The organism is Enterococcus sp. AZ126, assembly GCF_051714545.1.
GTDB lineage: Bacteria > Bacillota > Bacilli > Lactobacillales > Enterococcaceae > Enterococcus_L.
The window spans coordinates 1,614,797-1,672,467 of sequence record NZ_JBIOSB010000001.1; the positions used below are offsets into that span (position 1 = coordinate 1,614,797).

General features: G+C 35.2%; 46 protein-coding genes and 1 pseudogene (2 of these 47 running past the window's edge). 10 read left to right on the top strand and 37 right to left on the bottom strand.

Annotated elements, in window-relative coordinates; genetic code table 11:
• The 10 genes from IGI43_RS07800 to IGI43_RS07845 all read right to left on the bottom strand — a co-directional run.
• Positions 1–124, bottom strand: the 5' portion of a protein-coding gene (locus IGI43_RS07800; RefSeq protein ID WP_438757245.1) for a hypothetical protein. It extends 533 nt beyond the left edge of the window; 124 of the gene's 657 nt are visible here — the first part of the coding sequence; the start codon lies at positions 122–124; the stop codon falls past the left edge of the window.
• Positions 125–186: 62 nt separating this feature from the next.
• Complete coding sequence (locus IGI43_RS07805; protein ID WP_438757246.1) at positions 187–726, bottom strand: hypothetical protein; 540 nt, start codon at positions 724–726, stop codon at positions 187–189.
• A gap of 10 nt (positions 727–736) precedes the next feature.
• Positions 737–3,388 (bottom strand): fibronectin type III domain-containing protein, encoded by a 2,652-nt coding sequence (locus IGI43_RS07810; protein ID WP_438757247.1) that lies wholly within the window; start codon positions 3,386–3,388, stop codon positions 737–739.
• 504 nt (positions 3,389–3,892) lie between these two features.
• Positions 3,893–5,494: a ribosomal protection-like ABC-F family protein gene (gene abc-f / locus IGI43_RS07815; protein WP_438757248.1), complete on the bottom strand. Its 1,602-nt coding sequence runs from the start codon at positions 5,492–5,494 to the stop codon at positions 3,893–3,895.
• 451 nt (positions 5,495–5,945) lie between these two features.
• The gene (fosX, locus tag IGI43_RS07820) at positions 5,946–6,335 is read right to left on the bottom strand and encodes a FosX/FosE/FosI family fosfomycin resistance hydrolase (RefSeq protein WP_438757249.1); all 390 of its coding nucleotides are present in this window, start codon (positions 6,333–6,335) and stop codon (positions 5,946–5,948) included.
• 252 nt (positions 6,336–6,587) lie between these two features.
• A complete protein-coding gene (locus IGI43_RS07825) occupies positions 6,588–7,106 on the bottom strand; it encodes a GrdB-related putative oxidoreductase (RefSeq protein WP_438757250.1) in 519 nt (172 codons plus the stop codon).
• Positions 7,107–7,121: 15 nt separating this feature from the next.
• Complete coding sequence (celB, locus tag IGI43_RS07830) at positions 7,122–8,480, bottom strand: PTS cellobiose transporter subunit IIC (protein ID WP_438757251.1); 1,359 nt, start codon at positions 8,478–8,480, stop codon at positions 7,122–7,124.
• Between the two features lie 21 nt (positions 8,481–8,501).
• Positions 8,502–8,831 carry a PTS sugar transporter subunit IIB gene (locus IGI43_RS07835; protein ID WP_438757252.1) on the bottom strand — a complete coding sequence of 110 codons (330 nt, stop codon included), beginning with the start codon at positions 8,829–8,831 and terminating at the stop codon, positions 8,502–8,504.
• Positions 8,832–8,854: 23 nt separating this feature from the next.
• Complete coding sequence (locus tag IGI43_RS07840) at positions 8,855–9,808, bottom strand: N(4)-(beta-N-acetylglucosaminyl)-L-asparaginase (RefSeq protein WP_438757253.1); 954 nt, start codon at positions 9,806–9,808, stop codon at positions 8,855–8,857.
• Positions 9,809–9,977: 169 nt separating this feature from the next.
• Positions 9,978–10,301: a heavy metal-binding domain-containing protein gene (locus IGI43_RS07845; RefSeq protein ID WP_438757254.1), complete on the bottom strand. Its 324-nt coding sequence runs from the start codon at positions 10,299–10,301 to the stop codon at positions 9,978–9,980.
• Between the two features lie 337 nt (positions 10,302–10,638).
• On the opposite strand from IGI43_RS07845, the gene IGI43_RS07850 reads away from it, so the two are divergent.
• Positions 10,639–11,256: a CPBP family intramembrane glutamic endopeptidase gene (locus IGI43_RS07850; RefSeq protein ID WP_438757255.1), complete on the top strand. Its 618-nt coding sequence runs from the start codon at positions 10,639–10,641 to the stop codon at positions 11,254–11,256.
• 71 nt (positions 11,257–11,327) lie between these two features.
• On the opposite strand, the gene IGI43_RS07855 is transcribed toward IGI43_RS07850, so the two are convergent.
• The 7 genes from IGI43_RS07855 to IGI43_RS07885 all read right to left on the bottom strand — a co-directional run bounded on the left by IGI43_RS07855 (position 11,328) and on the right by IGI43_RS07885 (position 22,508).
• Positions 11,328–12,641, bottom strand: a complete 1,314-nt coding sequence (locus IGI43_RS07855; protein ID WP_438758830.1) for a Sapep family Mn(2+)-dependent dipeptidase — start codon at positions 12,639–12,641, stop codon at positions 11,328–11,330.
• Between the two features lie 36 nt (positions 12,642–12,677).
• On the bottom strand, positions 12,678–13,400 hold the full coding sequence (locus IGI43_RS07860; RefSeq protein ID WP_438757256.1) for a GntR family transcriptional regulator, LSA1692 subfamily: 723 nt from the start codon (positions 13,398–13,400) through the stop codon (positions 12,678–12,680).
• A gap of 78 nt (positions 13,401–13,478) precedes the next feature.
• On the bottom strand, positions 13,479–14,297 hold the full coding sequence (locus IGI43_RS07865; RefSeq protein ID WP_438757257.1) for a YitT family protein: 819 nt from the start codon (positions 14,295–14,297) through the stop codon (positions 13,479–13,481).
• Between the two features lie 619 nt (positions 14,298–14,916).
• A complete protein-coding gene (locus tag IGI43_RS07870; RefSeq protein ID WP_438757258.1) occupies positions 14,917–17,577 on the bottom strand; it encodes an HAD-IC family P-type ATPase in 2,661 nt (886 codons plus the stop codon).
• 441 nt (positions 17,578–18,018) lie between these two features.
• Positions 18,019–18,552 (bottom strand): dihydrofolate reductase family protein, encoded by a 534-nt coding sequence (locus IGI43_RS07875; RefSeq protein ID WP_438757259.1) that lies wholly within the window; start codon positions 18,550–18,552, stop codon positions 18,019–18,021.
• Positions 18,553–18,906: 354 nt separating this feature from the next.
• Positions 18,907–20,679, bottom strand: coding sequence for an oleate hydratase (locus IGI43_RS07880; RefSeq protein WP_438757260.1), 1,773 nt, complete (start codon positions 20,677–20,679; stop codon positions 18,907–18,909).
• A gap of 56 nt (positions 20,680–20,735) precedes the next feature.
• Positions 20,736–22,508, bottom strand: coding sequence for an oleate hydratase (locus tag IGI43_RS07885; RefSeq protein WP_438757261.1), 1,773 nt, complete (start codon positions 22,506–22,508; stop codon positions 20,736–20,738).
• Between the two features lie 189 nt (positions 22,509–22,697).
• On the opposite strand from IGI43_RS07885, the gene IGI43_RS07890 reads away from it, so the two are divergent.
• The 4 genes from IGI43_RS07890 to IGI43_RS07905 all read left to right on the top strand — a co-directional run bounded on the left by IGI43_RS07890 (position 22,698) and on the right by IGI43_RS07905 (position 27,204).
• Complete coding sequence (locus IGI43_RS07890) at positions 22,698–23,474, top strand: MurR/RpiR family transcriptional regulator (RefSeq protein ID WP_438757262.1); 777 nt, start codon at positions 22,698–22,700, stop codon at positions 23,472–23,474.
• Positions 23,475–23,626: 152 nt separating this feature from the next.
• Entirely contained in the window at positions 23,627–24,046 is a 420-nt protein-coding gene (locus tag IGI43_RS07895) for a hypothetical protein (RefSeq protein WP_438757263.1), read from the top strand.
• A 241-nt stretch (positions 24,047–24,287) separates the two neighbouring features.
• Positions 24,288–25,619: a PTS sugar transporter subunit IIC gene (locus IGI43_RS07900; RefSeq protein WP_438757264.1), complete on the top strand. Its 1,332-nt coding sequence runs from the start codon at positions 24,288–24,290 to the stop codon at positions 25,617–25,619.
• Between the two features lie 154 nt (positions 25,620–25,773).
• Positions 25,774–27,204, top strand: coding sequence for a 6-phospho-beta-glucosidase (locus tag IGI43_RS07905; protein WP_438757265.1), 1,431 nt, complete (start codon positions 25,774–25,776; stop codon positions 27,202–27,204).
• 359 nt (positions 27,205–27,563) lie between these two features.
• Here IGI43_RS07905 and IGI43_RS07910 read toward each other — a convergent pair whose 3' ends face one another.
• From IGI43_RS07910 to IGI43_RS07925, 4 genes are all read right to left on the bottom strand, one after another.
• A complete protein-coding gene (locus tag IGI43_RS07910) occupies positions 27,564–28,040 on the bottom strand; it encodes a threonine/serine exporter family protein (protein WP_438757266.1) in 477 nt (158 codons plus the stop codon).
• A gap of 17 nt (positions 28,041–28,057) precedes the next feature.
• A complete protein-coding gene (locus tag IGI43_RS07915) occupies positions 28,058–28,810 on the bottom strand; it encodes a threonine/serine ThrE exporter family protein (protein WP_438757267.1) in 753 nt (250 codons plus the stop codon).
• 215 nt (positions 28,811–29,025) lie between these two features.
• Positions 29,026–33,558, bottom strand: a complete 4,533-nt coding sequence (locus IGI43_RS07920; protein ID WP_438757268.1) for a Cna B-type domain-containing protein — start codon at positions 33,556–33,558, stop codon at positions 29,026–29,028.
• Between the two features lie 876 nt (positions 33,559–34,434).
• On the bottom strand, positions 34,435–35,322 hold the full coding sequence (locus tag IGI43_RS07925; RefSeq protein WP_438757269.1) for an SDR family oxidoreductase: 888 nt from the start codon (positions 35,320–35,322) through the stop codon (positions 34,435–34,437).
• A 386-nt stretch (positions 35,323–35,708) separates the two neighbouring features.
• Between IGI43_RS07925 and IGI43_RS07930 the strand changes: the two genes are divergently transcribed.
• The 4 genes from IGI43_RS07930 (at position 35,709) to IGI43_RS07945 (ending at position 39,487) form a co-directional block, all read left to right on the top strand.
• Positions 35,709–36,308, top strand: coding sequence for a LemA family protein (locus IGI43_RS07930; protein ID WP_438757270.1), 600 nt, complete (start codon positions 35,709–35,711; stop codon positions 36,306–36,308).
• Positions 36,309–36,314: 6 nt separating this feature from the next.
• A complete protein-coding gene (locus IGI43_RS07935; protein WP_438757271.1) occupies positions 36,315–37,130 on the top strand; it encodes a TPM domain-containing protein in 816 nt (271 codons plus the stop codon).
• Between the two features lie 235 nt (positions 37,131–37,365).
• Positions 37,366–38,634, top strand: coding sequence for a PTS cellobiose transporter subunit IIC (celB, locus tag IGI43_RS07940; RefSeq protein WP_438757272.1), 1,269 nt, complete (start codon positions 37,366–37,368; stop codon positions 38,632–38,634).
• Positions 38,635–38,764: 130 nt separating this feature from the next.
• Positions 38,765–39,487 (top strand): GntR family transcriptional regulator, encoded by a 723-nt coding sequence (locus tag IGI43_RS07945; protein WP_438757273.1) that lies wholly within the window; start codon positions 38,765–38,767, stop codon positions 39,485–39,487.
• A gap of 81 nt (positions 39,488–39,568) precedes the next feature.
• On the opposite strand, the gene IGI43_RS07950 is transcribed toward IGI43_RS07945, so the two are convergent.
• The 15 genes and pseudogenes from IGI43_RS07950 to IGI43_RS08020 form a co-directional block, all read right to left on the bottom strand.
• Positions 39,569–40,969, bottom strand: coding sequence for a glycoside hydrolase family 1 protein (locus tag IGI43_RS07950; RefSeq protein ID WP_438757274.1), 1,401 nt, complete (start codon positions 40,967–40,969; stop codon positions 39,569–39,571).
• Between the two features lie 202 nt (positions 40,970–41,171).
• Positions 41,172–41,624, bottom strand: coding sequence for a hypothetical protein (locus tag IGI43_RS07955; protein ID WP_438757275.1), 453 nt, complete (start codon positions 41,622–41,624; stop codon positions 41,172–41,174).
• A 32-nt stretch (positions 41,625–41,656) separates the two neighbouring features.
• A complete protein-coding gene (locus IGI43_RS07960) occupies positions 41,657–42,091 on the bottom strand; it encodes a hypothetical protein (RefSeq protein ID WP_438757276.1) in 435 nt (144 codons plus the stop codon).
• 31 nt (positions 42,092–42,122) lie between these two features.
• A complete protein-coding gene (locus tag IGI43_RS07965) occupies positions 42,123–42,683 on the bottom strand; it encodes a TlpA family protein disulfide reductase (RefSeq protein WP_438757277.1) in 561 nt (186 codons plus the stop codon).
• Between the two features lie 34 nt (positions 42,684–42,717).
• Entirely contained in the window at positions 42,718–43,395 is a 678-nt protein-coding gene (locus IGI43_RS07970; protein ID WP_438757278.1) for a cytochrome c biogenesis CcdA family protein, read from the bottom strand.
• A gap of 821 nt (positions 43,396–44,216) precedes the next feature.
• Positions 44,217–45,137: pseudogene (locus tag IGI43_RS07975) on the bottom strand (DUF4822 domain-containing protein); the annotation flags it as partial.
• Between the two features lie 261 nt (positions 45,138–45,398).
• Positions 45,399–46,538 (bottom strand): mannitol-1-phosphate 5-dehydrogenase, encoded by a 1,140-nt coding sequence (locus IGI43_RS07980; RefSeq protein ID WP_438757279.1) that lies wholly within the window; start codon positions 46,536–46,538, stop codon positions 45,399–45,401.
• Positions 46,539–46,540: 2 nt separating this feature from the next.
• Complete coding sequence (locus tag IGI43_RS07985) at positions 46,541–46,978, bottom strand: PTS sugar transporter subunit IIA (RefSeq protein ID WP_438757280.1); 438 nt, start codon at positions 46,976–46,978, stop codon at positions 46,541–46,543.
• A 23-nt stretch (positions 46,979–47,001) separates the two neighbouring features.
• The gene (locus IGI43_RS07990) at positions 47,002–49,044 is read right to left on the bottom strand and encodes a BglG family transcription antiterminator (protein WP_438757281.1); all 2,043 of its coding nucleotides are present in this window, start codon (positions 49,042–49,044) and stop codon (positions 47,002–47,004) included.
• 155 nt (positions 49,045–49,199) lie between these two features.
• Positions 49,200–50,969, bottom strand: coding sequence for a PTS mannitol transporter subunit IICBA (locus tag IGI43_RS07995; RefSeq protein ID WP_438757282.1), 1,770 nt, complete (start codon positions 50,967–50,969; stop codon positions 49,200–49,202).
• Between the two features lie 476 nt (positions 50,970–51,445).
• Positions 51,446–53,215, bottom strand: a complete 1,770-nt coding sequence (locus IGI43_RS08000; RefSeq protein ID WP_438757283.1) for an SdrD B-like domain-containing protein — start codon at positions 53,213–53,215, stop codon at positions 51,446–51,448.
• A 739-nt stretch (positions 53,216–53,954) separates the two neighbouring features.
• Entirely contained in the window at positions 53,955–54,800 is an 846-nt protein-coding gene (locus tag IGI43_RS08005) for a VOC family protein (protein ID WP_438757284.1), read from the bottom strand.
• Between the two features lie 24 nt (positions 54,801–54,824).
• Positions 54,825–55,421, bottom strand: a complete 597-nt coding sequence (locus IGI43_RS08010) for a nitroreductase family protein (protein ID WP_438757285.1) — start codon at positions 55,419–55,421, stop codon at positions 54,825–54,827.
• A gap of 163 nt (positions 55,422–55,584) precedes the next feature.
• Positions 55,585–55,950, bottom strand: coding sequence for a DUF1304 domain-containing protein (locus tag IGI43_RS08015; protein ID WP_438757286.1), 366 nt, complete (start codon positions 55,948–55,950; stop codon positions 55,585–55,587).
• A gap of 12 nt (positions 55,951–55,962) precedes the next feature.
• Positions 55,963–56,601, bottom strand: a complete 639-nt coding sequence (locus IGI43_RS08020) for a nitroreductase family protein (protein ID WP_438757287.1) — start codon at positions 56,599–56,601, stop codon at positions 55,963–55,965.
• 115 nt (positions 56,602–56,716) lie between these two features.
• Here IGI43_RS08020 and IGI43_RS08025 point away from each other — a divergent pair, with 115 nt between their 5' ends.
• The gene (locus tag IGI43_RS08025) at positions 56,717–57,016 is read left to right on the top strand and encodes an ArsR/SmtB family transcription factor (RefSeq protein ID WP_438757288.1); all 300 of its coding nucleotides are present in this window, start codon (positions 56,717–56,719) and stop codon (positions 57,014–57,016) included.
• Between the two features lie 42 nt (positions 57,017–57,058).
• On the opposite strand, the gene IGI43_RS08030 is transcribed toward IGI43_RS08025, so the two are convergent.
• A protein-coding gene (locus IGI43_RS08030) for an NADP-dependent oxidoreductase (protein ID WP_438757289.1) crosses the window boundary here: on the bottom strand, positions 57,059–57,671 show its 3' portion. Its footprint extends 329 nt past the window's final position; only the last 613 of its 942 coding nucleotides appear in the window; its start codon lies off the right edge, out of view; its stop codon occupies positions 57,059–57,061.

Genomic DNA, 57,671 nt, shown 5'->3' on the forward strand with positions numbered 1-57,671 from the left:
TTCCGTTGATAATAACATCTGCCGAGTTTTCCCCGTCGATTGTTTCAGCAGAAGCGAATTGCGTTAAACCAGATAGACTTATACCTAGCATCATTGCAGTAAGTAAAAAATTTGTTTTTTTCATGTTGTTTCTCCTTCTATGTGTAAAATGATTTATTTTTAACAGAAATTCTGTTAATAACGATATTAGTTGTTGACGCGAATGGTTATTCCAGCTTGAACTTGACCACGTTTTTGGTTTGTTTTTGAATCATAGATATCAAACGTAGCCGTTGCTGGGTACTCTCCTTGAGTCAATTTCTTATCTAATTTTGCGCCATTTATTTCATAACCCGGTTGAATTGCTCCGGAAGAATAAACTTGTTCATTATTACTATCCAAACGAATTATCACATTGATAGGATAACCATTCTCTATTGGATTTTGAATGTATAAGTTGCCTTCACTGTCGCCGTTTTCAAATACAGCCTCTGACTTGATGACCATATTAAATTTACTCTCGTCAACAGCTTTTTGTTCAGCTTCTTTCACTTCTTTATCACTCATTTTTTTAGCACCTTTTGCTTCTGGTAAGTAGTCTCCAGAAATCACTTGAACAGGTTCTGTTTTAGTTGAAAAATAATAATACAACCCCCCTGCCGATGCAGCGATCAAGAACAATAGTAGTAAAATCAGCAGTCGTTTCTTTTTCTTTTTTTCTTCGTTAGTTTGGGTTGTTTTATCCATAAAATCCCTCTTATTCTTCATTTTTTTCAACTTTTAATGTCATTTTATATGATGGAAATACTGCTTGTTTCCTTGGATTAAAGTACTTTCCTGTGAGACTCAAATGTTTTTGTTCATTTACCTTTAAATCACCGATCGATAAAGGATTATTTGATACATCACTTGTTAAAAAAAGCGGATCTGATTGGTTGTTATCTACAAGCAGTTGCAAAGCTAACTCATCCTGTCCTTGATTTCCAGACAGGCTATTTAACAATAACAATTGATCGGCTGCTGCATTATCCTTCGTTAGATTTGTGATGGAGAGCTTTGTCGGCGTATTTCCTTTGTTTATAACTTGGTAGTCATCTGAATAAATTTGGCCTTCTTTTACAGTTCCCAGATTTTTATTTTGGGTCTGAAAAGCCATTTCGATAGGAACTTCTACTTTAATGATTTCCGTTACAGTTTGAAATTCAGTTAGAGGAGTCATCGCTAAAATGACTGCTTCTCCTGAAACCCCAGTAACGCTCACGCGAACATAATACGTAACATCTCCATCAAGTCCTTTTAATTTCGTTGTAAAGTTTTGATTCTTATCACCTGAAAGAGTTGCAATTTGTGCCATTGTTTCATTTGCTGGAAAATCTTTGTTTTTGCTATATTCCACTTTAACTTGTTGATACTGACCACCATAATTAGCAGTTTGATTTGGGACTGCAGCTGCTTCTCCGTTGCTAAAGTCTGTCCACATACCTGTATCACTCGCTAATTCACCATTGATGATTGCAGATGTTGTTGTGACATCTGCTGTGATTTTCTTTAGCTGAGGATTTGTAGCAAACTTAGCTGCAGTGGAAAAATCACTTTCTCCTGCTTGATTGATGACAACCATTTGTGCCCAATAATTTGTATTTGGATTCAAATCTTTTATCGTTACGTTATACATCGAATCAAGTGCTGTGTTTTGTTGATCGTCAAAATTGTTTAGCGTCACAATATGTTTGGCTTTCGTTAAATCATTGGTGTCCGCTTCATTAGTAAACAAGAAAAATTTGACTTGTGATGCTGGACTTCCATTATTGACCGATGAACCATGTAAGGAAACAGACGTATCTGTTTGATCGGCAGCAAGCAATCCTAATTGATCTGGAACTTCCATAAACTCACTAAAAACAATTTTCTGTGAATTTTTTAAATCTAACATTTCTTGCGTCGAAAAAGGATCTGGAGAGCCTGGAATATTTGTAAAATTGTTACCTTGAACATTTAGATCAGATGCTTTTTTAAACATTTCTTGTGTTGGTGTGCTATCTGTTTTAGTTGAAAAAGTCTGTATTTTTTGTAAATAGTTACTTGTAAAAGACAAGTTATTCACACCGTTTCCACCACTTAGTCCAATTGTCCCAGGGCTAGTACTAGAAAAAGCAACTTGCTTTGGTTTGTTCATATTGATTGTAAATGAACTGGAAGATGCTGTTGTAAAAATAGAACCACTTTCGACATCGATTGAAACATCGGCGTTTTCATCGACCGTCAGTCCGCCTCCTGACCTATTAAGATTGATTGGTAACGGTAATTTAAGCGTTACTTGCGCATTCTCTTGAAAATCAAATACAACTGGCTGCGTTTGTGAAGAAGCAAAAAATTGATTTCTTGTGCCTCCAGTAGCAAGTGTCACCTTATCCAAATTAAAAACAGCATTCTTTTCAACAATATAACTTGGCGCTAACGTACCATAAGTCATATTACTATTTGTTTGAATATCAAGTTGGGCATCTGCTCTAACTACGATTTGGGAGGTTCTTGCATGGGGGTTTGCTGAAGTAGTACTCGTGGACCAAATAAATGCACTCGTTTGATTGGACGAATGTTTGATTGAAGTATGACCACTTTGGATTTCTACATAGTTGATTTCTGCCCATTCCTGAGAATATGCACTCGTTCCTCTTTGATCGATCGTATTTTGTCCTCTCATGATCACTGATCCGTTTGTGTTATAAATCATTTGACCATTTGTAGAGTAGTAATCCACACTATCAAAGATAAAGGTCATATTTGCAGCAGATCCTCCAGATAAAAAACCATAGTAGCCAACAGCTCCCGAGCCATCAGTATTACCAAATTGTGTATTGCGAATCTCGATCACCGCGTTTGCTTGATTTGCATAAAAACCTCTGGAGGCAGAACCTCCTTTATTGTATGTAATAACATGATTTGCGCCATCGATAATCATGCCATCTGTGAGTTGATACCCTGTTGATTCCAAGTCGATATCATTGGTTAAACGAAATTTCAATTTTTGACTATCTTTTAAATATTCTGTTAAAGTAGCAGCTGAATCGACTAGCCAAAAACCATCCGCATCTTGCTCAAACGCAGCTTTTAAAGCACTCTTACTAACTATTTCAGACTTATTTTCATCTGTTGAATTAGTTATACTGTCGCTTTCTGTTGTATTTTCATTCTCTATTGATTTCTCTTCCCCCGTTGATTCCTGGCTAGATGAAGAATCGTTGATAGACATCGCAGACGAGTCTTGCGCTAGGCTTTCTTCGGCCGACTCAGGCGTTAATAACGTTTCTTTAGTAGATTGCTCTATTTCCATAGCGTAGGACCAATCAATCGGAAAAATCATTACAATGATAAAACTAATAAATAGTAAATGAATACTTCTTTTCATGACTGTCCTCCTCTACTTTTTATATAAATTATCATAATAATATCTTTTGCGCCTTTATTATTGTATTGCAATTTATACTGAATATCAATTTAATAACATGTGTTTTCCAAAAATATATTATTTTTGTTTAATACATAGTATATTTTTTTCATAAAAATATATTTAAATCACTGTTCAAGCTGATTTGTTTATTATTCTATAATTATTAATTTTCCTTTAAGAAATAAAAAATTTTCTTTATTTTTTAATTTTTTTATGAGTTTCCTCTACTTTATTTTTTACAAAGTGTCTAAAAAAAAGATGTGAAACAAAAGTAAAATTCACTTTTGTTTCACACCCTAAATACGAATAAATGGTGATGTAAAAGCAGCCACTATGCTCCGCTTCAAGCACATCAAATTCTAAGTACTAGACACTAAAATTTGAAGGTTCCGAAAAGCTGAAATTTCTCGAAGCTAAACGCCTTTGTCCTAATCTAGTTTTTCTTATTTTGATTCTTTTTACTTATTTAGAAGTATGTATTTCTAAATAAGTTCCTGTTTTTTTTTTGATTTTTTGTTGGTTCACAATTAAAAATGTGGTAAACATTTTTTGTAGCAAGAAACGATCATGCGAAACAATTAGCATTGTCCCTTCAAATGATTCTAGTATTTCTTCTATCTCTTCTCTTGTTTCGATGTCTAAATGATTAGTCGGTTCATCTAATACTAAAAAATTCACCTCATTGTGCATCAGTTTGGCTAATTCCAAACGAATTTTTTCACCACCACTTAAAAAACGAACTTGTTTCATGACATCTTCACTATAAAAAGAGTACTTAGCTAACGCACGACGACTTTCTTGTTCACTTAGAGAACAAGCTTCACTGAACGTTTGTACTATAGTTTGTTTAGGATCATCATAAGTAATGACTTGTGGTAAATAGCCTACTTGGAGGTTCGTTCCTCTTTTGATTTCACCACTATCAACCGTTTCTAATGCTAGCGCAAGTTTCAGAAAAGTACTCTTTCCTACACCATTTTCTCCTATGATCGCTGCGTGTTCTTTCCAAAATAATGAAACTTCTGCCTGATCAAATAACAGTTGATTTGCGTAGCTTTTACTGACTTCCTTAAACTGAAGAACTTCTTTACCCGAGCGGTTCGTTTCTTTAAATTTTTTACCTAATTTGGCTGTTTCATTTCTAGGTTTTGGAATTTTTTGAATTTTTTCTAAACGTCTCTCGAGTTGCTTGGCCTTTTTGAAGAATTTTTCATTATCCCCTTCGTTTCCCCATTGTCGAAAACGACGAATTGCTAGTTTCAATTTTTGAACTTCTTTTTGTTGCTCCGCAAAATCTTTTCTAAGCTTTTCAAGTTGTTCTTCTTTTTGGTGTTTATATGCAGAGTAATTCCCTTTGTATTCTTGTATACGACCATCCTCTAATTCTACAATTTTTTCCACTGTATGGTCTAAAAATAACCGATCATGTGAAACAATCAGATACGCTGTTTTCTCGTGAGTCAAGTAGCCTTCCAGCCAAGCTATTCTTTTAGCATCAAGATGATTGGTTGGCTCATCTAGCAATACAAGATCATTTTCCTGTAGTAAAATCCTCGCTAAACAAACGATCGTCTGTTCACCGCCGCTTAATTCTGAAAGCTTTTTAGGTAACAATTCATTAATCATCAAACCATTAGCAATCATTTCTAGCCGATTGTCCATTTTGTAACCGCCAGCTTGTTGAAATTCTTCTTGTTTTTGACCATAACGACTCATTATTTTTTCTAAGTCACATTCTGGCATCATCATCTGTTCCTCCAACCGCGTTAATTGACTTTGAATCGAATTAAGTACTGTGAATGTTTCGAGTAAATAGTCCTTGACCATCTGCTCGCCCAATTCTGGTATCTGAGCTAAGTATCCAATACGGCTATTTTTCTTGCAGCTGACCGTTCCTGAATCAACGGTTTCAATTCCTGTAATGATTTTTAAAATGGTCGATTTTCCTGAACCATTCGTACCGATCAGCCCTATTTTTTCTCCCTTATTTATTTGTAAATTTACTTCTTCAAAAAGTGGATCTGTTCCATAATTTTTAGTTATTCTTTGTAATTGTACTACCATACTCTCCTCTTTCTGCCATTCAGACAGATCACCTTGTAGATATCATTTTGTTTTAAATTAGTTTTAGCTGATTTTTTGGATACACAAAAAAGCTGAACCATATTCTCCGTTCAACCTTCATCATTTACTATTAGCTAGAGATTTCCACTGACTTCTGTGCGCAAAAATCACTATGTTCGTTATTTTATGACTGATTTCGTTTAAGTAAATAAGTCTGAATGGTCTGTTTTATTTAATTTTTTATCTATTTTTGGACATACTTGTCCCTTGAGATAAAAAATCGGAAATAATAACATGACAAAAAGCTAGGTACGCTATTATATAAGAAAAGCTTGCTGTTATTTTTGACATGTTGACCATTGTACTTATTCACCACCTTCATCATTTCTTGGTTTTATTGTAGCATGCTCCTTTGAATTGTGCAAAATTCAAATGGACTTTAGTGGTTCCTTTATTGATAGCGTTTTAATCGTTCTTCTAAACTGCCAGTATGAAGTTCAAATAGATGATGATCGAAATCGTAGAAGTAAATAGAATTTGCTTCCCCTGCTACTCGCTGGCGTCCTTCTTTTATTTCCAATCCCAAAGCATTGATTTTTTCTAAATAATTGTCATACTCACTTTCTTCAATTTTAAAGGCAACGTGGTTGTATGTCTTTATTGGCAATGAATCTCCTTGCATAATGGCTATCCAAAGATCGTCAATCAAGAAAAATTTTTCTTGCGCTAACGAAAACGTATTTACACCACTTGAATAGACTTCTTTTGCAGTAAATATTTCTTCAAAAAATAAAGTAGCTTTATCTAAATTTTGAACGATAAAGGTTATGTGACTGATCATTATTTCCACTTACTTTCCTATTTATAATGAAGAATAGACGAAAATTAGAAACTAAGCTTATCGATGAATAAGGTTGGGACAGAAGTATTTAACTCCGAGAAATCAGACGGAGCTGCTTGTGCTCCCAACGTATATTCGGGTTCCTTAAGGCTAGGGAGTTATACCCTAGCCTCATTCTCTTTTTATTCACTTATCAGGGTTATTTCATATCGAGATCGATCTATTTTGAAATGGTTTGATATCTTGTATGCATTAAAAACAAATCGTTTCTTCTTCGGTTTCTGTCTTTTCTCCATGTGCTTTTTTTGCTGTTAATAACGCCATATTTTTAAAAGAATCATTTAAACCGATCCCACCTTTTTTCGGCATTTTTACAATGGCTACTTGATTTTTATAGCTAGCTGTTGCTGGATTTTCAACAGACATTGCTGCAACTGCTGGAATGCCATATTGATTAAAGGAGATTGCTAATTTAGCTGCCATTTCACCAAAGTTCGGATACTGCATGGCCGGACCACAAAGAACAGCATCTGCTTCAAATTTTTTAGCAAAACCAACAAATTTTTTCGTCACTTCTTCTTGATTGTCTAAATAGTACTGATCTCCGCAATAAAGTGTCGCAACGATTTGAGCATCATTTTCTTCAAAATAGGGGCTTAAGGTTTGTCCTGGCCCCATAGTTGTTTTCTTTCCCCCAGGAGCAAGATGTGCGTTTTCATCACTACCCATTCCGGCTTGCACATGGTTTAATACCAGTATAATTCTTTTCATCAAAGAACCTTCTTTCTAAATATCATCAAAGTCAAAATCGTCGAAGTCAATATCTTCTTCTTCTTTGATCTCAACTGCTTGCGCTTCTTCGCGTAAATATTGATCATCCATCACTTTGATAAAGGGATAATAAATAAACATTCCTAAAACAAATAGTATCGCTTGTAAAGCAGCACCTTGCCAGCCGCTTACCAAAAATCCAGAGAATATGATCGGTGTTGTCCATGGCAATTGGATCCCGTTTGTCAATGGAACTAATCCCCAGTTCATTGCAAAATAGGCAATAATAATATTGATTGTCGGCACTAAAACAAAGGGAATTAATATCAATGGATTCAAAACGATCGGTAATCCAAAAATAATCGGTTCATTGATTCCAAAAATCCCAGGTACTAAAGACAATTGTGATAGTTTTTTGATCCGTTGACTCTTACAAAATATGACCATTACTACGATCAATGATAGTGTAGAACCAGCACCGCCAAATGTGGCGAACATGTCTTGAAATTGTCCTGTGATGATGTTTGGAATTTCTTGTCCATGTTTGTACGCATCCAAATTTTCAACTGATAATGCTCTCAAAACTGGATTAAAGACTGCACCAACGACACTGCTTCCGTTGATTCCAAAGAACCAGAAAAAATGCAAGAATACATAAGCAATGATCATCGCTCCGAGTGTATTTCCTAAAGCTAATAAAGGCGTTTGTAAAAAATCAAAAATAATTGCTTGTAAGCTTCCATATGAGGTTAAACTAACGAACCAATCTGCCACGAAAAAAATCATGACTACAATAAAACTTGGAATCAAGGCTTCAAAAGATTTCACCACAGTTGGCGGCACACCTTCTGGCATTTTTATCGTCCAGCCTTTACTTAAAACCCAGACAAAGATCCTTGTGGAAATCAATGCTACGATCATCCCTAAGAATAATCCGTTAGAACCCATCCATTTTAGTGGAAGACTGGCAACTTCAATTAGTTGTTCTGTGCCTTCTGGCGTGTACTCAGTGTAATAAGGCGTTACAATGAAAAATGACACCAATGCAATAATCCCCGCTTGCATCGCATCTACTTTAAATTGTCGTCCTAAACTATAGGAAATACCGACCACCGCTAAAATTGTCATCACATCAAAACTTGCATTGGCAGGAACAGCCATATGCTGCGCCCAGTCAGCTCCTAAAATTGCTGACATCCACTGATCCCATTGAGGTAGCGGAAAGTTTGCAATCAAAAGAAAAAGCGATCCTACGATCAATAATGGCGTAGATAATAAAAAGCCATCACGAATCGCAACAAGATATTTGTTTTCTCCGATAACCTTGGCCATCGGCGTCAAGACACGTTCTAACCAGTCCAAAAACTTTTTCATATAAGTGCGCTCCAGTCTTCGTTATTTTTTGTTTGATTTAATTAATTTCAACGCTTCTTTTAATGCTTTTTCACCATCCATCATGCCATAGATTTCTGGTGTGATTGCGGCCACCGGAATTCCTTGTGGTGTAAATTGCTCTTTTGTTTTTTCTAGTAAAAAGCGAACTTGAGGACCTAACAAAATTGCGACTGGTTTTTCCTGATCCACTACTTCTTGTGCTCTTGCAACTGGAAATGCTGTGATCTCTAAAGGCATTTGATGCTTTTCCACTACTTCCATCATTTTATTGACCATAATACTTGTAGACATCCCTGCATCACAAAATAGATAAATTTTCTTTTTACTCATATTCTTCTCTCCTTCATTTTTTATTAATCAACAGGTGCTTTGATTCTTTTTTCGTATGCATCCAACCATTCTTGCGTGATTGGTTCAATAATCGTTTGATGATTTTCACCCATGTTTGCTAGATAGATTGCTGGTTTTTCTTGGTCATTGACTACACTGAATGTAAATTCAACATTGGTCGCAACCCCCCATTGTCCACTATTATTCATGGCAACCAATGAGAATGCGCCAGCTTTGCCGTAGCGTTTTGTTAATTTATCATGAAATGTATAGACAGCTTGATCACAAGCTTCTTGTGGGGTTTTACCTTCTCCCATCAAACGAACAATTTCATAAGCTAAACAGCCTTTCATCAAATCTTCACCTAATCCCGTAGCTGTTGCGCCACCGATCTCACTGTCTACATAAAAACCTGAACCAGATAGCGGTGAGTCTCCTACACGACCTGGCTTTTTCATAAATAAACCAGAACTTGATGTTCCAGCAGCCATACTACCTTTTTTATCCAGCGAAATCGCACCGATCGTATCATGGCCATCGTAAGGACTTAAATTATTTTTAGCGATTTCTTCCACTCTTTTTTCCCAAATTTGATGAGCTCGTTCAGTCAGCATGTTTTTTCGCTCAAAACCATTTAACATCGCATACTTCGTTGCGCCATCTCCTACTCTAAAACTATTAAACTTTTCATCACTTAATTTTCGGGCAACTGAGATCGGATTTTTGGTATCTGTGATTCCTGCAACTGCGCCAATTTTGAATGTATCGCCATCCATATAAGCTGCATCCATTTCTAAAATCCCCTCAGCATTAGGTAAACCACCAAAACCAACTGATTTATAATATGGATAATCTTCCACAGTCTGAATGGTCGTTTCAATTGCATCTCCTGCTTGCCCATTGTTTGTCAGTAACTCACTCGCTTTTACCACACCATCATGTGCCATACGCCAAGTAGCGATTATTCCCCATGACATCTACATCCACATCCTTTAAAATAGCGTTTTCAAACTTTTATAATTGCATTATACACGATATATACATTTTAGTATATACTAAAATAAAATTTACTAGTAAAAAAGTAGAATGAGATGAACGTACGAAACGTTTCTATCTTATCCTACTTTTTATCGGGCAATTTATCGTTTAATTTTTTGTTGTTTTAAATTTTACTGCTGTACCATAAGCCGCTACGGATTGCATATCGGTCCCAATCGATCCAGAATCAAAACGCATCATCACGACTGCATCTGCACCTAATTTTTCAGCATTGCTTTTTAACCTTTCAATGGCAGTCTCTCTGGATTCTTCTAGCATTTCAGTATAAGCTTGAATTTCGCCGCCTACGATATTTTTTAAATTCGCCCCAATATTTTTAAAAATATTTTTAGAATGAGTCGTCAACCCAAAAACCTCTCCTAATATCTCGTACTCTTTTCCCGGGATTTTTTCTGTTGTTGTAATTAACATTATTATTCCTCCATTCATTTTATTTCATACATTTACCTTTGCAAAATCCCTTTTTTCGCAGCTAACGAACGAATTTTCCGTCAGCTCTCATTCGTTATCTCTACTTTTCATATTTATTTTATAGTATCAAGAATATCGCTTTACAACTACTAAAACGCTTCGCTTGGTAGCAAATAAGGGCCTTTTTTATTGCTTTCTAAACACCTGTTGTAAACTACAATTATTGAAACGATATATCTGAGTTGATAAGCGTATCTTTTTCTTATTTTTTTTTTGAAAAGTATACTTAATTAAAATATATATGTCATTCATGATAGTTCAGAAGGAGGAATTTTATATGAACACAAACGAAACGTTACACAGTTCAAATACGAAACTTTTTGGCGCTGCCGTATTGATGCTTGTTGGCTTTTGGGGATTAGTGACTTTTTCTTGGGCCTGGTGGGGACTTTTTCTTGGGAGTGCCCTTGCTTGGATGTTAGCTTTTGGAAAAGATAGTAAAGCAGTATTTCACGTACCACGTAAATTATGGGTGATTCCTGTCGCCGTTATTAGTTATTTTATTGTAAGTATATTGATTGGACTATTATCGAAAAAATTAGGATTTAATTGGGTGGCAAATCCTGCATCTGGCCACTTAAGTACTATTATTTTTATGATTCCCTTTATGTTGATGGGAGAAGAATTATTAGGCATTGGTGTACTTGAGGCTGCTCAAAGCAAAGGGCTTTCACTAACAGTTAGTAGTTTAGTAAGTGCTCTAATTTTTGGTCTAATACACATTCCGTCATACTGGGATGGCTCTTGGTTTTCTACGATGACCCACGTTTTACTTCTACAAGGCGTGGCCCGTTTGATTTTAAATAGCGTCTACTTGAAAACTGGCAGGAGTATTTGGGGATCATGGCTTGCTCATTTACTTATTGATTTGATTGCTTTATCGATAGCAATGTAATCAGCATGTATAACTAAAAATAGCCAATCTCATTGAAGCAAATAAGAGACTGGCTATTTTTAGTTTCATCTTTATTTTTCTATGGCTAGTTTATAAAGTGCTAAGGTATAAATTTCTAGGTTTAATAGTAAATCTTTTAAATCCATATATTCATTTTTATTATGAGCGATCCCTTTTTGACCTGGAAATGACGGGCCAAAGGCGACGATATTCGGCATTGTTCGAGCATAAGTTGCACCAGTTGTCGTAACAGGTGTACCATCTAAACCGGTAACCTCTTCATAAACATCTGCTAATGCAAGAACGTTCGGATCATCTTTTGGAAAATTAGTCCCTTTCATGCTTCTTATAACAGCTAATTGTGTATCCTCTAATAAAACGTCTTTCACTCGTGCAAGGATTTCTTCCTCTTGAAATGTCACTGGATAGCGAATTGCAATGGATAATGACATTCCATCTGCTTTTTTATGCAATTCATAAGGTGTAAGGATGAGTTTTCCTGAATCCTTATCAGCTAAAGCTAGATTCAAACCTTCCCCAAAATGTTTCTCATATAAACAATCAACCATCCATTTAAAATACGCTTTGAGTGATTCACTTAAACTTGCTTCACTCATCAGATTTTTGGCTAGCAACGTAATTGCATTTTCACCTAATTCCGGTGCATTCGTGGGTGCTCGTTTGCCAATTACTTCAACTTGGTGACCATTTTTTAATTCTATTGATAATTCGTCGGGTACATGGTCTTTAGCTTGATCGCCTTTGATTGAACCAAGAACGGACAAATCTATTTCTGAAAATGGTGTTGTTAGTTCAATATTGACGATCCCACGCTCACCATATACCACTGGATATTTGCAGTCTGGCGTAAATCCAAAAGTCGGTGGACACTCTTTTGCTAAGTATAATGGCAAATCAGCTGAACCACTTTCTTCGTCGGTTCCAAAAATAATACGAATTGTTTTGTCTAAAGGAATATCTAATTCTTTTAGTAATTTCAATCCATATAAACATGCAAACGCTGGGCCTTTATTATCCAAAATCCCTCTGCCAAATAACCGACCGTCTTTTTCGCTTAAATGAAACGGCGGAAAATCCCAGCCATTACCAGCAGGAACTACATCTAAATGTCCGACAACCCCAATGTATTCTTGTTCATTTCCATATTGTGCAAAGCCAACTGCATCTTTAACCATTGTTGTTTGAAAACCATAACTTTCAGCTAAAGCTAACGTTTTTTCTAAGGCTTTTTTTGGTTCTATCCCAAAAGGAGCGTTCACTTTTGCCTTACCTTTGACACTGGGGATTTCCATGATTTGGTTTAACTCTTGTAAAAAATGTTGTTGATTTTTTTTGATTGCGTCTTGAATGCGCGCTCTGATCATATCCATTTGATTCACCTGACTTTTTTTATTGGCATGCTAATTGATCGTGCGGTGCAGCGTATTTTTAAAGGTGTAACGATCCGCACGATAATATGATGTATCATATAAAATAGGTGTAGCTGTGACAGAATACGTAATGGAATGAACCATTAAAAGTGGTTCTCCTATATTAACTTTAAGCAGAGGACTTAACTCTTCTGTTACTAAAATCGCTTCGACTTCTTGATGTGAATAGGCGATTTCGATTTGTTTTTCAATCAAGGTAAAAAGTGAACCTTCTAATTGTTTTTCTGTCACTTCCGGTAAATAAATCGATCGAATATAAAGATCCTCTACTGTCATTGGTTCGTTATCAAATGAACGTAAACGAACTAAATGGTACACTTCTTCTTGACCATTCAATTGTAAAGCCCTTGTCACTTCATCTGGTACATCTGCCAGAGGTTCAAAGCTGATCACTTCTGTCTTTGATGTTTTTCCATAAGATTTAGCTGCCTCTGTAAACCCTTGTAGTCCAGCACGTCCACTTTGAACTTTTTGCTGGGTCATCACATAGGTTCCTTTTCCTTTTTGTTTCACTAAAATGTTTCTAGATATCAGCTCATCGATTGCTTTTCTGACCGTTAAACGACTGACGCCAAATTCTTTCGCTAAATCATATTCAGAAGGTAAACGCTGTGAACTAATATAAAGTCCTTTATCGATTTTCCCTTGAATTTGCTTCGCAACTTCTTGAAAGACACTTTGTTTTTTTGCCATATTCATTCTCCTGTCTAATCATATATCCTTAACTTCATTATAATCGAAAGTCGTTTCAAGAACTATCTTCGCATTGATTTACCATTCATAAAAAGCAGTATTTGTGGATACACCTGGAGAGACGCTAACAAAGGCACACGCGTCAGCTTCACTAATGGCTGCGTTCAATTGTTTCAACTCTTTTTTAGCTACAACAACCACTAATAATTTCTTTTGCTGGTGATCAAAAGCTCCTTCTACGTCATTGATAACGGTGATGCCTCTTTTTAAGATATGATGCAATTCGTCAATAACATATTCAGCTTGATCCGTCACAATCATGACCTGAACTTTCTGCTGTTTTGTATTGACATAATCAACCATACGACCACTAATAAATACAGATAATGCACTATAAAATGCAAATTGCCAACCATAAAGAAAACCTGCGGCAAATTGTACACATAAATTAAAAACAATAAAAACAGTTCCGATACTTTTTCCTGTCAATTTTCTAACAACGATCCCGATGATATCTAGTCCGCCTGTTGAGAAATCACTTTTCAATGTGATGCCAACAGATATCCCGTGCAATACACCACCGAACACTGCACAAATTACAGGATCGGTCGTTAGCGGAACAACTGGGATCAAACGCATAAATAATGAGGTCATAAAAACAGCAAAAATTGTATAAACAGTAAATTCACGATCGATTTTAAACCAAGAGAGGACAAGTAATGGTATATTGAAGAACAAAACCAACAATGGTATCGACACTGACACACCTTGTGTCGTTTTTAAAACAGTCGAAATCAATTGAGACAACCCTGTGATGCCGTTAGCATAAATATTTCCCGGCAGCCAAAAAATATTTAAAGCCAGTGAAGACAAAAAGGCATATGCTAGCGCTATCAATAATTTATACGCTACCAAATTTTTGATGGTAAGAATCTCCTTTCCTAACTTTTTTCTTCATTATACTAGGTATATACTTTTTTGTATATACTAAAAAAGAATTCATTAGCATGTATGTGAGGCTCTCGTCATTTATTACGCTTCATAAAATTGACTCTATCTATTCAACGTTGGTTTAACGGCGGTACTTTTGCATCTTACTTCAATTACATAAAAAGGAAAAAAACACGATCTGCCTTCTTTTCATATCAACAGAAAATGACTTCGTTCTCTCAATATACACAACTTCTTTACCTAACTCGATGAAATGCCCTACATGTCTTTATTCTTAAATTTTTCTGACAAATTTCACTAATAGTCTTTCATAAAAAAGGATGGGACAGAAGTGTCTAATCCCGAAAAAATAAGAATGAATTCATGAAATTTGACGAGCAATTCTCATGAATTTCAGCTTATTTTCGAAAGGATTGCTTCTGATCCCACCATTTATAGGAGTTCCAGGTGAATGGAATATGACTCAAAGCGTTATGTCTCACTCAAAAAAATTATTTGAATAAGTAACTTAAATTCATTTTTTGTATCCTATTTAATAAACCAATAATCCCTAGATTTTAGTCACTTATTTAGATTTTTTCTTCTGAATCCGAAACATTTTATCAATCTCCGTAACGAGTAAAACACATATTCCAGCCAATATAGTGATTCCCCATTCTAAAACTGTAAGTCCTTCTGTTTGAAAAACGACTTGCATAAAAGGAACGTAAGTTAAAATAACTTGGAAAAATAGCATTACTCCAATAATTTTAAAAACCATTGGATTGCTAAAAAAATCTTTTGAAAAAATTAGTTTAGCTGTTCGAATGTTAAATAAATAGAAGATTTTACACATCACAATGATGTTCACCATCATAGTACTTGCAGTGGCCTGATTGGCTCCTTCATTGATTAGCCAATCATATGACAATAAACTGATCAAAGCGATTAATATCGAGACATAGGCCATTTGAATAATATCATGGCGATTTAGCAAAGTCCCACCAGTTTTTCGTGGTTTTCTACTCATAATCCCCTCTTCAGCAGGTTCAAATATAAACGAAAATTGAATCGTAATTGCTGAAACCATATTAATCCATAGTAATTGAGTGGGTTGTAAAGGCATCTCCTTTTGCATCATAATAGTAAAGGCAATAATTAAACCTTCCGCAAAAGATGTAGGTAACAGAAACAAAATACTTTTTTTGATATTGTCGTAAATTCGGCGTCCTTCCCGAATCGCAACAGATATTGTTGAAAAATTATCGTTTGTTAAAATCATATCAGCAGAATCTTTTGCGACATCCGTTCCTTTAATTCCCATTGCAACACCTATATCTGCTCTTTTTAACGCAGGCGCATCATTAACACCATCACCGGTCATCGCAGTTACTCTTCCATTTGCCTGCAGAGCTTCCACAATTTCTAATTTATTTGTAGGCGTTGTGCGAGCAAAAACTTGGTGATTTAAGACTACTTTTTTTAATTGTTCAAATGATAACTCATCTATCTCTGGTCCTGTAATAACATTGATTACTGGCGCTAAACCTAAACGTTCACCTATAGTTTTGGCAGTCAATGGATGATCTCCTGTAATCATTTTCACATCAATCCCTGCTTTTCTCATGTCTGCTAAAGAATCGATAACTTCTTCACGAGGCGGGTCGATAATTCCGGCTAGGCCGATCAACTGGATCCCATCCTTCAATAAGTCGTGCGTTACTTCATCTGTAGTAGATGAAACTTTTTTATATCCAACAGCGACTACTCGCTTCCCTTGCTCGGACAGTACTTTAACTCGCTGATTCCACTTCTCTAACGGAAAGTCGTTCTCTACAGCTTGTGCCATAGGAAATAATTTGTCTGGAGATCCTTTAATGAAAAGGATGCGTTCTTTTTGCTTATTTTCTACTAATTTTGCCATATAACGATAATCCGAATCAAAAGGGAGCATATCAAGTTCTTTGTAATCTGGACGTTGTTCGATCGGAAATACTTTGTGATATAAAGTTAAAAACGATCCATCGGTGGGTTCTCCATTGATCCCCCAGATCCCATCATCACACGTTAAAACAGTATCATTTGCCTCAAATCCTGCTTCTAAAAACAGTTTTAACAAATGTGTTATTTCCGAGCGATGACCTGATTCCATAATATCCCCTTTTGGTTCATACCCGTTACCTGAAACTTGATAAGTTGTATCACCAATTATGATGTCTGTGACCGTCATTTCATTTTTCGTCAAGGTTCCTGTTTTATCAGTAGCTATAACATCCACTGATCCAAGTGTCTCTACTGCAGGCAAAGTCTTCACGATTGTGTGTTTATTTTTAGCCATATCGCTAACTCCCATCGCTAAAACAACGGAGGTTGTAGCGGGAAGCCCTTCTGGAATTGAACCAACGATCATTGTAACAACTGCCAATGATAATACTGATAGTGAATATGTTTCAACAAGCAAACTGAAGATAAATAGAAAAATAGCTGCCCCCATTATCACATAAGTAATTCCCTTACCCAATCGATCAATCTCTTGCATTAGAGGTGTTTTTCGTTCTTTTACCTCATTCACTTCTTTTGAAATTTTACCAATTTCCGTATTTTCTCCAGTCGCAATAACTATACCTAATCCACTTCCATTGGTTACAGAGGTTGAAGCAAATGCTATATTGAGACGTTCAGCTAAAGGCGTTTTTTCATCCACTAATGGTTCGGCAGTTTTTTCTACGGAATCTGCTTCTCCTGTTAAAGCAGATTCTTGTATTCTTAAATTATCAGTATCAACAATTCTTAAATCAGCTGGTATATTATCTCCTGCTTCTAAAAATACAACATCTCCTACAACTAATTCTTCGGTTGGTATATCTATTCTTAATCCATCTCTATAAACAGTTGTCTCAGAGGAGAGCAGCTCTTTAATTCTTTCTAGTGCATCAGACGCATTAGACTCTTGGTAGTAACCGATCAGAGCATTGATAATCACTACAATACCGATAATCACAGAGTCTGAGTAATGTCCCATAAAAAAAGTCAACAAGGCTGACAGAAGTAAGATATAAATAATCATGTTGTTAAATTGTCTGATTAGTAATTTCCATTTAGGTGTTCTTTCACTCTTTAGTTTATTCGGTCCATTTTCTTTTAAACGTTGGGCTGCCGTTTGTTTACTTAAGCCTTGCCCTAAATCCTCTAATCCATATTTTTTTTGGATTTCGGATGCTGTCAATAGATAATCTGATTTATACATTTCACATTCCTCACAATTTAATTGAATTTTGATACGCTAAATAGGCACCTTATCATTTTGAATGACAACGCACTTAGGTAAAGTTATTCTTTTAAATAATAGGGAACATTATAATTCAGTGTCGAATCGCTCTCGTCTGAATCGTCTGACATTATTACCACCTCCACATTCAAGTTAAAGTAAAGAATATCAAACCGCTTCCATTTTGTCAAATCAGGCTATTTCTATTTGTTGAAGCTTTTGATTGATTTTAATTCTTTTGACTCACGCATCGTTTGATTCCTCTAAGTGAGGGCGAAAATTTTTATTTATTTTCTAAGGAGTTGCTTTTTTCGCTGTTTATTCGGATTCCTAAAGGCTGGGATATAACTCGTAGAGTTATGTCCCAGCCTCTGTAATCCTAATGAAGAAATAGGCGTATAAATCTCCCTAAGTGGTTATTCACCTGTTAGAATACGTTGTATATACCATATCATTTTTTTCATATACTTGCTTAAATTTTAAATTCACGGGTCCCTCGAATTCATTAAATAGACGAATTCCCTTACCTAAAATTGTTGGTATGGTCGTAAGAATATACGTATCAATCAACTTCGCTTCGACTAATGGTGCGATAATACTAGCTCCACCAACGACCCAAATGGCTTCTCCATTTTGCTCTTTTAAGTCTTGTATTAACTCAACAGGCGTTTGACTTGTAAAGATCAGTTTTTCAGTGTTTTCCTCTGGATGGCTCGTAATAATATAAGATGACTGCTCTTCATAAGGATATTGATCTGATGATAACTCATTCACCACTTGATCATATGTCGTTCGTCCCATCACGACTGTATCGATTTTTTTCATCAATTCTTGATAACTAGTATCTTCTTCCACGGCTTCAATACCGCCACCTAAAAAGTCGATGCTACCATCCGCTTCTGCGATATACCCATCAATACTTGCTGCTATATATAAGATAACTTCTCTACTCATAAAATCTCCTCCTAAGTTGTTTACACAGTTCCATATCCTTTTAATACTCTGAACTGTTTATTGTACTAGTTTTATTTTTCTAGTCAACTAAACTGTTCACTAAAAAAAGTATCGCTAAAATGGCAAGAATTTGCTCAGTTAGCGATACTTTTATGTCCTAATGATGTTGCTCAAACCGTTTATTCGGATTCCTTAAAGCTAGGATATAACGCGTAGAGGTATACCTTAGCCTCTTTCAAGTAGCAAGAAAATAATAATGAGTTTATTACAGTTTTGGGGAAGATACGAGCAATCATGTATCAACAGTAATGAGTGCTCATTCTTTTTTCTTACTCATTTGTAAAAATCGTTTTTTTAAATTAAATTCGCATCTTTTAATAATTCTTCAATATAGCTTCCTCTAATTTTCTTCAACGCTTCTTTTTCAACAATTCGATCTACTAAAGGCATGTCCATTTCAGCCAATCCTTTTTGATCATTCAGATAGTAAAGTGTTTCTAAAACAGTCCGTGCATCGAAAGAGGATGCAAACACTTCTGGAACACCACGGTCAATATTTAACAATGTATAAACAGCTTCCATCGCCGTTCTAACCGAATATTCTGTAGTAAAAACAGTATCGCGATCCGTTTCTGCAAAATTACCAATAAAGGCCAAATTTTGTGATCCTTTTGGTACGACCAATGGACGGTCACCCACAGCTCTTGGCATAAAGTAAGATGTGATATATGGCATATGGCTTGGTACTGTATTCGCAGCATTTGCCGCAATATCATGAATTTCATCGGTTGGAACACCAATGTGGTAAAGCCATTCTTCGCACAATTCGATTCCTGAACATTCCGTAATGTTTTTCTTCACAAAATCACCTTTTTTGTCTGAGAAAAGACCATATACCCAAACGATGGTTTCATTTGGTTTTTGTGCTTTGAAAACAGGTTGTCGACTAATCGAATAACCATAAAACCAGCTGGAATCTTTAATTGTGACAGGTCCACTTGTTACAATTGATCCACTATGAGGATTTTTCTTACTTATATTTTCAATATATGGTAAGACACGATCATCTGTAAGCGTAATGGTTCCTGAAATCACCCAGTTTGCTTCTGGAATGTTCTCACAGAATTTTTCTGGTCTACCAAAATCCGTGTCTTGTTCAGCCAAAGCTTTCCATAATGCCCACGAAGCGCCTAATTCATGCTTAGGATTAGCTGGAGCTAGATTACTTCCGTACGTAGTACTTTCTGTAATAGAGCCATTCGTTACAAAAACTAAATCATCTTCAGTCAAATAAAAATTTTGTTCAACGCCATCAACAACTAACTCTAATAAAGTAGCTATTTTTTTATCTTCTTCTTTTTTTACAACCACATTTGTGACGACAGTATTGTATTGAAATTGAACATTATGTTCTTGTAGATAGTGAATCAATGGTTTTACTAACGATTCATATTGATTATATTTAGTAAATCTTAACGATGACATGTCCGCTAATGCTCCTACATGATGCACAAATCTTAATAGATAGCGACGCATTTCCATCGCTGAAGCCCATGGTTCAAAAGCAAACATTGATGCCCAGTATAACCAAAAGTTTGATTCAAAAAATTCTGGACTGAATACCTCGTTAATTTTTTTATCATTTAACTCTTCTTCAGTCATTAAGACTAATGCTAAAACCTCTTTGATGTCTTTTTTCGATAAAGTAAGTTGTCCATCTGTAGCCATTCTCGTTCCTTTGTTTTCAATCACACGAGCATGAGAAAAACTTGGATCTTCTTTCGCTATCCAGAAAAATTCATCTAAAACTGTAGCATTTTCAGTATCTAAAGATGGAATAGAGCGGAATAAATCCCACAATGTTTCAAAATGTTCTTCCATTTCTCGGCCACCGCGCATCACAAATCCATTTTCTGGTTGTACTGCAGCGTCAAGACTTCCTCCAGGTAACGATAACTCTTCTAAGATATGAATATTTTCACCAGGCATTTGTCCGTCACGAATCAAAAAGACAGCAGCTGCTAGCGATGCTAAACCAGATCCAACTAAATACGCTGATTTTCCTTCAACACCTTCTGGTTTTTTAGGATGTGCAAATGCTTGATAATTCCCATTAGAATGATACATATTTAACGCCCTCCTCGAGCTATCTATCCTATTTTTCTATATAAACTCTTGTTAATTTATAGTAATTCTGACTCTTGTAGTAATTCTTCTATGAATGTACCCTCTATTTTTTTCAGTTCGTGCTTTTCGATCAATCCAGCTAGTAATGGTACTTTTAGCTCTTTGATTCCTTTTTTGTCATTTAAGTAGTAAGAAGCTTTTAAGAGCATTCTGATATCATAAGATGACGCAAATACTTCTGGAACACCTCGATCAACCTCTAACAATGTATAAACAGCTTCCATCGCAGTTCTGACTGAATATTCTGTTGTAAAAACAGTATCTCTTTCAGTTTCAGCAAAGTTACCAATAAAGGCTAAATTTTTAGATCCTTCTGGAATCACCAATGGACGGTCACCATTTGCTCTAGGCATAAAGTACGATGTAATATATGGCATATAACAAGGAACTGTATTACAAGAATTAATTGCTAAATCCGCAATTTCGTTTACTGGTACACCCATTTGGTATAACCATTCTTGTGCAATTTCATTTCCTGTACATTCTGTAATTGACTTTTTAATATAATCTCCTGGTTTGTCAGATAGCAATGCATAAACCCAAACGACTAACTGATCTTTTGGCTGACTCTTGAAATGAGGCTGTCTGTTTAATGTATAACTCATTTTCCAATTTGAATCCTCCGCATGAACGATCCCGCCTGTCACTACTTTGCCTGCATAGGGATCTCTTTTACTGATTTTTTCAATATAAGGAGCAATTTTTTCATCTAGGGTTGTAATTGTCGCCGAAACAAACCAGCTTTCTGAAGGTAAGTTTTCACAGAATTTCTCTGGATGACCAAAGGCTGGATCTTGTTGTGCAAGTCTCTTCCATAGCGTCCAACTTCCTCCTAGCTCATGTGTTGGAGACGCTGGTGTATCATTATTACCATACGTCGAACTTTCTGTAATAGAACCATTCGTTACAAAGACTAAATCATTTTCACTTAATTCAATCGTTTGTTCTTTTCCTTCACATGTTACAAGGATGCGTTGCGCTACTTTTTCATTGTTTTTTGTGTCAATGATGACATTTTCTACTTTTGTATCGTATTGGAAATGCACTCCGTTATCTTTCAAATAAGTAAGCAGTGGCAAGACAAGGGATTCATATTGATTGTACTTAGTAAATTTTAAAGAAGAAAAATCTGCCAACGCATCGATATGATGAATGAATCGCATCAAATATCTACGCATCTCCATTGCTGAGTGCCAAGTTTCAAAGGCAAACATCGTGCACCAATACGTCCAAAAATTCGACTCAAAAAATTCGTTTGTAAAGACATCGGTAATTTTTTTATCTTGTAATTGATCTTCTTTCATTAAACAAAGTGCAAGAATTTCTTTCGTTGCCGTTTCACTTAGTGTTAGTTCCCCATCAGTCGGAAAACGTTCTCCTTGGTTATGGATCAGTCTGCAGTGAGATGAATTTGGATCTTCTTTATTTAACCAGTAAAATTCATCTAAAACAGATGCGTCTTCGATCTCTAATGATGGAATTGAACGGTATAAGTCCCATAAACATTCAAAATGACTTTCCATTTCTCGGCCGCCTCTTGTAACAAAGCCATATTCTTGCTTGTAGACGCCGTCTAATGAACCTCCCGTAATTGGTAGTTCTTCCAAGATGTGGATTTTTTCACCTTTTACTTGACCATCTCTAATTAAAAATGCTGCTGCAGATAGTGATGCTAATCCTGATCCGATCAAATAAGCTGAGACTTCATCCGCTTTTTTTGGTTTTTTAGGTTTAGCAAAAGCTTCATAATTTCCATTACTTCTGTACATAGTATTGCCTCCCTTTCTTTGATAAATTTATTTTAACAAAATTAAACAGCAGAAATATGCGTTTTCTGTCGCATGATGCGACAACCAAAATTTAAACTGTCATAAATTGAAATATAAGCGAAAAGAATCTCTTTCCTGTACAATATAAATTGAATACATCTGAGTTTGAGCTACCAAGGAGGGATCTTTTTGTTTGATTTAGAAAAAGTCCAATCACTAAATGAGCTGGAAATGCTTGTTTATCACTATATCTTAGAAAATATGGACACTATTCCAAAGTTGACGATTCGCCAACTTTCTGTAAATTGTCATGTTTCTACCTCCACCATTTTACGTTTTTGTTCAAAAATGGGATTCGATGGTTTTTCAGAATTGAAATATGCTTTAAAAAAAGAAGAGCAAGATAAGCATCAGTCATTTGAACAGTATTATGCTGCAACAGTTCATGTTGATTCTTTTTTAAAACGCCTGAATCAGCAAACTTACTATGAAACATTGAAACCTGCGATCACAATGATCATATCCGCACGCCATATTGTTTTTTCCGGTATCGGAACAAGTGGAATTTTAGGGACTTATGGTAGTCGCTATTTTGCAAATATGGGTATCAATACTTATAGCATCAGTGATCCATTTACGCCCATCCCCCAAAGAGGATTTGAAAATACATTAGCTCTCATTTTATCCGTTTCTGGAGAAACATCTGAGTTAATCAAACAAGTGACAGATTTTAGACGATCGGGTGCTAAAATTCTAAGTATCACCAATGATGAACATTCAACGATCGCTCGTTTAGCTGATTACAACATTTCTTATTATATGCCTGATGAACGATCGATCTATACTGATCCGTCTATTAATATCACCACGCAAATTCCAGTTATCGCGCTCATAGAACTACTTGCTCATCAAGCCAGTAAAGAATTTTCTAAAACAGCTGAACAACAAAAGGACATACCTGACTAAATTAGTTAAAGCTGATCAAACGATCGAAGTTTTGACAAAAAATGAAAGAGTTGCTATGGTTTTTACAGAAAGTCTGCTGTGTGTTAAAAACGAAATATCATTGAGGAATGAACCGATATCTAGACTATTATAAAGAAGGAGTGTGAGGTTTCATGTCTTTTAGTATCGAATTTTTAGAAAACGAAGTAATTACTGGAAAACTATACAAATTTGCTATTCCTAAAACACCTGAAGATTTTGCTGAAGTGAATAATCAAAAATTAGAACTTTTGCCTAATGATAAAAAAAATATTCGCGCAATCATCATCAATGATCCTGATGAGCGGAATGGTACTTACAGATATCTTGTTGAAGATCGTGAAGGAAGTCGCACCTTTACAGTAGACGCTGGTGATTATACTATTTTCATAGGAGCTTGGGAGACGTTGGCGGATATCGATCAGTTTATCGCTGCAAGTTACGGTGAGCTTTATCAATCCAAGGACTATAGTATCTGCGGAACAACCATTATTCAACTACTCGATTTTGAGCATAAAAAAATTACATTAAAAATACCCGCTATTCGTAAATAAACATACGCCCTAAAAATAAATTGTTTTTTAATTTATTTTTAGAGCGTATATTTGATTGATTTGTTTTTTTACTCGGTACATGTTTCTGAGTGTACCAAAACCATTTTAAAACGTTTACATCTGCTTTATAGTAAATATGCAAACGTATTCAATTTATTCAAATAAAAACGGCCGCTTTATTGAAATACGACGCTACGCAATTATTTTCTATTACTTTAGTTAAACAAAGGAGAGGTTTAGAATGAATGAATGGATCAATGAAAAAGTTCTACCACCCGTTTTAAAATTCGTTAATACTAAAGCAATTACAGCTTTAAGAAATGGTATGTTATATACTATGCCATTTACAATTGTCGGATCGATTTTCTTATTATTAGCCAACCTACCAATCGAATCAGTTGCTAAATGGATCACCGATAGTGGTTTAGTTATCTATTTTAATCAGGCTTACGGTGCATCTTTTGCCATCATGTCAGTCTTTGCCGTTATTGGGATCGCCTACTCATATGTAAAGACAGAAGGCTTTGAAGGGTTACCTGCTGGAATGATTTCTCTTGTTGTCTTTATTTTATTCATGTCGCCTGAAGTCACAGATGTAGACAGCGGGATCACGATTGGCAACATCATCAACAAAGACTGGACAGCGGGCAAAGGAATGATCACAGCGATTATCGTTGGATTGATCGTCGGTTGGGTTTACAGCTGGTTTTTACGTCATGATATTCGGATCAAATTACCTGAAGCAGTTCCTGAAAACGTAGCAAACTCATTTACTGCCTTGATTCCAGCTGCGGCTTTGATCACTGGCGCAATGTTTGTTTATATTTTCTTTGATAAAGTCTTTAAAACAACATTCTTTGACTTCATTTACGACGTCTTACAATCTCCACTTCAAGGTGTGACTGATTCTTTAGGCGGTGCATTAGTACTTGGTTTCTTAGTTCCTTTATTCTGGTTCTTCGGCGTTCACGGTTCAACGATCGTCGGTGGGATCATGGGACCGATTTTACAAGCGAACTCTTTAGAAAATACAGACATTATCAATTCTGGTAAACAGCTAACCGTAGCAAACGGCGGTCACATCGTTACGCAGCAATTCTTAGATCAATTTTTAACCGTAACAGGGGCTGGTATGACGCTTGGATTAGTAGTTTATATGGTGTTCTTTGCAAGATCAGCACAATTCAAGCAATTGGGTCGTCTATCAATTGGACCTGCAGTGTTCAATATCAATGAACCAATTACCTTTGCTACTCCGATCGTAATGAACCCGATCATGGCGATTCCATTTATCTTGACGCCTGTTGTCTCTTCGGTCATTACTTACTTTGCTTTATATACTGGCTTAGTTCCTTTATTTACAGCGGTTCAAGTACCTTGGACAACACCTCCGATCATCTCTGGATTATTAGTTGGCGGTTGGCAAGCAGCGTTACTCCAAGTATTTGTTTTAACATTAGGATTCTTTATTTACCTTCCTTTCGCTAGAAAAATGGATGCCATCAACTATGCACAAGAAACAAATCAACCTGTTACAGAAGAAGTATTAGAAAAAATCGAAGCTGAGGCTTAAAAATTCGTTTTAAAATGACTTAAACATCCCTACACAGCTGATCCGTTCAAATAATTCCTCCTAGCTGTGATGGGATAGTTAAGCATTTAGTTGTATTTAACCAAAGAATTCTCTATTCCCAAAAAAATAGTAACTGTTGTAAGGAGAAGATTATATGTCAATTTTAAGAGAAAATTTCCTATGGGGCGGCGCTGTGGCGGCTCATCAATTAGAAGGCGGTTGGGATCAAGGTGGTAAAGGAGTTAGCGTTGCTGACGTTATGACTGTAGGTGCCCATGGTGTTCCTAGAAGGATCACGGATGGTGTGTTACCAGGTGAAAATTACCCGAATCACGAAGCCATCGATTTTTATCATCATTATAAAGAAGATGTAAAATTGTTTGCTGATCTTGGCTTGAATTGTTTCCGGACCTCCATTGCCTGGACTCGAATTTTCCCGAATGGCGATGAAGCAGAACCAAATGAAGAAGGATTACAGTTTTATGATGATTTGTTCGATGAATGTTTAAAATATGGGATCGAACCTGTAATCACTTTATCTCATTTTGAAATGCCTTACTATCTAGTCACTGAATACGGCGGCTGGCGCAATCGTAAAATGATCGATTTCTTTGCAAAATTTGCCCGTGTTTGTTTTGAACGTTATAAAGATAAGGTCACTTATTGGATGACCTTCAATGAAATCAATAATCAAGCGAATTATGCAGAAGACTTTGCCCCATTTACCAACTCTGGTATCAAGTACCAAGAAGGGGAAGATCGTGAGAAGATCATGTATCAAGCGGCTCACTATGAATTAGTTGCCAGTGCCCAAGCGGTTAAAATCGGACATGAAATCAATCCTGCTTTTCAAATTGGTTGTATGATTGCGATGTGTCCAATTTATCCGTATTCTTGTGATCCTAAAGATATGATGATGTCTGTCAGTGCGATGCAAAAACGGTATTGGTTTACCGATGTCCATGTTCGCGGTCATTATCCAAGTTTTATGGAAAACTATTTGGCTCGTAAAGGGTTTGATTTAGATATTACGGAACAGGATTTGACTGATTTAACGCATGGTTGTGTGGATTATATCGGTTTTAGTTACTATATGTCGTTTGCCATAAAAGATCATGACAAAGGGCCTGCTTTTGATTATGATGAGTCAAAAGATTTAGTCAAGAATCCGTATGTAGACGCTTCGGACTGGGGTTGGCAAATCGATCCGTTGGGCTTGCGTTATGCGATGAACTGGTTTAATGAGCGTTATGAATTGCCGTTGTTTATTGTGGAAAATGGCTTTGGTGCGATCGATGAACTTGAACCAGACGGTACGATCAATGACCAATATCGGATCGATTATTTGAAAGCCCATATTGACATGATGAAAGAAGCGGTTGAGTTTGATGGGATTCCGTTGATCGGGTATACACCTTGGGGCTTTATTGATTTGGTTTCTGCGGGGACTGGTGAGATGAAGAAACGGTATGGTTTTATCTATGTGGATAAGGATAATGAAGGACAAGGGTCGTTGGAACGGTCTAAGAAGAAGTCATTTGATTGGTACCAGCAAGTGATTAAGAGTAATGGTGAAGAATTGTAAGAGGTTTTGATATTAAAATAGGTAAACTAAATTGTGTTTCTACAATTTAGTTTACCTTTTCTTTTAATTACAGGTATGATCGTTTTTTGTTCATCTATCTGGTTGGGATTCAAAGTAAATTTAAAGTATAAGCATGTAGACATAGATAAATCACAGGAATCAAAAACAATCACTTATCAAGATATTTTAGATCATTAATGGTTAATACTGAAAAAAGTTTGAGTAAGATAGTGAAGTAAAAACAGCTAAATAATTTCTAGATAATCAAGTGAGTCAATAATCAGAAATAACTCTCATCATTGGTTTGACTAATCTGCGTTACTAGATTCTATGCTTTTGCACCACTATTTTTTACAGCGTTATTCACTGGAAAGACCACCACGTTTCTTTTTCTGCGCTCGATAGCCTCCAAAAAAGACTGCGGGTAGTTCATAGCCTACACTGATTCCCAATGAAATAGCAATCGCAACTTTTACAACATAAATCATTGATTTACTCAAATTGGATGTATTGGATACGAAAAATTCATACGTGAAATTGTATAAGCCCACACCTGGAACTAAGCAAAAAATACCACAAATCAAAAAGACAGTGACCGGTGCTTTTTTACTATATGCAGCTTCTCTAGATAAACAAATCAGGATTAAAGATGAAACAAACGTAGCGAGTATATTCTGTCCTGTATATGTATCAATTATATAGTAGATAATCCAACCTGTGGCTCCAATCGTTCCACACGTTAGATAGTACTTCTTAGGTACGTCAAATAGAATTGCAAATGATAACGTTCCTAAAAAACTAAAAAATAATTCCAATAGTATTTTAGATATAATCAATGCCCACTCCTCCTTACCTAACTAAATAATTTTAAAGCAATTCCAACACCAATCGAAACACATAATGCAGTGATGAGAGAGTTCAATATTTGACTCCATCCAGAACTATAATTCCCATCGAAAAGATAGCGTATCCCGTTAGAAATAGCGACACCAGGTAAAAGAGAGATAATACCACCTGAGATTAAGCTCACTAAATTTAAATGAGGAAAAACTTTCACCACTAAACATGCCGTCAAACTAACAAGAAAGCTACTGGTCACATTTTTTAGGATATGAGAAAATTTTATTTTATCTAGCACAAAAAGAGTATAAGCTCCCATAACAGCCCCTAAAAGTAACGCACTCAATGCATCTAGTAGCGTTCCACCCAATATATAACAAAAACCAGCACTGCCTATAATATAAGCAAAAAATTTCTGTACTGTAGAGGAAAAACGCTCGACTTTAATTTCTTCCAATTGTTGTTTTGCATCATAAGGTGTAATAATTTTTTCTGAAAGATTTCTAGATAAAGTATTCAGACGATCAATTTTCCCTAAAGAAATAGGCGATATAGGAACATAACTCACTCGAGCATTATCGGGTTTATTTAAAGTAGAACAGGTCAAAAAAATTCTATCAATAGACACAAATCCATTAAAACCCTCTAACTCTAGTGAATTGGCAAGATGATCGATAGTGGATTCGATGCGCGAAACTTCTGTTCCATTTTCAAGCATTGCTTTTCCTATATCAAAAATCAATTCAAATTTTTCTTTTTCATCCATAACTAAAAACACCTTCCTTGATAATAGATAAAGCGAAAATCAACTGAATCAATATTATAAAATGAATTTTACGCTAATTTACCAAAATTGAACAGAGCTAGCTTATTTTTTACCCATTACTACTTATTATTCTTAGATAAAATAGAGCTTGGGACTTACGTCCCAAGCGCATTTAAAATAAGCTAATTACACAGTTTTTCTACCTTTAAAACCTTCTAACTATTTTTACATAGTGTAAACCAACCAGCAAAGGTTAGCATCATAATGATTAAAATCACCCCAAGTATATTAGAAAATTGAGTTGTTTTACTCCCAGTACGAGGAAGTGTTCTCCCCTTCACAGTCCCACCAACCAAAGGTGTTCCATGCCTTGATGGTCCATTATCTGAAGGTGTTTCTGGTATCTTATCTTTTGGCGTATACGTGTTGGTAATATCAAATCCTTCGATTTTTGATGTATAATTCGGCACATCATTTTCGTTCACAGTATAGACAATTTCTTTTCCGTTTTCATATTTTGGTAAATCAGAAAATTCATACTGCCAATTGTCATTTTTTGTAACCTCTTTCGACGCAATCTTTTCACCATTCGCCATTAAATTTACAGTAATAGAATCTGGTCTTTCATTATGCTTATTCTGGTCATCTACCCAGTATTTATTTCCAGAAATTTTGATTGTTTCGGGAACATGGATATTAGAAATGATGATTTCCTCTTTGTTCGTATCATCAATTTCTACGTGATAGTTTTCTGGGACATCTATCTCTACAACAGTATATTGAATGTCTTTCCCATAAGCTCTTGCAACTAGTCCTTCCCATTTATGGGTCCAATTATTTTGTTCACTCAGTGTAACCGGCTTCCCAGTATGAACTCCATCAGCTTGAAGTTGAACCAAGATTTTTTTTGGTCGTATACCATCTTGATTATTACCATCTATCCATTTTTTCATAACCGATATATCCGTCACACCAGGTGTATATTTATTTACAATATTCGTTCCATCTACTTCTGGCGTATAATCTTGAACAGCATCTTCACGGACCGTATAGTTGATTTCTCGTCCTTTATTATTTTTAGGTAAGTTCGTAAAGCTATATGCCCAATTGTCCTCTTTTGTCACAGTTTTTTTAGCGACTTCATGTCCATCAGCATCTAAACGCACCATGATCTGGTCTGGTCTTTGTCCTTCTACATCGTCATTATCGTCCCAGATTTTGATTCCATGAATCTCTGTTTCTTCTGGTACATGCGTATTTACGATCATAAATGATTGATCATCTTTTTTCTCTATTGAAGATTTATATGCCGTGTCTATTGTAATTTCCTCTACAGAATAGTCAATCACTTTTCCAGCTTTTCGTTCACCCAAGTCTTTCCATGCGTATCTCCATTGATTTGCATCACTTAATTCAACTGGTTCACCCACTTTTTCACCGTCTGCTAAGAGCTGGACATAAATTAATCGTGGTCTCAAACCATCCTGATCCTCATTATCTCGCCACTCTTTCGTAACATTAATGAATGTTTTTCGAATGTTATGCGTATTGACGATATTTAACTCATTATCATTTTTTGGTTCTTCTGCAGAAAACTGATAGTCTGGAACTGCTTCTTCTTTTATTGAATAAACAATATCTTTCCCTTTTTCTTTTTTAGGTAAACCTGTAAATCCATATGTCCAATCGCCGTTTTTATCTGGCTTAACAGTCTTGGTCGCTACAGGCTCTGGTCTGTCATTGGCTATCAGATGTACTTTAATTTCTGCCGGGCGCATCCCATCCTGGTCGTCATTGTCTTTCCAAATTTTATTCCCTCGAATTTCCGTTTCTTCTGGTTTATAGTTATTGGTCAAGGTAATTTGGTACTCATTTTCCTTTGTTACTTCAACCTCGTATTTTCCAGTATCGCTGACTTCTTCTACCGTGTAGTTGATTTTTTGTCCATTTTCACGTTTTTCTAAGCCTTCCCAAGTATGATTCCACTCGTTCTTTTCATTTAAAGTGACTGGATCACCGATTGTTTTTCCATTGCCCTTTAATTGTACTTGGATCTCATCAGGACGAATCCCATCTTGGTCGTCTTTATCGTTCCATTTCTTTTGTACGCTGACGTTGGCAGGCACTGGATTATATTTATTTGTCATATCAAACCCTGAATAAGACACTTCATAATCCTCAACGTCTTGCTCTTTCACTTCAAAATGAATCAATTTTCCTTGGTTATTTTTGGGTAGGTTGGTAAAGACATATGACCAATTTTTCAATGCATTCGTCTCTTGCTTATCAAGAAGCTTCCCATCCTCATATAATTCTATTATAATTTTGTTTGGTCGATTTCCCTTTTCATCTTGATTGTCATCCCAAATTTTCTGCCCTCGAACTTCTGTTATCTCTGGCGTGTAATGATTGGTCAAAACAACTTCGTAATCGCCAGCTTTTGTCATCTCTACAGTGTATTTCCCAAGATCACTTACTTCTTCTACCGTGTAGTTAATTTTTTGTCCATTTTCACGTTTTTCTAAGCCTTCCCAAGTATGGCTCCAATCGTTCTCTTCATTTAAAGTGACTGGGTCACCTATGGATTTTCCATTTCCTTTTAATTGCACTTGAATCCCTTTAGGTCGAATTCCATCTTGATTCTCTTTATCATCCCACGCCTTTTTAACAGAAAATTCTGTTAATTCAGGCTGATAATTATTTGTAATAGCGTAACCATCATATTCAGGTTGATAATCGGAGACAGCTTGTTCTTTAACTGTATAGTCGATTCCCTTTCCATTTTCATTTTTTGGTACATTCGTAAATTCGTAAGTCCAATTTTTTTGAGCCGTTGTTTTTTGTGTATCGACTAATTGGTTGTTTGCATATAGTTCGACAACAATCTCATTAGGACGATTCCCTTGCTTATCGTTATTATCATTCCAAGTTTTTTTACCTTTTATCTCTATTACTTCTGGTATATGTTTATTTGTAATAACCACTGAGTTAGTACCATTTCCATTTATTTCTACTTCGTAGCCAGGGACTTTTGAAATTTCTCTTACTTCATATCGAATAATGGTTCCATTCTCTTTTTCGTTAAGTTCAATCCATGTATATTGCCAATTGTTGTTTTCATCTAATGTCTCAGGATTCCCTACTGGTTGATCGTTTCCGTATAATTGAACATCGATATTTTTAGGACGAATGCCATCTTGGTTCTTTCCATCATCCCATTTTTTCTCAACAGAAATATTAATTTTAGCGTTCTCTTGAAAGTTTTTTACTTCGCCAAGCTCTTTACTATTTTTTGAACCGCCTAAATCTTTGGTTTCAATTTTAAATTCTATTACTTTAGGATTTTCAGGAGCTTGGTATCCTTCTGGAGACTTTGTTTCTGCAAAATAATAGTCCCCTGTTGTTACCTTGTTCACCGTAACTAATCCATTAGCATCAGAGATTATATTTGCTTTTTTTAATGTATATATTCCGTCAAGCCCTTTTTTGTACAGATCAAATGTAGCTCCTGAAAGCTTTTCACCTGTATCACCATCGATTTTTTTAAAAGAAACATCCGAAACTTTTCCATTAATCTCACCTTCTGCTACGTTCCAATCAACCGATTCACTTAAGGACCATTTCTCACCTTCTGATCCATCTTTGTAGTAAATTTTTACGGTCGCTTCATTGTGTAGTTGGGTATTTTCTGTTAATAACTCCAATGGTTCAGTATCATAATCGATGGCTACTTCATCTAATACCGAATCATTTTGTATCGCATAATCAAGTTCTTGTTGAATATAGGGCCATATATTGTAGCTAAATGAACTGTAATACGTATTTGTAGGATCCATCCTTAATTCAACAGTATTTTCTTTGATTGTTTTATAATCAAAAGCAATCGTTTTAAAGAAAGCCTTCTCCCATCCCCAATCATCAGCTGACCAGTTTTCATTATACATCGTCATTGAGACAATCTGCTGATCCTTCGGTGAATCTTCTATTACTATACGATCAACTTGATCAACATTATTCTCACCTATAGCATCCATTAGCCTTCCTATACCAAGATTAACTTCCCATTCAACAACTCTTTGAGGAAGATCGTATTTATCGGTCTGGGGATTATATTTGATTTTATCCATAACTTTTCCTGATTTAGTCAATTTTTGAGAATCTCCTACACCAATCGCTCCTCCTCCTCCTGGGGAAGAATATTTCGGAACCTTAACCGTGATAGCACCTCCTGGTAATGGTAATTTAATTGTTTCATCTCCTTTGACATATATTTGATTTAATTTATAGGCCATTTTAAATGATCCAGATATGGATGAATGGGTTTCCAAATAATCGGTTGTAAATTCCATATTAATGTAATACCCTTCTAAATCATTTCCCAATACACTTGCCAAAGCAACTTCTTCTCCATCCAGATCAAATAATGGGAAATTAAACTGATTCACAATTTTGAATTCTCCAGGAATAGAAAACGTTAACACATCATTTTGATAAAATGTATTGTCTGGAATCTCCCAATCATAAGTTAAGTAGTAAACTTCTTCAATTTCCATTGTACCGCCATCATAAATTGGTGCACCATCTTGCTTCGTTAGTTTGGATTGAGTAATATACTCATCTCCATCATATCTTTCTGCTCCCATTGCCTCTATAAAAGGCAAAAAATTTGTTAAGGTAGATGCTAAAAGAATAATTGTTAATGCCGCATTACAAAAGTACCTCATTTTTTTTCTTACTAAAGTCATCATTTCCATTCCTCCAAAAATTTTTTTAAAAAATAATTTTATCATACAAACAAAGATAGATTTTTCAAAACCAATCTGTTTAAAATAAAAATAAATAACAAATAAATATAACGTAATATCGAAATCGAATATTTTTAAACAAAGTTAAAAATCCCAATTTTTCTAAATTCCCTGGTTTTTACAGTATATTTTATTTTATCAACGTAAATCCAGAGAATAAGCACCAAAAAAAGAGCACACTTCTCCATCATTCTCCATTTCAATTAAAAAATAAAATAAAAATATAACGCACATATTCCATGAATTTATTTTGTTAAGATAATAAAAAAAATTCTCTTTATTATTTCTAATAACTTTGTAAATCAATACCTTATTGCTACAAATAAACAAAGACCAATTTATTCAATTAAAAAGAGTCTAGATCTTATCTAAACTCTAACCCGACTCATTTATACCAATAAAGTTCACTATTATTTTCTAAATAACCTCCTCATTTAAAACTCAAATTTAAATAACTATCTTGATTTCTATTTTTCTACATACTATTTCACCTCCTTTGAATAGTAAGCGCTACCAAAAAAACTGTTGAATTTGAAGTCATTTTGAATCAAAATGACTTCAAAACAAAATAGTTATAAACGTCAATCCATTGCTCGCTTTCCAACTATTTTGTTCCTTCTACCTAAATACTAGTTCTATTGATTTTTTCTCTCTTGTGTTACGCTATCTTTTTGGAATAAGGATCTTTTATACATCAATTTTTTCAATATTTGTTGCTTCCTTTAACCACTTTTTAGATTGAGAAATCGCAATTGGTATCGCTCTATCCTCTGATAATATCCACTGATCAAGAACTTATTTATTTCATTTTCTTAATAGTTAAGCAAAGAAACTGCCTCCCGTGATCGAATAAACTTGCCCAGTAACATAACTAGCCTCATTTGAAGCCAAAAATACATAAACAGCGGCTAATTCGGCCGGTTGTCCAGCTCGTCCAATCGATTCTTGTTGCCCAAACTCCGGTATTTTATCGGCTGGTTGTCCGCCGCAAATTTGTAACGCCGTCCAAATTGGACCTGGAGCAACAGTATTCACACGAATACCTGAAGGCGCTAATTGTGCTGATAATCCTTTACTGAATGATGTAATTGCGCCCTTTGTCGCTGCATAATCTAATAAATTTGCACTTGGCTCTGCACTTTGAATAGACGTCGTTGTAACAATACTACCACCTTTTGGTAAGTAGTCTAATGCTTCTTGTACTGCCCAGTACATTGATATAATATTTGTCGTATAAGTATCTACAATTTGTTGCGTAGATAACTCTTTAATATTCTCCACGGCTTGCTGCATTCCCGCATTTAGAACTAAAATATCTAAGCCGCCTAATGCTTTAGCCGCGTCATGAATAAGTTTTCGTGTAAATGGTTCCTCTTTTAAATCTCCGGGTAATAAAACAGCTTTACGCCCTTCTGCTTCAATCAACGCCTTAACTTCTTTCGCATCGGCTTCTTCAAAAGGCAAGTAATTAATTGCCACATCCGCTCCTTCTCTAGCATAAGCAATCGCTGCTGCACGACCGATCCCTGAATCACCGCCTGTGATCAAAGCTTTGCGCCCTTCAAGTTTGCCGGATCCTTTATAGGAAGATTCTCCACAATCGGGTACTGGTGTCATTTTTTGTTGCAGTGCTGGTGCTTCTTGCGATTGTTTTTCAAACTTACCGTTGTGAAACTTTGTCAACGGATTTTCAACTTTTTCTGTCATATTGATTCCTCCCTTGTAGTTACTATCAATAAAAAATGACTCATCATTTTATTCCCTTACCCTAATACAAAATATAAACCGTGACAAATCATCTGTTTGGTGAGGAGAAAAAGAAAATCAGTTTCTTTGGATTATTTATCAAAACACTCTATAATTAATCACGATAAATCGATTTAATCATAAAAAATAGGTCTTAAGATGGATGCTAAAATATTACAGAAGGATTACAATAACATTACATCAGGTTGAATGAGCTAGCTTCATACGCTTGTCTCTCGGAAAAAATAAAATTTGCGTACAACAAAAAGCAGCATAAATTTATTCCTACATTTTTTGTTGAGATCAAACAAGCTCGTTCAGCTTTTAAATTTTAGGAGGAAAAGATTATGAAAAACAGTAAAACTAAAATTGGCTTGATCGCTTTGATCGTCGTTGTTTTAATCGGCGTTTTTGGAATCAGCCAATACAATGGATTGGCAAAAAAAGAGCAATCTGTTGAATCGCAATGGAGTCAAGTTGAAAATGTGATGCAACGTAGAGCAGATCTCGTGCCTAACCTAGTCAACAGTGTCAAAGGTAGCATGCAACAAGAACAAAAAGTCTTTGGTGATATCGCTAAAGCCCGTGAAGCATATGGTTCGGCTAACAATGATTCAGATAAAATCAAAGCCAGCCAAGAATTAGATCAATCTGTAGGTACATTAATCAATGTCATCAATGAAAATTACCCAGAATTAAAATCAAATGACAATGTCCAAACTTTAATGACTCAATTAGAAGGAACGGAGAATCGGATTTCAGTTGAACGCAAACGTTACAATGAAGTTGTAAAAGAATACAATGAACAAGTCGTTTCATTCCCTAAAAATATCTTTGCAAATATGATGGGTCTAGGTAAGAAGGATTACTTTAAAGCTGATCCAACAGCCAGCACTGTTCCTTCTGTGAATTTTGATAATTCTACTAGTACCTCTAGTGGGAAGTGATGAACGATGAAATTTTTTAGACGAGGTTTATTACCTAGCTTATTATTTTTCCTTGTCACCTTTTTTATAAGTTTTCAAGCACCAGCATTTGCTGAATCATTGCCTAACTCACCTGATCGCTTCTATCTAGATCAACCAGGAATCCTTGATGAAACAACTAAAAATTTAGTTGATCGAAAAGGAGAGAGTTATAAACAAAAATCAGAAGCACCTCAAGTTGTTTTAGCTGTGATCGATTCAACTAACGGTGACAGTATCGATAGTTATGCGCCTGACCTTTTTCAGAAATGGAAAATCGGAAATCCAAAAGAAGATAATGGGGTTTTGATACTTTATGCAGTAAACGGTGGCGAACGAAATGTTCGAATTGAAGTCGGTTATGGTCTAGAAGATGTCATCACTGATAGCGTTGCTGGAAATATTCTACAACACGCCAAGGATGAGTTGAAATCAACTAATGACGCTTCTATCAACAAAGGTTTGCAATATACATTTCACGCAGTAACTACCCTGATCGACAAACATTATGACTACCCTGCTGATAAAAATACCTTGTCAGATGACGAAATAGATCAAGTTGCATCAGAGGATAGTTCTGATGGAGAAGGATTTTTTAGTATATTTTTCCTCCTTTTGATTCTCATACCTTTTCTACTTTCTAGAGGAGGGCGTGGTGGTCGCGGAGGACGTGGAAGTGGTCCTTGGTATTGGGGCGGCGGAGGTTTTGGCGGTGGCTCTTCAAGCGGAGGCGGCAGCTTCGGCGGTGGTGGTGGCTTCTCAGGAGGCGGAGGTTCTTCCGGAGGTGGCGGCGCCAGTATTTAGACTTTTAAATACGCCTATTTTATTTAAATAAATCAAAAAAAGTTGCTTCTGCTCCTACTATTTATTCGGATCTTTTAAGGCTAGGATATGACTCGTAGAGTTATGTCTTAGCCTATTTTTTTATTCCATTCCAATTATACACGATCATTAAAAACAAAAGTATAGACATTTAATAAATATAATGGTATATTGTTTTTGTAATCGATTACAAATAGACTATAAAGGACTGATTAGTATGAATGGTTTTATGGATTCTCTTGGGGAAAAGATCATGCCGCTTGCAAATAAACTTGGACAAAATCGATATCTCTCTGTTCTGAGAGATGCATTTATGTTGTCTTTTCCATTAACAATGTTCGGATCGATCATTGTTGTTATCAATAACTTGCCTTTTTTCAGCGATGCGACAAAAGGAACATTATCCTCATTATTTGGTAACGGTCAAAATGCTACAATGAGCATCATGGCCGTCTTCGTTACGTTTGGTATTGGCTATTATTTGTCTAAATCATATGATGTTGAAGGGATTTTCGGCGGCGCTGTTTCATTTGCTAGTTTTCTCCTATTAACTCCTTTTATGATGACCCTTGAAGATGGTACAGAAGTATCTGGCGTATTATCTTTAGATCGTTTAGGTGCTAAAGGTATGTTCATTGGTATGATCGCAGCCTTTCTTGCTGGTGAAATTTATTGTAGAGTAACCAAAAAAGGCTGGCAAATCAAAATGCCAGATGGTGTACCGCCTGCAGTTGCTAAATCATTTGCAGCATTGATTCCTGCTATTTTAACGTTATCTGTTTTCCTATTTATCAACGCGATTGTAACCGGTTTATTTAACACCAACCTTCATGATGTTATTTATGAATTGATTCAAAAACCACTAGTTGGTTTAGGTAGTAGTTTACCAGCCACGTTGATTGCTCTATTCTTTGTTCAGTTTCTATGGTTCTTCGGATTACATGGTCAAATTATCGTTAATTCCGTGATGGATCCTATTTGGAATACATTAATGTTAGAGAATCTGGATGCGTATAAAGCTGGGGAAAAATTACCACATATTATTACAAAACCATTTATGGAAACTTTTACTGTCGGACTAGGCGGTTCTGGTATGACCTTAGCGGTTATTTTGATCATGGCGTTCATCATGAAGAAAAAACAATACCGTGATATTGGCCGTTTAAGTTTAGCACCAGGAATTTTTAACGTAAATGAACCCGTGATTTTTGGTTTGCCGATCGTTTTAAATGCGACCATCCTAATTCCGTGGGTAGTCGCGCCACTGATCGTTACGGTGCTTAATTATCTTGTAATGGCCGCAGGTATTGTGCCACCTCCAACTGGTGTATCAGTTCCTTGGACTGTTCCAATTTTCTTTAGCGGCATGTTGGCTACAAATTCCATCTTAGGTGGTATATTACAACTTGTGGATCTATTGATTGTTGGTCTACTTTGGTATCCATTCCTGCGTCTATTAGATAAAGAAAAAGAAAGTGCGATTTAATTGCACTTTCTTTTTCTAATAAACATCGAGAGCAAAAGTACCTCCTTTGGAACTTATGTTTTTGTCTCAAACTCTTAATTGTCTATACATTCATAATCAGTTACAATACAGGAGAGGAGGTTGTAACGATATGAAGCCAAAATATGAAGAAATCGCAGATACATTGCGTGAACGAATAAAAAATAATGTATACAAAACAGATACCTTGATCCCTAACCAAACGGATTTAGTAAAAGAATTTAATGTGAGCCGAATGACCGTAAAAAAAGCAATCGGTATTTTAGTCATGGAAGGTCTTTTATACTCTCAGCGTGGTTCTGGCACTAAAGTATTGAATCGTTCTTTTTGGGATAAAGATACTTCGCCTGCCAATGAATATGATGGTCTTAGCAAACAAATGCATGATCGTCATAAAAAATTGAAAAGCCAAGTCATTTTATTTGAAGTCGAATTCCCTTCAAATGAAGTTCAAGAACGTCTAGCTATTTCTGAAGAACAGCCTGTCTATAAGATCATCCGACTTAGAATTCTTGAAGATGAACCTTTCATTTTAGAACATACTTATATGCCTTGTGATTTAGTGCCTGGTCTAACAACGGATATCTTGAAAGACTCTATTTATACGTATATTAAAGAACAGTTATCTCTCGATTTTGCAGGGGCTTACCGAAATATTCAAGCGGATAAATCCGATGAATATGATCAGCACTATTTAAAATGCAAAAAAGAGGATCCTGTTCTTGAAGTACAGCAAGTTGTCTATTCAAAAAATGGACGACCCATTGAATTTTCTTGTAGTAGAAATCGTTATGATCAAAGAAGTTATTCGATTTTAAATGTTGATTATGCATAGATCGAAAAAAGAATGAAGCTCGGAATCCAAATAAACGGTTGGGACAGAAGCAATTCCTTCTGTCCCAACCGTATTCTTCATTTATTGATCTGTTAATCTATTTGTTTGAGCCACCGTTTTGAACCAATGACCAGATTTCTTGATCGTCTTGATTTGTGTGTGGATATTTGTAGAGATAAACCCATAGCGATTCTTATACGCATTTGCCCATGACCAACAATCGATTGGCGTCCACAAATGGTAGCCAAAACAATTAGACCCTTCTTCCATTCCTTGATGAATCCATTGTAAATGTTCTCGAATAAAATCAATACGGTAGTCGTCTTCAACAACACCCGCCTCATTCATAAATCGTTCCTCACCAGAAATTCCCATACCATTTTCAGAGACAAACCACGGAATATTATTGTAGTTATCACGAATGTTGATCGCAATATCATATAATGCTTTCGGATAAATTTCCCAGCCTCGATCGATATTCATTCGACGTCCAGGCATATTATACTCATCAAAATAACGATTTGGTAACCATGCACCTACACTGTTTGGTGCAACATCTGGGGCTTTTACACGATTTGGATGATAGAAATTAACACCTAAAACATCAATCGTATTCTCTTTGATCAAAGCCAATTCTTCTGATGTACTTTCCCAAAGAACGCCATCTTTGATAAATAAATCAACTAACTCTTGTGGAAATTCCCCGTGAACAGCTGTATCTAAAAACATACGATTATTAAAAAGTTCCGCAATGTTTGCTGCTGCTAAATCTTCTGGATTATCAGAAGCTGGATATGTTGGTGTTAAATTTAATATGATCCCGATTCTTCCACCTTCGTTTTGCAGTCCTAATTTTCTATACGCTTGGATCGCTTTTGCAGAAGCTAAATTTAAATTATACGCCACTTGCACTGCTTTTTTACCATCTACGATTTTCGGATAATGGAATTGGTGTAAATATTCACCTTCAACAACAACGATAGGTTCATTGTGTGTAAACCAGTCTTTCACCCGATCACCAAATAATTCAAAACATTTTTCAGCAAATTTCACATACAAATCAACCACATGTTTTGATTCCCAGCCGCCATATTTATGATATAGCTCCACTGGCAAGTCAAAGTGGTGTAAATTCATAACAGGACGAATCCCAGCTGCAATGAATTCATCAATCACTGCATTATAAAAACGAGCTCCCTCTTCATCTATGGTGCCTGTTTCAAAATCATCTATCAAACGCGTCCATTGAATCGATGTTCGAACACTATTCAATCCAATTTCTTTCATCATCGCAATATCTTCTTTAAAACTATTATAAAAATTTGACGTCACATCTGGGCCTACTTGATCATAAAAATCGGTTGGTTCGATCTCATACCAATGATCAAACATATTCGCATGTTTTTTATTAAAACGTCCTTCACTTTGTGGACCTGACGTAGCAGCTCCCCACCAAAAGTCTTCTTTAAATGTTCTTTCCATGACTATTCCTACTTTCATCAACTGGTTTTCCAACCATCTTATTCACTATTATTATAAAGGCAAAAATTACAAATGTCTATACTTATACTTTTAAAGTATGCAAAAAAAGAGTAAAGATATTCTCTACTCTAAACTCGTATTTTGAATAACGCGATTGATGACACAGAATTTTTGTTCGCTCTACTATTTAATACCAATAATGTTAATTAATAGGTTGAATTTTCATCAATATCCACTTATTATCATTCTTTTTATATTCCGCTCGCACTTTTTGAGGATATTCTTTTCCATTTGGCGTTTTTATAACAAAACGAGTGTCCGCTACTATTTCCTCTTTTTTATTTGTCATTGTTTCTGTTTTAACGTTTAATAGAGTATTTACTGGTAAACTTGGATCTCGATTTAATTCAGGTAAAGGTGGGCACATTTGATCCATCAATTGTGCATCCATTCGTGTTTTTAAAGAGGCTCTTTTTTCATTATTCGTAATTTCAGGAGAAAAGTTATAAATATCATAGACTAAAGTTTCATTATAGGCTTTAAATTCTTTTTCTGCTTTTTTTTGATTTTTTTTGACAATCATTGCAATTGACCCAATTAATAAACAAACGATTACGACTGTCGCTATTGAAATAAGTACTGTTTTTTTCTTCATTCACTAACTCCTTAATTTTCATCAACCTATCGTTAAATATAATTGTAGTGGCTCATTAACCATTTTCCTTCTTTTTTTGTGTATATTTGTCGCATTGTTAATTCATTCTTAGTAGTAGATAATTCCAATTTAAATGAAACAAGTATTGTAATCTTTGAATCTTCAAAAGAATAATTTGTTGTTTTCATATTCGTTACTCGTAACTGTTTTTCCTTTTTTTGATTATCAACTTGAATAATCGGACAAACTTGACTCAAAACAGAAGGTGTCATTTTTTTAGAAAGATACTCTTTTCGTGAAAGATACTCATTATATGTTTGATAACTTGTAAATTCATGGACTAGTTGTTCATTCGCTTCTAAAAAGGACTTCTGAAAAATAATAGACTGAATAAAAAAGAACAATACAACTCCCCAAATGATAACATTACCAATAAGTAATACTTTGGTCTTTCCAATCTTTCTCACCAATTCTACCTCCTTTTAAACAACAATTTTTTTACAGGATTTCTTTCAGGTATTGATTAAATGATGTTTCAGTCAATCCACCATAGACTTTTTGAACAATCCTTCCTTCAGCGTCAATAAATATCGTCGTCGGTAAAGCTGTTAATCCATACTTTACCATGCTATCACTAGTTTCATCAAAATAGATAGGCATTGTCAGATTTTCTTCTGTCATGAATTGCTGCGCTTTTTCTTTTGTTTCTCTATATCCATCTGTTTGGTTGACTAAAATAAACTGTACATCTGCCCCCTGATTCACCGTTTCTTGAAAAATAGGCATTTCTTCCCTACATGGAGGACACCAGCTTGCCCAAAAATTTAAAACGATTGGTTTTCCTTTGAAATCAGATAATTTTTTCACTTGTTGTTCAGAATCTTTAAAACTTATATTAAAGGCTTCCTCTGTAATCTTAGCAGTTGGTGTCTCAACATTCTCTATAGGTAATTCTGGAATGGCTTGTTCTTTATTACTTAGATATTGATAGGCAAAAAAACTTCCTATCATAACAAAAATCAAAAGTAATAGTAATGATATCGTCTTTCTATTTTTCATGTTCTTCTCCTTCGTTTTTGTTTTTTAGTAAAGACTATCTTGACACAAATAATTGCAAATAATTAATCCAGCCAGTCATCATGAATAGTCCAACTATGACTAATAAGAGTCCCGATAGTAAATTAACTCTCTGATAATTTCTTTTAATCAATGAAAACGTCTTTTTGAAAGAGTCTATAAAAAGGGTACAAATAATAAAGGGAAGTCCCAACCCTAAAGAATACACACCTAATAAAAAACCACCTGACAACATGCTTCCTTGTTGAGACGCAATTAACAATGCTGTTCCTAAAAATGTACCTAAACAAGGCGACCATCCTAAAGCGAAAATCATTCCAAATAAAAATAACGAAAAATAGGAAGTAAAATTTCCAGAATATTGAATTTTTCCGAACCCTTTCATATGAAAAGGTAGTTTGATCAATTGACTCATTTTTAACCCTGTAATTATCACGATTACACCTGTAACAAATTGAATCTGCGAACGATAGCTAATTAAATATTGATTGATTATACTAGCAAATACACCCATCATGATAAATATAAGAGTAAAACCTAAAATAAATGAACAAATTCTTAGTAAGTCTTGATATTTCGACTTTTCACTTGTAGAACTTCCTAAAAAATAAGTACTATAAACAGGGAGTAATGGTAAAATACATGGCGAAATAAACGTAAGGATTCCTTCTAAAAATAACACTGCAACAAACATTAAAAAACAACCTTTCTATTAAACAATTACTCTACTTTACCACAGATTTGATTTTTCCTAAAGGTCATTAATGACAACAATCTGATTTAGAGAATACTTCTGAACAAATCGACTTCAATTATAATTGTAACTCTTCAAATAGAACTCAATAAAGTTTGAGTAGATTGTTTGATCCATTAATTTGTAGATGTACAAGAAATTTTTTACTTCATTAAGGAGCCGTAATTCTATTTTATCTATTTGTTTTCTAGCTTTTTTTGAAGAGTTATTTTACGGAACAAAAAAAGAGCACTGAAATACTCTTTTTTTGTTTTTCTATAAACTGAACTATTTTAGGATTATGGCTCGTCCTAAATACATTTAGAGAACTTTAACTTCTAAAAGTTTTTGAAGGTAACCACTTGTTTATTTCTTGCAAAAGATATCCAGACATTTTCATTAATTAGATAACTATCTCCAACTTTTCTAGCCGCAGGATACATTTTTTTGAAATCATTTTCTCTTAAATTATCGAACTTGATGTCCATGGTATTGCTTGTAGGTCCAGCATAATAAACGTATTCAAATAGGTTTTTGGTACTAATAAAACGCTGAACTTGTTGGGCATTCCCATAAATTCTTCTTGAGTATGACAGTTGTTCATCATCCAAAACTTTTGCTACTTCATCGGCTGTCATTGAACTAGACAAGCCAGAAAGTGTGTACGTATTTTTTTCAATGGCCTCTTTCACGACTGGGTTCAATAATGGATTTTTATTTTTACGAGTAGTAAATTGAGTGACATCAATGACCGTTTTATTGACACTAGGCTCCTCTTTCCCAAAAGTAAAATCTAGTGGGAATTCACCTGTGTAACGTTCATGTTCAACTGTAATTGGAATATCATTTCCTTGAGCGTCTTTTCCTTGTCTTGTGTAAGTGAATCGTTGTGCATTAATTTCTGTTAATTCTAATTGTGCCCCATAGTTCATTCCTAAAGAGAGTGATGCACGTACTTTATTGTCTCGTACGACGTCGAAATAGCCATAATCGCCTCTTGTTTGTCCTGTAGTTTTATCAAAAAATTCGTAACGTCCTGTTTTATCATCATAGCGTGCTAAGCCTAAATAACTTTGATTATAAGCAGAGACGTCATTCCCTTGTTTATCTAATGCAACTGTTCCTTCCCAGAAATGTTCAGATAAAATGGATCTACCTTCTTTTGAACGATCAATGGGTCCTGTTTGCGTTGTTAATTCAGGTAAAGTTGTTGTAAACTCTAATGCTCCTGCATAAGGCACATGTTCTACTGTTACCTTTCCATCTGAGCCATCTGCTTGTTTTCCAGTTCTACTGTATGTAAATAAATGGTTATTTAATTCAACCATATCTACCGCAACATTATAGCCTAATTCAGAAAAAAGAATTCTTTTCTTTCCATCTTGCGTAATAAAAAATGTTCCTCGATCATTTCTTGTTTGGCCTGTTGCAGCATCAAAAAATTCATAGTGATTGCTTTTTGTATCATATTTGGCTAGTCCAATAAAATTACTATTTTGAAGGGTCACATCGTTCCCTTGTTCATCAGTTACAATCGTACCTTGCCAATTGGTTGATCCTAAAATTTCATTAGAGTCCTTTTGTTGCGAACTATAGTTGCTAGGATCAGAACTAGTTGCAAATGCTGAGTGGGGTTGCCCCACACTTAATAAAAGTGACGAAGAAAGTGCAATGAATCCGACGAATAGAATATTTTTTTTCATGAAATAACCTCCATTAATTAGTATAATACTAGTATACCTTTTAAATATAAACAAATTGTAAACAAAATATAAATTTTGCTACTTTTTATAAATCATCTAGATTAAAATATCTAAATATACTATTTTATATTTCAATTACTGGGAAGAACCACCGTCGTTTTAAGCCGTAGGTATAGCTATTCTATATCGGTTTTATTGATAAAAGAATTTAATCTCCAAGACAAAAAAAGAGGCGATTTTATTCGCCTCTCACTAAATCGATTATTTTTGATAACTATTTGCGATTTCAGTAATCAATTCATTATCCGTTAGACCCGTCACCTCTTTGACTACTTCAACTACGTCTTTTTCTTTTAATAAATTTTGTAGTTTTACACTTTCTGTATCTGCTGGATCATTGTAACTTAAAATCATTGCCACGACATCCATCAAATTAGTGTACGTTAAATTTCGATCTTTTAGTTCACGAATCGGTCGAATAAATCTTTCATCATAACCTAGTTTGCGAATCGGTGTCCGCGCCACGCGATCAACGCCGTCAGAAATGTATGGATTTTCAAAACGCCCAACAATTTTATTGATATATGCTTGATGATCTACTGGATCAAAGCCCCACTTGTTGATCAACAAGCTACCTGTCTCACCAAGAACAGCTCTTAATTTTGCTAAAACTTCGGGATCTTCAATCGATTCACCTATCGTTTTGTAGTTTTTATAGGCACCCACATACGCTACAGTAGCATGTCCTGTGTTGACAGAGAAAAGTTTACGTTCAATATAGGGTTCTAGATCTTCTACATATTCTACACCAGCTAAATGAACGGCTTTGTTTTTAATTTGAGTTTCATCAATAACCCACTCACTAAATGGTTCAACCGAGACAAACAAAGGATCTTCATGGTGTTGTATTGGTACGATACGATCAACAGCAGCATTTGGAAAACCAATATATTTTTCGACATACGCTAGATCTTCCGCATCCAAAAACTCTTTAACTTTGCTGAATAAAAATTGACTACCGCCGATCATATTCTCACAAGCTATCACATCTAACGGAGTTTCAATAGTTTCCTTGCGGCGTTTTTGAATTCCCTTAGCAATTAATTCTGCGATAAAAGGTAAAATAGTTGGACCGATCGCTGTGGTGACGATATCTGCTTTAAAGACTGAATCGATTACTGCTTCGGGATTGTCTTTATTGTTTATCCCATCAACATTTTCAACATGGATACGTTTTTTGCTAGCATCTGCTAGCTCGATATCATAGACTCTATTTTCATGTAATGAGTTAATGATAGTTTCATTGATATCTACAAAATCAATTGAGAAGTCATTACTTGCTAAAATTTCACCAATAAATCCTCTACCAATATTACCGGCACCAAAATGTGTTGCGCGCATAGTTATTTAACCTCCTGTAATAATCTGATAATCTCTTCACTTGTCTTTGCATCTGCTAATTTCACAACATTTTCCACATCCGAACAGAATAATGCGATTTTTTGCAAGATCTCTAAATGTTCATTTTCAACTCCGGCAATCCCAAATAAAAGCATGGCCACATCGTCTGTATCATCTTTACCAAATTGAACACCACTAGGAACTTGTACTACGGAAATACCGCTTTTCTTCACAAATTTTTTCGCATCGTCTGTCCCATGAGGAATGGCAATAAAATTACCCATATAGACTGAAACTAATTTATTTCGTTCAATCATCGCTTCTATGTAGTCAGGTTCGACACACCCAGCATCGACTAACAACTGACCCGTTGATCGAATCGCCTCTTCTTTAGTTTGATACGCTTGATCAACTAAAACCATATTTTTTTGTAATTCCATATTTTTTCCTCCTAATCGCTGAATTAATTTTCTCTAATTTCTTTGACGAATAAAGAACTCAATAACTGATAAATAATTTCTTTATTCCCATATTTATAAATTTCCGTATTCAAATCGCTCTCAATTATGGAACTGCTGATTTTTCCCAATAAATTTACTTGACTCGTTGGTATCGGATCTGGCGCCAATAATAACAATATCCGCGTCAGCTCAATACTTTTCTTATCCATTCCTTGAATTAGATATGAGCAATCCAAATCATAAATTGCAAAGTAGGGTTCTATAACATTAGCGGTCACTGTATGAAACAGTGCAAAATTTGTATTGGGAATGCCGATCGGTGCCACTAAATAACGCTCGATCACACGTGATGTAACCTGTTTTGCATCCTTTACAATTGTTCCTGACAGGCTTTCAATAAGTTCGGCTAAAGTCGCCTCAATCGTTTCTTGCCCTTTGATTTGTTTTACGTCGAAGGCTCTTAATAAATTATTCGCAACACGCATCGTTTCATATATTTCATCAAAGGTTTCGCTACTTTCCAAGAGGTCATTTGACTTTAATTTAAGCACTTCTTCTGGTTGAATGTCTCTGATATAATCTTTGATCTCACGAATTTCATCATCCAATAATAATGGTGAAATCACCTTATAAGATAATTCAAAACCTGGTAAAAAGACTGTAGATAGTATCAAATCATAGTCATTAAAATTTAAATGATTCATCTCTGAAATCTTGGCAGCACGAACTTTTTGAATTTCTGGTACGTATTTATTTAAACGGCTTTCTAAAATTCTAGATGTACCAACGCCGCTGGAGCATAAAACCAAAGTACTTAGTTTTTTACCTGAAGGATACCTTTCTAAAGACGTGGCAAAATGGATCACTACATATCCTAGTTCATCAAAGGTAAAATTATGTTGAGTAAAGATTTGCGCTAGTTTTTCAGTTACTACTACAGTCAAATTTTTATATTTATCCATTACTTTTCTTAGTACGGTATTATTATTACCTTGAATCACAGTTAAACTTCGTTTTAAAGCCGCTGTCATATGCGCCAGTAAATCGATAAACAATTGCTCATCTTTATAAAAGGAATAACCAGTATCTTCAGCGACTAATCGAATCAACTCCCGCGTTTTATAAGAAAGTTCTACATCAAAACTATCAATAAAGATATTATGTGGTTTTTTATAATTGACGCCCTCTAACTGATGAGCTAGAAAACGAACTTCTTGACTGGTAATATTTTTTTCTACTTCTGTAGCAACTTTCACCATTATTTGACTGGCCAGCTGCATGCTTTCTGGTTTGGGATTTTCTTTGATATCACTTTCAATCATGTGACCAATTTTAATACGATCGATTGATAAGGCCAAAATGATCAAGATCCGCTGCATTTGATTATCAGCCACTCGTTCAAATAAACTCGCATTAACGGTGTCAAAAATACTTTCTGCTTGATGCAAACTTTCTGTCGACAACAAAGTAAAAAAATAATTTTCAGTCGTCTGATCCGAATGGTCCAAAAAATTAAAAAAATCATATTCGCTGATTCCGTTATAAATTAGATTACTCAACAATTGACGCCGCTCGTTCTCCCGTCCAACGATACGAATGCCACGACCTTTTAGACGAATCAACTCCAATCGATAGCTAGCCAAGCTTATTTCAATTGTTTGCAAATCGTTTGTAATCGTTGTTGTGCTTACCGCAAAGTCATAGGATAACGCTTCAATAGTTTCTTCTTCATCTTCCAGTAATAAAGAACAAACTATTGCACTTTGTCTCATTACATTGTCGGTAAACCAATCTTTTTCACCATTATCTAAATTTTTTAATAGTTTATTTAAATCTTTCGAATCACCTACGATTCGATAACCAGCACCACGCGGTTTAATAATTTTTACATCTAACACTTGTATCGTTTTTTCAAGACTGGCAATTTCACGATAAATCGTCCGTTTTGAAACTTGCAATAGATCTTGTAATTCAGTTAGAGCTACGCCATTAGGATATTCCAACAACAACGCCAGAATTTTTTTTTCTCGAACCGAAAAATACACTTTTCCCCTCACTCCTCACGCTAACTAAGCAGATAAAAAGGTAGGACCAAGCTTGTGTAAAAACGTTACACTTGTCAGCTTAGTCTCCCTTTTTAAAAATCAACTTAGAAAGTATGCATTTATGTTTCTAGCTTAATACGGTTCGGAGAAAAAAACTACCTCTTTGATAAATGTTCGATTAATTCGTCATATTTTTCTGACACAACTAAATCTTTTACGGAAAGATGGACCGCACTTGGTGCTTGTTTTTCAGCTGCGGCTGTATCTTTATCTAGAGTAATGATCATTGACTTCATTTCATCGTCTAACTCTCCGATTGAAACTACTGTTACTGGATAATCTAGGCTTTTATCCTTCAACAGCTTTTTAAGGATAGTTGAAGCCATATAAGCAGAACCTTTATTATCTTGATAAGCTACAACCAAATGATTCACGTTATGATAATCAATCAACTCAGATGCTTTATCATCACTGACAGCTGGAACTATTGCTGATTCTGTTTTTTCCGTATCCGTTAAACCATCAATGATTTCATCATAGCGAGGTGAGTTCATAAAATTTTCTACAGAAACAAAGAGTGCACTAGGTGCCTTTTGTTTTGCCCGATCATGTAATTCTTCTTGCGTTACGATTAATGCATTAGAATCATCATTTAAATTGTTAATTGCAGAATTAGAAACGGGAAGTTTCAAACCGGCTTTCTTCGCTTTATTCCGCAAAATTGAAGCCCCCATTGCTGAAGAACCCATTCCAGCATCACACGCAAATATAATTTTATTGATATTACCTAGATCATCTGTTTTAGTTTCAACTGTTGATGAATGACCTGTTTGGTTTTTCGCTGTGGCTTTTGCCTCCGCTACAGCTGCTTGACTTGCTAATAAATCTTCTTCTTTTTTATCCGCTTTAATAATGATACTGGCAACTAGGAAAGACACAATTGTAGCAACTACTATTCCGGCAATATTCGCAAAATATGCGCCTTGAGGTGTCAAAGCCAAGATTGCTAGAATCGAACCCGGTGAAGCTGCCGCTTGTAACCCTGCACCTAATAGTGTGAAGACAAACGTTCCAGATACTCCACCAGCTATTACTGCCAAGAATAATAAAGGTTTCATCATTACATACGGGAAGTAAATTTCATGAATCCCACCCAAGAATTGTATGATCATTGCACCAGGAGCGGAAGATTTAGCTGCCCCTTTACCAAAAATCGTAAAGGCCAATAAAACACCTAAACCAGGACCAGGGTTTGTTTCTAATAAGAACAGAATTGATTTACCAGCAGTAGCTGCTTGTTCAGCGCCCAACGGTGTCAAAATTCCGTGATTAATCGCATTATTTAAAAATAATATTTTCGCTGGTTCAATTAAGATGTTTGCTAACGGCAATAAATGCATGTTAATAATTGCTTCTACACCTTGTCCCATTAATTCAGTTAGATAACTAACGATTGGACCAATTGCATAATTCCCTAAAATGGCTAAACCAAAACCTAATAACCCAGATGAAAAATTGTTTACTAGCATTTCAAAACCAGTTTTGATTTTATCAGCAAAGATATCATCAAATTTCTTAATGGTCCAACCACCTATAGGACCCATGATCATAGCGCCTATGAACATCGGTACATCTGCACCCACGATAACTCCCATCGTAGCAATCGCACCAACAACTGCACCCCGTTGTCCGTAAATCAATGAGCCTCCACTATAACCAATTAATAATGGTAGTAAATAAGTCAACATCGGACCAATCATCAAAGCTAAATGCTTATTAGGTGTCCAACCTGTCTCTAAGAAGAAGGCAGTTAATACCCCCCATGCTATAAACGCGCCGATATTTGGCATCACCATACTTGAAAGACTGGTCCCTAACTTTTGCACTCTGACTTTAATGCCCACTTTTTGACGAGTGTTCTCCATTCTCTGTTCCTCCTTATAATAACTTTTTCATACTATAATTGTAATCGCATTCAAGCATTTCGACAATCAATAGTAGATACAACTTTGGCACAAAGCTTTGTGCCATTTGTTCATTTTTTCTATTTCGAATTTACCTCTTCATTGAATTGTGTTTTAGCTATGTAAAATTACTTAATGATCACGTAAATCTTTTATGTAAATAGACGGAGATAATCGTTTAAGAAAATAAGTACAGTCCGGTTTAATTCTTCACTGAGAACGCTACAGAATCAAAACTATATAAGATCTTTTTCAGAATATACAAATAAAATGAGCCTAGGACATAACGCTGAAAGTTATGTCCTAGGCTTGTTTGAGGAATCCGAATAAACGGCGGGAGCAGAAGCGACTTCTTCTTATTTCTCGGAGTTAAATGCTTATGTCACAGCCTCACATGTAGAAGGTTTGATTAAAGAACAAGATATTTTTTTGTGATTTTAGAAAATTAAATCTGGTAAATAGACTTTATAAACACCAGAATTAAAATATGTTTTTAGAATATTTTCTTCATTAATTAAAACATTTGCTATATTTTGCTTAACTGGCTTACTGCTTCCAAAAATAGGTGCTTTATTTAGTGTTAAGCTACTTTGTTCCTCATCATTTAGAGAATAGAAAACTGTAACTTTATTTGATTTATCAGTATTCTTAAATTGTAGCGTCGCTGTTTTAGTTTCTGGATCAATTGATTCAAAAGCGACTGAAACAGCACTTGAAGAACTTCCCATACCAGCAATATTTTGATCAATAATTGTATTACGATCATATTTAGAAATAGTATTTTTAGAAATAATTTTTTTACCTTTTAAAGCTTCTGGCACATCGTTATCATCTAATAGCGGATAAACTGGTCGATCCGTTTCAACTGCTAAATAAATATCAGTATCGAATGGCAAACGGTCCAACTTATAATTTCTAGAGGAACCTGACGTATTTGATTGATTTAAAATAGTTCCATTTTCATCATAAGCAAGAATAGTAGATGTAAATCCTGATAACTCAAGACTATTTAAATTACCATCATTGTTCGTATCTGAAAAAGCGATACCTGACAAAGTTGCAAAGTTTTTTATGCCAAAGTAAAAATCATTCGTTTTTTTAAGTTTAAATCCTGTAATATCAAACATATCACCATAATAATTAACCACACCTAATTTATATGCGGGTAAAGAATTTAGTATGTCTGAGATTGATTGTAATTGATTGATTGTTTGTGTCATTTTTTTAGATTGATTTTCTTCAAGGACAGAATCGTAATCAACGTTATTAGATAATGCAGCTATTTTTGCCAGAGTATCTGCAAAGAAGTATAAACCTCTATTATCACGATTTGTATCAATATCACCTGTTCCAAATAATTCTGGATGATCTAACAATCCCTGAATATTACCGTTTATCAAAATTTCCACAATAGCTTCTAAACGTTTACGGTTATTAAGGATATCCCCTACGTTAAGATCAAAAGGCGAGCGAACAATTACATAAGCACCTGTTTCAAGAGAATCCATCCTAATTGCTTGGTCTTTCCTAACAGTTCTTAAATGTACACCGTCAGCCAGATCTACATTTCCATCTGAAAGAGCAGATCCAACAATATTGGAAATATCAATGTTATTCAGCACTCCTTCTTGAATCGCTTTAGAAAATTGTTTAAGGTTTAAGATCAACACCGTCTTACCATTAAGAATTTCTTCGTCAGCTTCTTTCACGCCATTAAAATTGACATCATTAAATGGCGTCACTGACATCGAGACTTTTTTGATTAAAGGTAAGTCTCTTTTTGTTATGAATTTCCCTGCATTAACAGTCACAGGATAAATATTTGAAATTTGTTTCCCTTCTGAATCAACAAGGTTATCTGGTGACTCATGAGTACTATATTGATCATTATTTTCATTATATTTAACGTAATAGGTTCCTTTTTTCAGTAAACTGAAATTATAATCTCCAGCAAAATTTGTCGTTGATGTTTTGATTGGGTTGTTACCGTTTTGAGCATCATTCATATCTTGGAAAAGTGTTACTTTTTGATTTTTTAATCCAATTTCAAATTTCTCTAGATCCATTTTTCCATTTTGATTAACATCTTGAAAAACTTTCCCATTAATTGTATATAGGGAAGCTGCTTCTGTTTTTGTAGTGTACCCCAGCAAGAAAGCCACTATAATTCCAATTGATAAAATTACTATTTTTTTATTCTTTTTCATCTTAAACTCCTTTTTTTAATGTATCTTTACCAAACCTTCTACCAATAATAGTATACACTATTTGTCAGATTTTTATATAGTTTATATTTTTTTAGATATTATATATCTAATTTATATCATTTAGATATCATCGTTGGATTTCACAAGCTATATTGCATTAAAAGCTGAACTCTCATTATTATGAATACAATTGTCCTAAAAGATATACTATAGCAGATACGTTTAACAATAACCGTAGCCTATATAAAGTAAAAAAATATTGTTATTGGTTGGTTATTTAGTTAGCTAAAAGCGTTGGAAAGAGCGTTATAAATGCTTCTGCTAGATTATTTTTATCTCTACATGAATGACTGATTTTTGGAAACGTATTTTGGTTCCATTTCCTTACATCAGATTCTGATCATTTACACATTTAACTACAACAAAATAGTAATCTCGTTTCAACTACACAAGATCACTTTTGATTACTTACTAATTTTGATACAAAAAGTTATCATTCTACTCTATACTTAAACCCAATGTTTGGGAAAAAGTTAAAAACACAGGAAAATTTTTCATATTTTTTTATCTAAATTATCCATTTGTTCTGTCTACTTTATTAGATATTATTCATCTTTTATCCCTAATCTTAGCTACTTACTAATTTACAAAAAAAAGAGGCTAGAAGATAACTCTACGAGTTGTCTTCTAGCCTTAAGGAATCTGAATAAACGGTGGAGGCAGAAGTGACGCCTTCCCACTAATATTCAAACTTAATTTGCATTCCATTTGGGTCTTGAATCGTGATTTGCTCATTTTCATTCACATACTCAACAGCCATTTCATCAAGTTGTTTGATGAAAAGCTCAATTGCTTTCCTAGATGGCAACTGGAATGTATACCAAGCTAGACCTAATTGATTTTCGCCAATTAGCGGCACATGTTCTCCATTCCAAGTGTTCGTCCCGATATGATGATGATACTCACCTGCAGCGAAGAATTTAGCGCGTCTGCCAAAATTTGATTTTAAAGAAAAACCAAGCTGTTCATAAAACGTCTCCGTCTCCTCTAAATCTGCGACCTGTAAATGAACATGTCCAATTCTTGATCCAGGTGCCATACCTAACCATTTTCTATCGGCTTGTGCGACGACAGCATCTCCATCCAGCTCTTCAGTGACACCAATGATTTCTCCATCAGCCCGAATATCCCATTCACTCATCGGCTTATCCCGATAGATTTCGATGCCATTTCCTTCTGGATCATTTAAATAGATTGCTTCACTGTAACCATGATCAGCAGCACCCAGCTCAATATTATTTTGCAATAGCCATAGTAAGCTATTGCCTAAATCTTTACGCGAAGGTAAGAGAAAAGCGGTGTGGTACAAACCTGTTGTCTTGTCTGTTACTACAGGATCAACAAGTTCTTCTAAAATCACGATTGCTTCTGAAGAATCCTGTGCACCTAAGAAAACCGTATTGTCTTCTTTTTTTAATAACACAAGACCAATCATTTTCGTATAAAAATCTGTCATTTTTTCCAGATTTTTTACTTTTAATTTTACTTGTTTTACGATTAGTTCTTTAGGTAATGTGACCACCATGCTTCTCTCCTCCATTTGCTTTAATTAGTTAAATTCTAGGAAACGTGCGCTATCTTCCATGTATTCTTTTTCGCCAGCTGGAGCTTCGATCGAACCGAAGACAAGTTGCGCTCTTAATTTCCATGGACTTGGAATTGACCATTCTTTTGCTACAGCTTCATCGATTACTGGGTTGTAATGTTGTAAATTAGCACCGATATTTTCTTGTGCTAATGCAGTCCAGACATTTGCTTGAGTCAACCCACTTGCTTGTTCTGACCACACTGGGAAGTTATCAGCGTACAATTCAAATTGTTCTTGTAAATTTTTTACAATATCCATATCTTCAAAGAAAAGTAATGTTCCAGTTCCAGCTGCAAAGCTTTGCAATTTAGCTTGTGTATTTGGGAAAGCATCTGCAGGTGTTAAAGGTTTCAATGCTTCTTCTGTCATTGCCCATAATTTTTTATGTGCATCACCGAATAAGAAAACCACACGTTGTGTTTGAGAGTTAAATGAAGTTGGACTTTCTCTAACAACTTCTTTGACTAATGCTGTGATTTCTTCTTGTGATTGTGGTAGATTATCTCCTAAAGCGTAGATTGAACGGCGTTTTTTTAATGCTTGAGTAAATTCTGTCATGTGTATTGCTCCTTTTCGATTCGAATTAGTTTTTAGATTACTTTCATAGTATATCGCCTTACTAAAAGTAAGTAAAGAGTTTTGACTTACTTTTTATAAGTTTTTTTTAAAATAAAAGAAAAAGCCTAAGACAAAGGGGTTCTTGTCTCAAACTTATTTCAGATCATTTAAATATCAAAAGTGCTACTAACGTAATAATTGCTGGAATACCTTGCTTCATCAGAATTGCTTTTGAAGACGTCAATCCGCCATATACGGCCGCAACGACTACACAGATAATGAAGAACATGACCACACTCCAGCTATTAACAGCAAAAAATGCGCCCCATAAAATTCCTGTCGCTAAAAACCCATTATATAACCCTTGATTCTTGAACAAAGCTTGCACTCTTTTATCCTCTAAAAATTCTTTATCCAATCCAAAACTACGTTGTGCTGCAGGTGATGTTGTTTGGAACATTTCTAAATATAAAATGTAATAATGTTCAACTGCAACGATAACAGCTAAAACTAACGGGATAGTATGCATCGATCTCGCCTCCTATTTCCACGTAGTAATATCAGTTGCTGGTAGTCGATATGAAGGATAACCTGCTTCATTTGCTTTCCCAATTGAAATAATCATTACAGGATAATAACGTTCTTTATCCATATCTAGCGCTTCAGCAATTTTTTCACGTTCAAAACCACCGATAGGATTGGTATCATAACCATATGCTCTTGCTACTAGCATTAAGTTCATCGCAGCTAATGCACCATCGATAATGGCCATTTCTTTTTTATCTTCTGTCGACATTTGTTCAAACAAAGGACTCAATACTTCTAATTGACGTTCTTTGACTTCTTGCGGCATTAAATTTTGTTCCACTGCTGTACCATAGATTTTTTCTGCATGCTCAAAGCTGTTTAAATCTCCAAAGATCACGATCATTGCAGCGGATGTTTCATTTTGCACTTTATTAAAACGAACAAGAGGCGCAATGGCTTCTTTTCCTTCTTCACTTTCAACAACTGTAAAACGCCATGGCTGCATATTCACAGAAGAAGGTGCTTTAACTGTATCGTCAATGATTTGCTCCATTTCTTCACGGCTGATTTTAACTGTTGGATCGTAATTGCGAATGGATCTTCTCCCTTTCATGATCGTGTCAAAATTATTTTCTTTATATGTGTTTTCCATTATATCCCTCATTTCTCTCTTTCGTTCGATTGTTTTCGAACATCAAAAATATATCACGCCCTAAGCAATATGTAAAGTAGAATGTTTATGTTATAATTTGTTTATGAAAAATAAAATGACCGATAACAACAACGATCCTGTTCTTCAAGCGTTACAAGCAGTCAGTGATCCCATTCGTTTGAATATCCTTACTTGCTTATTACTTGATGGTGAAAAACGGATAACCTCAGAAAAATATAATATTGTAAAATCCACTTTATCTCACCATATAAAATTGCTTAAGGATGCACAGCTGATTCAAGAAATCAAAATGGGGACAATTAAAACGTATGTTTTAAATAAAGACTACATTCAACGAGAATTACCTGGATTAATAGAACTGATTCACTTTAGAGCAGAGAAAACAAACAAATAGACTATCCTCAACAAGTGAATTTGATGAGGATAGTCTATTTCTTTAGTCTGCCATTTTGATGACGATTTTACCTACAGCATGGTGAGTTTCACTCAATGCGTGGGCATCATAAATACCTTTTCTAGAGAAAGGAAACACTTCTCCGACGATTGAAATCACTTTTCCAGAAGCCATTAAATCGGCAATTTCTTGTAATTGTTTGCCATTTGTTTGAAGCCAGATACTTTCAGCTTTAATATTTTTTTCTTTTGCCAACTCTTCATCTGCAATACCAACGATCGAGATCAAGCGTCCTGTATTTGGTTTTAGAACAGAAAAACTAGATTTTTGAATATCTCCACCCATCGTATCAAAGACTAAATCAATGTCTGTTAAAACTTCTGCAAAGTTAGTCGTACGATAATCAATCACTTCATCTGCACCCAATTTTTCTAGTAACTCATGATTTTTTTCACTAGCAGTCGTAATAACATACGCACCCGCTTGTTTAGCTAATTGAATCGCATACGTTCCAACACCACCAGCTCCAGCATGGATCAAGACTTTTTCGCCTTTTTGAAGTTTCCCATGATCAAAAAGTGCTTGTAAAGCAGTCAACCCAGCTAAAGGAACAGCCGCGGCTTCTTCAAAAGTCACATTTTCAGGGATTTTCGCT

Excerpts from the sequence above, each read along its gene's own strand:
- IGI43_RS07805 (WP_438757246.1), bottom strand. The coding sequence starts at position 726 with ATGGATAAAACAACCCAAACTAACGAAGAAAAAAAGAAAAAGAAACGA.
- IGI43_RS07810 (WP_438757247.1), bottom strand. The coding sequence starts at position 3,388 with ATGAAAAGAAGTATTCATTTACTATTTATTAGTTTTATCATTGTAATG.
- abc-f (WP_438757248.1), bottom strand. The coding sequence starts at position 5,494 with ATGGTAGTACAATTACAAAGAATAACTAAAAATTATGGAACAGATCCA.
- fosX (WP_438757249.1), bottom strand. The coding sequence starts at position 6,335 with ATGATCAGTCACATAACCTTTATCGTTCAAAATTTAGATAAAGCTACT.
- IGI43_RS07825 (WP_438757250.1), bottom strand. The coding sequence starts at position 7,106 with ATGAAAAGAATTATACTGGTATTAAACCATGTGCAAGCCGGAATGGGT.
- celB (WP_438757251.1), bottom strand. The coding sequence starts at position 8,480 with ATGAAAAAGTTTTTGGACTGGTTAGAACGTGTCTTGACGCCGATGGCC.
- IGI43_RS07835 (WP_438757252.1), bottom strand. The coding sequence starts at position 8,831 with ATGAGTAAAAAGAAAATTTATCTATTTTGTGATGCAGGGATGTCTACA.
- IGI43_RS07840 (WP_438757253.1), bottom strand. The coding sequence starts at position 9,808 with ATGTCATGGGGAATAATCGCTACTTGGCGTATGGCACATGATGGTGTG.
- IGI43_RS07845 (WP_438757254.1), bottom strand. The coding sequence starts at position 10,301 with ATGTTAATTACAACAACAGAAAAAATCCCGGGAAAAGAGTACGAGATA.
- IGI43_RS07850 (WP_438757255.1), top strand. The coding sequence starts at position 10,639 with ATGAACACAAACGAAACGTTACACAGTTCAAATACGAAACTTTTTGGC.
- IGI43_RS07855 (WP_438758830.1), bottom strand. The coding sequence starts at position 12,641 with ATGATCAGAGCGCGCATTCAAGACGCAATCAAAAAAAATCAACAACAT.
- IGI43_RS07860 (WP_438757256.1), bottom strand. The coding sequence starts at position 13,400 with ATGGCAAAAAAACAAAGTGTCTTTCAAGAAGTTGCGAAGCAAATTCAA.
- IGI43_RS07870 (WP_438757258.1), bottom strand. The coding sequence starts at position 17,577 with ATGTATAAATCAGATTATCTATTGACAGCATCCGAAATCCAAAAAAAA.
- IGI43_RS07875 (WP_438757259.1), bottom strand. The coding sequence starts at position 18,552 with ATGAGTAGAGAAGTTATCTTATATATAGCAGCAAGTATTGATGGGTAT.
- IGI43_RS07880 (WP_438757260.1), bottom strand. The coding sequence starts at position 20,679 with ATGTATCATTCTAATGGGAATTATCAAGCATTTGCACATCCTAAAAAA.
- IGI43_RS07885 (WP_438757261.1), bottom strand. The coding sequence starts at position 22,508 with ATGTACAGAAGTAATGGAAATTATGAAGCTTTTGCTAAACCTAAAAAA.
- IGI43_RS07895 (WP_438757263.1), top strand. The coding sequence starts at position 23,627 with ATGTCTTTTAGTATCGAATTTTTAGAAAACGAAGTAATTACTGGAAAA.
- IGI43_RS07900 (WP_438757264.1), top strand. The coding sequence starts at position 24,288 with ATGAATGAATGGATCAATGAAAAAGTTCTACCACCCGTTTTAAAATTC.
- IGI43_RS07905 (WP_438757265.1), top strand. The coding sequence starts at position 25,774 with ATGTCAATTTTAAGAGAAAATTTCCTATGGGGCGGCGCTGTGGCGGCT.
- IGI43_RS07915 (WP_438757267.1), bottom strand. The coding sequence starts at position 28,810 with ATGGATGAAAAAGAAAAATTTGAATTGATTTTTGATATAGGAAAAGCA.
- IGI43_RS07920 (WP_438757268.1), bottom strand. The coding sequence starts at position 33,558 with ATGATGACTTTAGTAAGAAAAAAAATGAGGTACTTTTGTAATGCGGCA.
- IGI43_RS07925 (WP_438757269.1), bottom strand. The coding sequence starts at position 35,322 with ATGACAGAAAAAGTTGAAAATCCGTTGACAAAGTTTCACAACGGTAAG.
- IGI43_RS07930 (WP_438757270.1), top strand. The coding sequence starts at position 35,709 with ATGAAAAACAGTAAAACTAAAATTGGCTTGATCGCTTTGATCGTCGTT.
- IGI43_RS07935 (WP_438757271.1), top strand. The coding sequence starts at position 36,315 with ATGAAATTTTTTAGACGAGGTTTATTACCTAGCTTATTATTTTTCCTT.
- celB (WP_438757272.1), top strand. The coding sequence starts at position 37,366 with ATGAATGGTTTTATGGATTCTCTTGGGGAAAAGATCATGCCGCTTGCA.
- IGI43_RS07945 (WP_438757273.1), top strand. The coding sequence starts at position 38,765 with ATGAAGCCAAAATATGAAGAAATCGCAGATACATTGCGTGAACGAATA.
- IGI43_RS07950 (WP_438757274.1), bottom strand. The coding sequence starts at position 40,969 with ATGGAAAGAACATTTAAAGAAGACTTTTGGTGGGGAGCTGCTACGTCA.
- IGI43_RS07955 (WP_438757275.1), bottom strand. The coding sequence starts at position 41,624 with ATGAAGAAAAAAACAGTACTTATTTCAATAGCGACAGTCGTAATCGTT.
- IGI43_RS07965 (WP_438757277.1), bottom strand. The coding sequence starts at position 42,683 with ATGAAAAATAGAAAGACGATATCATTACTATTACTTTTGATTTTTGTT.
- IGI43_RS07970 (WP_438757278.1), bottom strand. The coding sequence starts at position 43,395 with ATGTTTGTTGCAGTGTTATTTTTAGAAGGAATCCTTACGTTTATTTCG.
- IGI43_RS07980 (WP_438757279.1), bottom strand. The coding sequence starts at position 46,538 with ATGCGCGCAACACATTTTGGTGCCGGTAATATTGGTAGAGGATTTATT.
- IGI43_RS07985 (WP_438757280.1), bottom strand. The coding sequence starts at position 46,978 with ATGGAATTACAAAAAAATATGGTTTTAGTTGATCAAGCGTATCAAACT.
- IGI43_RS07995 (WP_438757282.1), bottom strand. The coding sequence starts at position 50,969 with ATGGAGAACACTCGTCAAAAAGTGGGCATTAAAGTCAGAGTGCAAAAG.
- IGI43_RS08000 (WP_438757283.1), bottom strand. The coding sequence starts at position 53,215 with ATGAAAAAGAATAAAAAAATAGTAATTTTATCAATTGGAATTATAGTG.
- IGI43_RS08005 (WP_438757284.1), bottom strand. The coding sequence starts at position 54,800 with ATGGTGGTCACATTACCTAAAGAACTAATCGTAAAACAAGTAAAATTA.
- IGI43_RS08010 (WP_438757285.1), bottom strand. The coding sequence starts at position 55,421 with ATGACAGAATTTACTCAAGCATTAAAAAAACGCCGTTCAATCTACGCT.
- IGI43_RS08015 (WP_438757286.1), bottom strand. The coding sequence starts at position 55,950 with ATGCATACTATCCCGTTAGTTTTAGCTGTTATCGTTGCAGTTGAACAT.
- IGI43_RS08020 (WP_438757287.1), bottom strand. The coding sequence starts at position 56,601 with ATGGAAAACACATATAAAGAAAATAATTTTGACACGATCATGAAAGGG.
- IGI43_RS08025 (WP_438757288.1), top strand. The coding sequence starts at position 56,717 with ATGACCGATAACAACAACGATCCTGTTCTTCAAGCGTTACAAGCAGTC.